This is a genomic window from Bacillus sp. SJ-10, assembly GCF_002843505.1.
Classification (GTDB): domain Bacteria; phylum Bacillota; class Bacilli; order Bacillales; family Bacillaceae; genus Bacillus; species Bacillus velezensis.
This window is the reverse complement of sequence record NZ_CP025258.1, coordinates 3,731,719-3,788,617: the sequence shown is the minus strand read 5'-3', so window position 1 is coordinate 3,788,617 and position 56,899 is coordinate 3,731,719. Positions and strand designations below refer to the sequence as shown.

Here is a 56,899-nt window from a genome sequence, read left to right as displayed (position 1 = left end):
AAGCAGCTCCGGAGCCGCAGCGCGTGGTTCGGATATGTCCGGAAGATGCTCAGTTTTATGGTGGTCATAGTCGCAAACATTATTGACACGATAACAAATTTGAACGGTGTTCTGACCTTTGGAACCGTTCTTTTTTATATCGCAAATGAGGGCCTGTCCATCACGGAAAACTTGGCACAGATCGGCGTTAAAATTCCGGCCGTCATCACTGACCGGCTCCATGTAATTGAAAGCGACAACGATCAGAAAACAGAAAAAGACGATCAGGCAGCAGGTTAAACCGGCTGCTGTTTTTTGAATCCAAAAACAGAATGGGAGAGATTTTTATGTCAGCATACAGAAATCAATATATTGATATTAACAAATGGACGCGGCCGGGAATCAAAAACAACGGCGTGAAGAAACTGGTGGTGCATTACACGGCAAACCCCGGCGCGCCTGCTGCCAATCATTACAGATACTTTGGTCAAACGCTCCCCGCACAGAACAGAAATCTGTCTGAGAAAAAACAGACGTTTGCATCGGCACATATCTTTGTAGATCGTACAGAGGCTATTTGCATCATTCCGTTGAATGAGGTGGCCTATCATGCGAATGACGTTCAGCAATTCGTTAACGGGCAGCCTTACCGGGGTGTCGCGGCGTTGAAACCGAATGCAAATTTCTTATCTATCGGCGTGGAGCTTTGCATTGAAAAGAACGGCACTTTCCATCCGGATACCATTGCCCGTGCAGAACAAGTCTGCGCTGAGCTATGCAAGAAGTTTAAACTTGACCCGATCAATGACATCGTGCGGCACTATGACATTACACACAAAATCTGTCCGGCCCCATGGGTAAGCAGATCACAAGGGTTTACTGATTTCAAGAATGGAGTAAAAGCACGATTAGGTGGAGTAGTAATTAACAAACCAACTAACAACAAATCAAAAACCAACACCGATTCGAATAAAGGCCGTTTCATCAAAAACACGGTGGTTTCAAGTGATGGCCTTGTTCTACGTACACAACGGAGCTCCTCTTCTTCCATGGTTCTCAACCTGCCGAATGGTACGGTTGTAAAATATCAGCTTGGATCAACTGTCAACGGATGGGGATATGTTGAATACACCAATTCAAAAGGCCAGACATTCCACGGATATGTGAATGTCTCCTATATCAAAAGCGATAAAGAGCTGAAAAGCGGCGGCAAGAAGAAAGCAACATCGTCAAAGCCTAAATCCACTCAAAAATCGAAATTCAGCCTGCCTGCGGGTACTTTTAAAGTCACAAGCCCATTGACCCGAGGGGAGGCCGTAAAACGGATTCAGACAGCGCTGGCGGCTCTTCATTATTACCCGGATAAAAGTGCAAAGAATTTCGGAATAGACGGCGCATATGGCCCGAAAACAGCGAATGCGGTCAAACGATTCCAGTCCATGTATGGCCTGTCTGCTGACGGCATCTATGGGCCGAAGACAAAAACAAAGATCGAAGCGCTTCTGAAATGAAAATGAGCAGGCATTAGGCCTGCTCATTTTGTTTTAAGTCATTTGTTAGGTATTCTATATCTTGTATGTACCGTTGTATAGTTTCCTCAATTGCATCTCTTACAACCCGAGGGTAACCCTTTTCACCTTCCTGTTTCTGCTCCTTCTTCAGTTCTTCTAAATCCTCTTTAAACAATTTAATAGCAGTCTTTTTTTGGTCAACATTCATATGATTGTAAATTTTTCTCATGATAAGTCTCCTTTTTTAACTAATTTTAAACAAAAATTATAAATTTTAGTATATAATACTATATTGGAAGGAGGTGGTAAAATGAAAAGGATTATGTCAAGCGTAATTATTCTGTCTCTCACAGGCTTACTTTTAGTATCAACACTATTACCAAGCGTTGCAAGTGCCGCAACTCCTAATAGTCAAACTGAGACTAAAGGAACAACACAGAGTGTTAATGTTCAAACTAACACTGTGAACAATTTGGCTGAGGAACAGAGTGAGGAGCCAGTGTTCCACACTACCGGCATTAAAGGCTATCTAGTCAAATTAGCTGCAAATACAGTCTCCTTAGGAATTAGACATGGCGGAGCAGCGGTTGGCCAAATATTAAAACATGCCGACGCTAAAGCAGCAAAAGCATTTAAAAAGAATTCAGGCTACATAGCAGATAAGATAGATGAAATAGCTGAACTTCCCGATGTTACTGCACATATGATTTCGGACAAGCTATTTAAGGCTTTGAAGGGTAAGATTGGCGGGGGATCGGCCAAAATAATTGCTGATGGTGTTTATTATGCAATTAATCTATTGTTGTTCTAAAAGCAGGTATAATGCCTGCTTTTTTGAATAAGCTTCTGTCTGTGACAATATGTTGAGGCATTAAAAGAGGAATTGGAATTAAAATAAAAGTATCATTCAGACAAAGAATAACCCCCTCACAATCAATGTGAAGGGGGCTTTTTTATTTTAACGATATTTCGATTTCCTTTCCGCGGGTCAATCGGTTTTCTTTACTTCTATCAGCTAAAAGAACATCAGCTGTTTTCAGACGCACTTTCTTTGTAGACGTGGTTACTGGTACAGTTACAAAGCTGTTTTCTTGAGAAGAGTTCCCAAGAATCTCAATATTTTCGGGGTTAGGAAAACGCATCATACGATTGTATCCTAAATCTTTTTGAACACCGTTAACAACGGCATATTCAAATCCTGACCAATCTAATTGATCATCAGAATTATTTTTTAATGAATACTTAATCTGGGCATAGGTGAAGGTACTTAAATCTTCTTTTAATGAGTTTTGAAGGTCGCTATGGTATTGATCAGCCATATTACTCACAGTAAGAACTTTTACACCTGTAAGATAAACACTTAAATCTCCAACTTTTAAAACTTGGTTCAGATCTTTAGATGATTCTAAAGTGACTGTACCCACATTGGGATCTTCTACACTATCTCCTACAGTGTTCAATGTCTTTTTTTCTTCTTTTGAGTTGGTTGTATCAGTGGACTTTTCAGCAGAAATTTCCGTGTTCTCTGTGGTAAGAGTTTTAGAATTGTTACTATCACATGCAGATAAAGCTAAACAAATGAATGCAGACAATAATAAAATACAATATTTCTTCATTTGTAATATTTCCCCCTTTATGGTTATGAAGCAAGAATATCACATATGAAGATAAATTTTTCCTACTTGAATAAATTTCTCAATAGCTTATTTGTTGCCTTGCCTGCAGCACGACGGGCCATCCTTTTTCCGAGTGTGCCGTTTTTGGTTGCTTGAACATCGCCGAGAATACGCGCGATCTTGTACAATAAACCCCTTGTTTTGTTAATGTTCATGATTATCTTTTTTTATCCTCCCACTCTTACTTCCCGCCCGGCATTCATTCCGACTGGTGGATCACATTTTAGATTCAACATTTTCACCCCTTCTTTTAAACCCATATACTTGTATTCAATTATATCTGACGATTCCTTTTCTTGCTAATCGGGATTACACAAACAAAAACACTTAAAATATTTTTACACAAATTTTGCACAAGAGTAAAAGTAAACCTTTATATATCAATGGTTAGAGGGGTATATTCGACCCCGGCCACCGGTATAAAAAGGGTTCTACATATGTAGAAGCTTTTTTTGTTGTATGAAAATATCCTCCAAAGCTTGTGAAAAATGATAAGTCTGCGGCCGGTTATATCCTGTTATATCAGTTCATCTTAGGGAACTTGGGGGCTATTAATGCCGCTCGGCGTAACGCTAGCGGTTCAGTCACATACCAGCTTATTATTAGCGATCGGGGCTGTGTTTGCGAGCGGAACATTTGGAGCGTTTGCTTCTCCTCTCAGTGATAATACGGTGACAACCTGTACGGTGTTGGGGATCGATGTTGTGAAGTATGCCCGTTCGAAGCTTGTTCCGGCGCTTATCGCCGCAGGGATCTCCGTTGTGTTATACGGTGCGTTTTCATTTTTCAGATAACAAATACTTTTTGAAGGCGTTATCCGAAAATGGGATAACGCCTTTTTATGAGCTGTTATACTAGAGAAAAAAAGAGGTGATGACGTGAAGCAGATTATTGCAATGGGCGGCGGAGGCTTTTCCATGGAGCCGGATCATCTTGTGCTGGATCAGTATATTTTAGAGCAGTCGGCGCAGTCAAAGCCGAAAGTTTGTTTTTTGCCGACGGCAAGCGGAGATTCGGAGAATTATATCGGCAGGTTTTATCAGGCCTTTCAAAAGCTGCGGTGTGAGCCGGATCACTTGTCGTTGTTTAAACCGCCGGGTTCTGATCTCAGATCCTTTCTCATGAAGAAAGATATTATATATGTCGGCGGCGGAAATACGCGCAATATGCTTGTCTTATGGAAAGAATGGGGGCTTGACCGTATTCTTCGTGAGGCTTGGGAAAACGGCATCATGTTGGCGGGTCTCAGCGCCGGGGCGATTTGCTGGTATGAAGAAGGATTGACGGATTCAGCTGGAGATTTGAGAGAGTTAAGAGCTTTAGGATTTTTGCCGGGCAGCTTTTGTCCGCACTATGACGGAGAAGCGGGGCGCCGGCCGGTGTATCACCGTCTGATTTCAGAAAAGAAACTCAGGGAGGGCTATGCCGCTGATGACGGCGCTGCGCTTCATTATAAAGACGGTCAGCTGATCCGGGCTGTCTCTTCCCGGGAAACCGCAAAGGGTTATCGGGTTTTTAATACCGAAGAAGGCGTTCGGGAAACAGAGCTTATGACTGTCCCGTTATCTGAATTTTGATAATATGCTTTTTTTTGTACACCAACTTATGTTACGATGAGAGCGAAATCAATAGTTACTGGGGGTGCCCATCTGAGCGGGCTGAGAGAGAAGCGGCGGCTTCTTAACCCTTTGGACCTGATCTGGTTCGTACCAGCGTGGGGAAGTAAAGGTTTTATTATTGTTGAAGAAAACAATAATAGTTTCTTTCTGACTGCAAAACCGGGTTCTTCTTTGAACCCGGTTTTTTTGTGCTGGTGCTGAGCTTGGTTCTGTTATTCAAATGATAAAGGAGAGATTTGTATGCAAAATCAATCAGTACAGCAAGCGAACATTTCCATTATGTCGAGTTTTTCCGGCAGTAAAAAGGTTTATGCAGAAGGTTCTTCGCCCGATATACGAGTGCCGATGCGGGAAATCAGCCTGAGTGCGACTACGGGGGCATTCGGGGAAGAGGAGAATGCGCCGGTCCGTGTTTATGATACGAGCGGGCCGTATACAGACCCGGATGTACAAATTGATATTCATGAAGGGCTGGGGGCGCTCCGCACAAAGTGGATTACCGGGCGCGGAGATGTAGAAGAATATAACGGACGGACCGTGAAGCCTGAAGACAACGGTTATAAAAAAGAGGGCCGTGCCGCCGAATACCCCGGCCTACAGCGAAAACCGCTTCGGGCCAAGCCGGGGAAAAATGTAACACAATTGCATTATGCGAGAAAAGGCATCATTACGCCGGAAATGGAGTTTATCGCAATTCGCGAGCATGTGTCTCCCGAATTTGTCAGGGAAGAGGTGGCGAGCGGACGGGCGATTATTCCTTCTAATGTCAACCACCCGGAAAGCGAGCCGATGATTATCGGCCGGAATTTTCATGTGAAAATTAATGCAAATATCGGCAACTCGGCTGTTACATCTTCTATCGAAGAAGAAGTCGAAAAAATGACGTGGGCGATTCGCTGGGGCGCCGATACGATGATGGACTTATCCACGGGAAAGGACATTCATACGACGCGTGAATGGATTATCCGCAACTGTCCCGTGCCTGTGGGGGCGGTGCCGATTTATCAGGCGCTTGAAAAAGTAAATGGCATTGCCGAGGATTTAACGTGGGACATTTATCGTGACACATTGATTGAGCAGGCGGAGCAGGGCGTGGATTATTTCACCATCCATGCCGGCGTACTGCTTCGTTACGTCCCGTTAACGGCCAAACGCACGACGGGAATCGTATCCCGCGGCGGGGCGATTATGGCGCAATGGTGCCTGGCTCATCATCAGGAAAGCTTTCTGTACACGCATTTTGAAGAAATTTGTGAAATCATGAAGACCTATGATATCGCTTTTTCACTTGGTGACGGGCTTCGCCCCGGTTCGATTGCGGATGCCAATGATGAGGCGCAGTTTGCGGAATTGGAGACTCTCGGAGAATTGACGGAGATCGCGTGGAAGCACGATGTGCAAGTGATGATCGAAGGACCGGGTCATGTGCCGATGCATAAAATTAAGGAAAACATGGACAAGCAGCTGGAAATTTGTAAAGAGGCGCCTTTTTACACGCTCGGGCCATTAACGACGGATATCGCTCCGGGTTATGACCACATTACTTCAGCAATCGGCGCGGCGATGATCGGCTGGTACGGGACGGCGATGCTTTGCTATGTCACGCCGAAGGAGCATTTGGGGCTGCCGAATCGTGATGATGTAAGAGAAGGCGTCATTACGTACAAAATCGCGGCACATGCCGCAGACCTTGCTAAAGGGCATCCGGGTGCACAGATCCGTGACGATGCTCTGTCTAAGGCGCGGTTTGAATTCCGGTGGCTTGATCAATTTCATTTGTCACTTGATCCTGAAAGAGCAATCGAATATCATGATGAAACGCTGCCGGCTGAAGGCGCAAAAACGGCTCACTTCTGTTCGATGTGCGGTCCGAAGTTCTGCAGCATGAGAATTTCTCAGGATATTCGTGATTATGCGAAGGAAAACGGACTTACTGAAGACGAGGCCGTCAATGAAGGGCTGAAAGAAAAAGCAAAAGAGTTTGCGGAGAAGGGAAGCCGCTTATATCAATAAAAGAAAAGATGAAGATGGAGTTTGCCCATCTTCATCTTTTTTAGAAAAACGGTGAACGGCGAAGCGGCGGAATGCTCTGTTCAAATCGGAATATATTTTCCGGATCGTATTTCGTTTTGACTTGACGGAGGCGGTGAACATTTTCTCCGTAATATGTTTGCAGCCAGTTTCTGATTTCTCTATCAGGCCAATTCACGTAATCTCCCATCGTTTCTCTTGATAGGGACGTTCTCAGTCCTTCGATCCAGCGGACATTTTGTCTTTCTTCTTCAGCAGATGTCCAAGTTGTAATATATTCTTGGGCAATGATTGCGTTGCGATAGTAGAATGCCGTTTGGTCCGGAGCGATCCGTCCGGCCGCCCCGCCGAGAGACTGCTGCCAGACACTGGCGTTTTCGTTCGGAGCGTGCTCTAAATAGCGCTTTAAAGTGGAAATCGCGCGTGAAGATAATGGTTTTTCAATAAAGGATCCTGACCGCTTCATCTTTTGCGGCTGATTGCCTCCCGGGCTGTTAAAAAAGGCTGCAGCTTTAATAAATGGCACTGTCTTGACCATGCCGCTTGTCGGTTTTCCCGCTTTCATTAACGGAGCCAGCAGTTCTTTCAGCTCATCCTTTGTCCCGGTAAATTGACCGAGCGCTTCTATGCGGTTGACTTTCTTAGGCCAAAACTGAATTGATGAGGTAAGCCGGTTGTCTGTAAATGGAGCCCAGCGCTGCCATGTGTTAAATACTTTCTCAAAATCATCCCAGCCCCAAGTGACAGAAAAAACAGACACGCACGAGATCGGCACGGCTTTAAACATCATGGATGTGACAATGCCGAAGTTGCCTCCCCCTCCGCCCTGAGACGCCCAAAATAGATCAGAGTGCTTTGAGCGGTTGACTGTGATCAAGTCAGCACCCGCTTTTTCGTCCGCTATGATCATTTCGAGCTGGAGGAGACGATCGCAAGTAAGTCCGGCTGTCCTTGTTAAATATCCGATTCCTCCCCCGAGCGTCAGCCCCGTGATTCCCACATTCGCAATGGTTCCCGCAGGAAGGGTCAAGCCGTACCGCCAGAGTGTCCGGTAGACTTCTCCTAATTCGGCTCCCGCTTCAATCGAGACCAGCCGCGTATCCTCATTTACTCTTATTTTCTTCATTTCACTGAGATCAATGACTAGTCCGTTATTTAACAGGGAAAAATTTTCGTAGCTGTGTCTTCCGCCTCTGATGCGGAAAGGCACATTGTTCTCACGCGCCCATCTCAGCGCATTGAGGGCGTCATGTTTATTTTGACAAAACACAATGATGTCTGGATATCTTTGCAGGCTTAAATTGATATTGGTTCTTGCAGTATTATAGTCCGGGTCATCTTTTTTGACGATGCGACCGGTCAATGTTGTCTTTTCCACATTCTCACTCACTTTCACTTGTACTCTGCTATGTTTTCTAGCATATGCGGAAAAATGAGAGAGTGTATGAGGAAAACCCCCGGAAGGAAACGATATTTTAAATTATAGTTGACAGGTAGGGATTGTATGAATTAACATAATCATTACATATTTCCAAACGATGGCTGATCGGATCACCGAAGGCTCTTATCTTTTAAACAGATAAGGGCCTTTTTTGCGTGAAAGTCATTGAATGAAATGAAAAGCGGAGGGATGAAAAGTGGCGTTAAAAAAGGTATCACATGTGCGCAAAAAGAGCAAAAAACGAAAAAAGTACAGAAAACACACATTGAATTTCGAACTGCTTGTAGAGAAAAACAAACGGGAGATTATGAGAAATGAGGAACAGATGGAGCAGATTTATATAAAGATAGATGAAAAGCATGCGGGGGTTCGATAAAGATGAAGGAGAGAAAATGGAGGATAAAAACAACGGTACTCGCGCTGTCGGTATCCATCATGTTATCAGGGTGCGCGTTAGGGAGTGCCGGAGAAGAACCGTCATCTGCGGCTGATAAAAAGGAAGAAACACGTATCGCCCATGTCAAGACAAAGGAATTTAAAGCTTCTCATCCGGCGGCGATTCCCGCTAAATCGAAAGCCAGAACTGACACTTTTGTTGCTGGGATTTCCGCGCCGGGCGGCGTGTTTCTGCCGTACTTTTACGAAAACGGCTGGGACGGAAATGCGACAGATCCTATTTTTGAACCGTTAGTCAAACTGGATAAAACGGGGAAGCCTGCCCCGGCTCTTGCGGAAAGCTGGAAAATTTCCAAAGATCAACTTACATACACGTTCCGTTTAAGAAAAAATCTCGTTTTCAGCGACGGTTCACCGCTGACCGCAAAGGATGCCGCATTCACTTTAACACTGCTGCATGATCCTGCATACGCGGGCTATGAAGATATCACCACGGCCTATATTAAAGGCGGTAAGGCTTACAAAGAAGGAAAGGCAAAGACGATAGAGGGCATACGCGTCCTTGATGACAGAACCATTCAAATTACGACTGAGAAAGTCAGTGCGAAGTCGCTGCTTCTTTTAGGCGGGCAGGTGCTGTCAGAAGCCTACTACGGGAAGAAATATCAATTCGGCAAACTGGACTATTTAAAAGAGCTTTATGCCAAACCGCTCGGAGCGGGACCTTATCAATTTACAGAATACCTTCCGGGACAGGAAATACGCTATCAGGCTAATGAACACTATTATGCCGGAAAACCGAAAACCGAAAAGCTGATTTATAAAATTATCGATCCGTCAACTTCTCTTCAGCTGTTTGAAACGGGTGACCTTGATTACGCTTCTTTCTCACCTGATGATGATACGGTTCAGCATTTAAAAAGTCTCGGTTTTGCCAATATAAGCGTATCTGTCGTGAATGATTACGGGCTTGTGTACGTCAATCACAAGCGTCCGCCTTTTCAAGATAAGAAAGTGTCCCAGGCGCTTATTTACGGACTTGACCGTCAAAAAATCGTCGATGTCCGCTTTAAACGCTACGGAGAGGTCGCGAATGTTCCGGTGTCTCCGGTTTCGTGGGCTTATGATGACAAAGGTGTCAATCGGTACGCGTTTAACCCTGAAAAAGCCAAAAAGCTTCTCGATGAAGCGGGCTGGAAAACGGGCAAAGACGGTGTGCGTGAAAAAAACGGCAAAAAGCTTGAAATCAGCTATTACACGTCTAAAGCGGATGATGATTTCATCCCGATCGCGAAAGAAAATTACGCGGACATCGGAATCTCATTAAAACCGGAAGTCATGGATTTTAATACAGAAGTAGCGAAAATAAATGACAAACAATACGACCTTGCCGCCGTTTCCACCTCGCAGATTCTTGATCCGAATGACACGGTGGAAAAGCTGGCTTCCGGCCATCCCAATAATGTAACGGGATATTCCAATCCGAAAGCGGACCGGCTGATAGAAAAAGGAGCCGGCACGCTTGATATCAGCAAAAGAAAAGAGATTTATCACAAGCTGTACCGGGAGCTCGGGGAAAACCCGCCTTACATTCTGATTCATTACCGTCAGAGCGCAAGGGCGGTCAGCGGAAAAATAAAAGGGCTTGAGCCTGACAATTATTCTGGAATCAGTTCAAGTCTCTCAAATGTCTCAATTCAATAGAACGGTTGGGCAAAATACCCGGTGCATCCTGGGGATTTTGCCCTTTCAGCGGAAAGGAGGGGCTTTTTGTGAAACGGTATGCTGCAGAACGATTCATTCAAATGCTTGTGATCTTATTCGGTACGTCTTTTATTATTTTTTTCTTATTCGCCATGCTGCCGGGCGACTATATTGATTCCAATGTAAACCTGACTCCTGAAAGAGCGAAGGAGTTAAAAGCGCTTTACGGGCTGGATCAGCCGATTTGGCAGCGCTATGTGACGTGGCTCGGAAATGTGCTCAGCGGAGATTTTGGGTTTTCTTTGAAATATCAGGAGAACGTCCTGTCACTGCTACGGAAATATGTCAGGAATTCGTTTTTTGTCGCGTTTTTGGCGTTGCTTGTCACATGGTCAGCCGCGATGATAACGGGTGTCATATCCGCTGTCAGGAAATACTCATGGTTTGACGGGATCGTGACGTTTCTTGTGTTTGCTTCCATGGCGTTTCCGTCTTTTTTTATCAGCCTTCTGTTTATTAAGTGGTTTGGGGTGGATTTGAAAATATTGCCCGTCGGCGGGATGATTGATACCGGAAGCACGAGTACAGGTTTTTCGTACGTGCTTGAAGCCGCCAGACATATGATTCTTCCGGTCGTGATTTTATCTATGCTCGGCATCGGCTCGCTGACAAGGTATTTCCGCTCCGGCATGCTGGACGTGATCAGACAGGATTATATCAGAACGGCGAGAGCGAAGGGATTGAAAGAGCGCACCGTCATCTGGAAACATGCGTTGAAAAACGCGCTCATTCCGGCCATCACCCTGCTTGCTTTTGAACTGCCGGGACTGTTTTCCGGAGCCATCATTATTGAACAGATTTTCGGGTGGCCGGGTGTCGGACGTATTCAGCTGGAATCTGTGCATTATCGTGATTATCCGGTTTTGATGGCGTTTACCTTGTTTTTGTCTTGTTTAACGATTGTGGGGAACTTCTTGGCGGATATCGCTTATGCCGCGGTTGATCCGCGGGTCAGGCTGAAATAGGGGGTGTTCGGAATGAAAAAACAAAAAGGGGTGCCGCCTTCTCTTTGGAAGCAGACGTACCGCCGCCTGCTGCAGCATAAGCTGACGGTCATCAGTCTTCTTTTCTTATGTTTTATGTTTTTATTGTGCTTTATCGGGCCGTCTTTTTCTCCGTACATAACAGATCGGACGGATATTTCAAATGCCAATCAGCAGCCGGGAATCCATCATTGGCTGGGAACTGACCAGTACGGGAGAGATGTGCTGACGAGGCTGATGCTGGCGGGGCAGATTTCTCTGACCGTGGGGCTTGCTTCAATGGTGATGTCGCTTGTCATCGGTTCTTTACTCGGGGCTGCGGCCGGATTTTATCGGGGAGCCGCTGATATGATCATTATGCGCATCGCTGATATGCTCATGTCCATCCCGGGCCTGCCGCTGCTTTTGATTTTGGCTGCGGTGATGTCGGAGTGGAAAGTGCCTTCTGAATACAGAATGTACCTGATTATGATGATGTTAAGCCTGATCGGATGGCCCGGTTTGGCGCGGCTTGTACGCGGACAGATTTTGTCGCTGAAGGAGCAGCCGTTTATGATGGCCGCGGAAGTTTTGGGGCTTAGTGATAAACGGAAAATCCTCTATCATTTGCTTCCCAATACATTGCCGTTATTACTGGTAGCGGCGACTTTGCATGTGGCGGGAGCGATGCTGAGTGAATCGGCGCTGAGTTTTCTCGGGCTTGGCGTTGCTCCGCCCACACCTTCTTGGGGAAACATGATGGAAGCGGCGAATCATTTTATGGACTTTACACTCCGCCCGTGGCTGTGGATTCCGCCGGGAACGGCCATTTTTCTGACCGTTGTGGCGATTCATCTGCTTGGAGACGGTTTAAGAGACGCTTTTGATCCTAAGGTAAAACGGCAGGTGAAAGTGAAATGAAAAAACCGCTTTTAGAAGTAAGGCATTTGGAAACGGCTTTTTATACAGAGGAGGGGGCGGTAAAGGCTGTGGACGATGTCAGCTTTACGATACATGAGGAGGAAACGGTTTGTATTGTAGGGGAGTCCGGCTGCGGGAAAAGTATGGCGTCATTGTCCATTATGCAGCTTATTCCCGAGACGGGGAGAATCGAACGGGGAGCGGTGCATTTTTCCGGACGGAACCTGTTGGAATTGAAACCAAAAGACATGCAGAAAATCCGCGGCAGCGAAATCGGGATGATATTTCAGGAACCGATGACATCTTTGAATCCGGTGTTTACAATCGGTGAGCAGCTGGCCGAACCGATTCGCGAACATTTGTTGCTGAGTAAGAAAGAAGCATGGCGGAAGGCCGTTGAACTGATCACGTTAGTGGAGATCCCGCATGCCGAGCAGGTTATGCACCGATATCCTCATGAGCTGAGCGGCGGCATGCTGCAGCGCATCATGACGGCTGTCGCGCTAAGCTGCGAACCGAAATTGATCATTGCCGACGAGCCGACGACAGCGCTTGACGTAACCATTCAGGCGCAGATATTGGATTTATTGCGGGATATGAAAAAGCAATTTCGCACGTCTATTTTATTCATTACTCATGACCTTGGCGTGGTTGCCGAAATGGCTGATTATGTGATTGTCATGTATGCGGGAAAAATTGTGGAGGAAGGACCGGTTGCAAAGCTGTTTTCTGATCCGAAGCATCCGTATACGAAAGGGCTGCTCGCGGCCAAGCCGGTTATCGGTCAAAGAAGGGAGATGCTGTACACCATTCCGGGGCAGGTCCCCGAGCTTGCGGACCTGTCGGGATCGTCTTGTTATTTTGCGGAGCGATGTGAACACAGCTCGGAAATATGCCGGAGATCGAGCCCGCATTTTACTGAATTCGGGAAGGGGCATCAGGCGGCGTGCTGGCTTTACAGAGAGGAGAAAGCAGATGAGTGATGCGTTGCTGGAGGTCAAGGGGCTGAAAAAATATTACGAGGAACATGGGGGGATGAGAAAGACCCGCAAAAATCCCGTAAAAGCGGTCGACGGTGTCAGTTTTACGATAGAAAAGGGAGAAGTGTTCGGCTTAGCGGGAGAATCGGGCAGCGGAAAGTCATCAATCGGCAAGACCATTTTGAGGCTTCATGAGAAAACAGGGGGAGAGGTGTTTTTTCAGGGGCGTGATGTGTTTCGGATGAGCCGGCGCGAGCTCAAAACTTTCAGATCAGAAGCGCAGCTCATCTTTCAAGATCCGTTCAGTTCTTTAAATCCCCGGCGCCGGATCGGAGAAGCCATCGGTGAAGCGATGATCGAGCATCAATTGGCGGTGAAGCGGAATGCGCGTGATAAAGCGGCGGAGGTTCTTGAAGCCTGCGGACTTTCCGCAAACTTTATCGACCGATATCCGCATGAATTTTCCGGAGGGCAGCGGCAGCGGATCGTGATTGCAAGAGCGATGGCGCTCAAGCCGCAATTTATCATTATGGATGAACCCGTGGCGGCGTTAGATGTCTCCATCCAGGCGCAGATGATCAATTTGTTCAGCAGCCTTCAAAAACAGCACGGGCTGTCATATTTGTTCATTTCTCATGATTTAAGCGTGGTGGAGCACTTATGTACGAAGGTCGCCATTATGTATTTAGGGACGATTGTGGAATACGCGTCAAAGGAGGAGCTCTTTTCACGGCCGCTTCACCCTTATACGAAAGCGCTGTTATCAGCCGTGCCTGTTCCTGATCCCGGAGCGAAAAGGGAGCGGATAATTTTAAAGGGTGATATACCGAGCCCCTCTGATCCGCCTTCAGGCTGTAAATTCCGAACGAGATGCCCGGCAGCCAAGAAGATATGTGCTGAGAAAAGTCCGGCGCTGTCAGAAAAAGGGCTTCATCATTTTGCGGCATGCCACTTCGTGTAATTGAGAAAAAAACGATTTTATTGATAATAAACAGGAAAAACCTGCCGGGCAGACCGGCAGGTTTTTTGATGCTATTTTGGTGATGGCAGTCCGAGTCCTTCGGCAACGCGTCTGCCGTATTCAGGATCAGCCTTGTAGAAGTGGCCGATCTGGCGCAGCTTAATTTCTTCTTTTTCCACAGGTTTCATCGCACTGACGATATTGGCGACAAGGCGCGCGCGCTCTTCCTCGCTCATCAGGCGGTATAGGTCGCCGGCTTGTGTGTAATGATCATGATGGTTATAGCTTACACTGTCAGCGAAACCTGATACAGGATATGCCGCCTGTTTATCTTCAGGTGACTCTTTCGGGCCGCCGAAGCTGTTAGGCTCGTAATAGACGGAGCGGCCGCCGTTATCATCAAAACGCATTTGTCCGTCACGCTGATAGTTTTTCACTTCATTGCGGGAACGGTTGATCGGCAGCGCCTGATGGTTCGCGCCGACACGGTAGCGGTGCGCGTCATGGTATGCGAACAACCGGCCTTGAAGCATTTTGTCAGGTGAGACGTCGACGCCGGGGACTAATGTGCCGGGAGAGAACGTCGCCTGTTCTACTTCCGCAAAGTAATTTTCCGGATTGCGGTTCAGAACCATGCGGCCGACTTCAATGAGCGGATAGTCTTTTTGAGACCATACTTTTGTGACGTCAAACGGATCAAAGCGATATGTGTTTGCGTCTTCTAACGGCATGATTTGAACATATAATTTCCATGCGGGGAAATCGCCGTTTTCAATCGCATTGAACAAATCTTCCGTATGGTAATCGGGATTTTCGCCCGCGATTTTTGCGGCTGTATTAACATCAAGGTTTTTCACGCCTTGCTCTGTTTTAAAGTGATATTTGATCCAGACGCCTTCGCCTTTATCATTTGTCCATTTAAATGTATGGCTTCCGAATCCGTGCATATGGCGAAGAGTCGCCGGAATGCCCCGGTCTGACATCAGAATGGTTACCTGGTGCAGGGATTCCGGTGACAGAGACCAGAAATCCCAAACGGCCGTCGGGTTTTTCAGATGTGTTCTCGGATCTCTTTTTTGTGTATGGATAAAGTCAGGGAACTTGATGGCATCGCGGATGAAGAACACGGGTGTATTGTTTCCGACGATGTCGTAGTTTCCTTCTTCTGTATAAAACTTAACGGCAAATCCGCGCGGGTCGCGCACTGTGTCACTAGAGCCCAGTTCGCCCGCAACGGTTGAGAAACGGATGAAGAGCGGCGTGCGTTTACCGACTTCTGACAGAAATGCGGCTTTCGTATATTTTGTAACGTCATTTGTGACTTCAAAATAACCGTGTGCGCCCGCGCCTTTTGCGTGAACGACACGCTCCGGAACGCGTTCTCTGTTAAAGTGCGCCAATTTCTCAAGCAGATGGACGTCTTGTATTAAAGCAGGACCGCGATCGCCGGCCGTCATTGAGTTTTGGTTATCTCCGACAGGAGCGCCCCAGCTGGTTGTCAATTTATTTGAACTCATGTGATCACCTCTTTAGATTTATAAAAACATAATATCACCTATCAGTAAAAAGTCAATATTATTTTATAATGATTATAAAATAATTATTTTTATTATCGAAAAAAAGGGTTTGGATTTGAAAGCCTACTTGACTGACGGGAATAATGGGTTTAAGATGAGAAAAAATAGAAACCGCTGACTTGGACACAAGAGGCTCTTATTCTTCACTGGATAAGGGCCTTTTTTTATTGTCAGGCGGTAAGGGAGGCGGCGATTGTATGCTTTTCCGGCAGCATTTTAAACCTGTCGATATTCACGGTCATCTGCCGTACAGCCTTTATTTCGGCAAAAACGATAAGACATTTTCCGATTACAACCGGGAGCGGTCAGAAAGAATGAATCTGACTTGGGATTTTCCTGATCCGCATGATGTTGATGGCGATGACGGCGAAATCGCTTTGATGACAAGATGGGAGAATGAATTAGATAAGTACGGCATTGACGTGCTGAATTTTTTAACAGCAGAGAGCAATGACCGGATGGCGGCGTTTATTCAAGCCAATCCCGCGAGATTTACCGGATTTGCATATCATCCTTTGGAGCGGGAGAATGCGTATGAAGAGCTGAAAAGAGCGGTAGAAGAGCTCGGTCTGAAAGGATATAAACTGTTCGGACCGCTGACAGACATCGATTTTCATGATCCGTCGCTGAAAAAGCTGTGGACGTATCTGGCTGACAAAAAGCTGCCTGTATTAATTCACTTCGGGCTTTTAGGAAGAGCGGGGGGCATTGTCAGCCATCGCAACATCAACCCGCTCTCCATCTATCGCGTCGCGAGAGAGTATGCTGATATCCCGTTCATCATTCCGCATTTCGGCGCCGGATATTATCAGGAACTGCTTCAGCTGTGCTGGAGCTGCCCGAATGTGTATATTGATACGTCCGGCTCAAATCAGTGGATGAGGTGGATGCCGTACCCGCTTGATTTGGAAATTCTGTTTCGAAAGACATCTGAATTAATCGGTGCTGAACGGATCATCTTCGGGACGGATTCGAACGGATTTCCGAGAGGATATGTATACAGATATCTTCAGGAGCAGGTGAGGACCTGCCGGGAAATCAATATGCGGGAAGAAGATATAGAAAACATATTCGGCAACAATGCGCGAACATTATTGAAAATCGCCCGGCAAGAAAAGGAAGTAAACACGTGATACAGCCGATGCGCTCTCTGGCAGGGTTATGCCGGAGAGCGTATTTTAATCCTTATAAAAAATAGTTGACAAGTCGGAATAATTTGAATTAACATGATATTCAAATTTAAAAACAAACGGGTTGCCGATCGGACCGCCGAAGGCTCCCATCTCTGCAAGCAATCGGAGATGGGGGCCTTTTTGTTTTTCGATCGCACGCGGCAGAAAGAGAGGGGAAGACAGATGGCTGTAACCATCAGCATACAAGAAAAAGCTTTTGAGCATGAAGGCCGGAAAACACCGGTGCTGAATGATATTGAGCTGTCAATTGCTTCGGGAGAATTTTTGACTGTCATCGGGCCGAGCGGATGCGGCAAAAGCACGCTTTTAAAATTGATTGCCGGTCTTGATACCGATTATAAAGGCTCTGTCACAATAAACGGCCGCAATGTGTCGGGACCGGGCATCCGGCAGGGATTTATCTTTCAGGAGCACCGGCTGTTTCCCTGGCTGTCGGTAAAACAAAACATCGCTGCCGATCTCAATATGAACGACCCGGCCGTTCGGAAAAAAGTGGATGATCTGATTGAGGTTGTCAGGCTGCAGGGAGCGGAGAACGCTTATCCGCGCGAATTATCCGGCGGCATGTCGCAGCGGGTTGCCATCGCCAGAGCCCTTTTGCGCGAGCCGGAGGTGCTGCTTTTAGATGAACCGTTCGGGGCGCTTGACGCTTTTACGAGAAAACATTTGCAGGATGTGCTGCTTGATATATGGCGCGAGAAAAAAACGACGATGATTCTGGTCACGCATGATATTGATGAATCCGTCTATTTAGGCGATAAGCTGGCGATCCTCAGGGCAAAGCCCGGCCGGCTGCACAGTCTGATGCCGATTCAGCTTCCGCATCCGCGCAATCGGACGTCAGCGGATTTTCAGGCTGTCCGGCAGAAGGTGCTTTCTGAGTTTGAGAAAACGGAAGACCTCCGGTTTGCGGATGGGTCCGGGATATAGAAGGGACGAAGCGAAGTGAAAAAAATCATCATTCTTTTAGCCGCAGCAGTCATGATGTCAGCCGGATGCAGTGCAGACGGGACAGGAGGGAGCGGGAAAACGGTGAAAGAAATCCGGATCGGCATCCAGCAGAGTTTAAGCCCGCTTCTCATTGCCAAGGAAAAAGGCTGGTTTGAAGAGGCCTTCAAAAAAGACGGAATAAAAGTAAAATGGGTCGAATTCCAAAGCGGTCCTCCGCAATTTGAAGGTCTTGCCGCCGATAAGCTTGATTTTTCCCAGGTCGGCAATTCACCGGTCATTTCCGGTCAGGCGGCAGGAATTGATTTTAAAGAGATCGGGCTGTCTCAGGACGGGTTAAAGGCAAACGGTATTCTCGTAAACAAGGGCAGCGGCATTCAGAGCCTGAAAGAATTGAAAGGTAAAAAAATCGCCGTAGCCAAAGGCAGCAGCGGCTTTGATTTTCTTTATAAAGCTTTAGATAAAGCGGGGCTTTCCGCCGATGACGTCACCATCATCCAGCTTCAGCCTGATGAGGCGGTTTCCGCTTTTGAAAACAAATCAGTTGACGCATGGTCCATTTGGGAGCCGTATTTGTCGATTGAAACGCTGCAGCACGGGGCGGAAATATTGGCGAACGGAGAAAGCACAGATTTATATTCTCCCGGTTTCACGTTAGTCAGAACGGGATTTTCCAAAGAACACCCGGATGAGGTTGTCCGTTTTCTGAAAGTGTTCAATAAAGCAGTTACATGGCAAAAGGAACACAAAGATGAAGCCGTCTCCTTATATGCGAAAATCAAACATCTTGATCCGAAAGTCGTCAGAAACGTGCTTAACAATACTGAGCCTCTCAATGAACCGATCAATGATGATATTGTCAAAGCCCAGCAGGAAACCGCTGATTTTCAATATCAAACAAAAGCGATTCATAAGAAAATTCATGTAAAAGACGTTGTCGACAATTCATTTATTAAAAAAGCGCTTGAAACGGGGGATGGCAAGTAATGAAAGCAGAAGCATCAACGGCTGCCGGCGCAATAAGCCAATCAGAAAAGAAAGCTCTGGCAAGATCCCGGAAGTATTCATACCAATGGATGAAAGGGGTTGTACTCCCGGCTGCGGTCATCGCAGTATGGCAGTTTATCGCAAGTCTGGGCATCGTCTCGGCCACGGTGCTCCCGTCGCCTGTCGTCATCTTGCAGACGTTTCAGGAACTTCTTCTTTCAGGTGAGCTTTGGGGTCATTTAGAGATCAGCTTATACCGGGCGGCTGCCGGATTTCTGCTTGGCGCGGGCCTTGGACTTGTTTTCGGGCTGCTGGTCGGTTTCTCAAAGCGGACGGAAGCATATCTTGATCCGTCTCTGCAAATGCTCAGAACGGTTCCGCACTTGGCCGTGACTCCTCTGTTCATTTTGTGGTTCGGATTTGATGAGACATCAAAAATTCTGCTGATCGCATTGGGGGCTTTTTTCCCCGTGTACATTAATACGTTTCTCGGAATCCGCAGTGTGGACGCGAAGCTGTTTGACGTCGCGCGTGTGCTGGAATTTAACTGGTATCAGCAGATGGCGAAATTAATTCTTCCGGCATCTCTGCCGAATATCCTGCTCGGCATCAGGCTCTCTCTGGGCATTGCGTGGCTCGGTCTTGTGGTGGCGGAACTGATGGGCTCGAGCGAAGGCGTCGGTTATATGATTATGGATGCCAGACAATTTTCACAGACAAATAAGGTGTTTGTCGGCATTATCATTTTTGCGGCTGTCGGCAAGCTGACAGATGCATTGGTCAGAATGCTCGAACGGAAACTATTAAAATGGCGGAACAGTTATGAAGGGTAACCTATTAAAAAAGGAGAGATTCATATGGAGATTCTTTGGTTTATTCCGACGCATGGTGACGGCCGGTATTTAGGGACGCAAACGGGAGGGAGAACGGCGGATCATCTTTATTTTAAGCAAGTGGCACAGGCGGCGGACAGACTCGGGTATACGGGGGTTCTGCTGCCGACGGGGAGATCATGTGAAGACCCGTGGCTGACGGCTGCCGCTTTAGCGGGGGAAACGAGTGACTTGAAATTTTTAGTGGCGGTCCGTCCGGGACTGATGCAGCCGTCTGTCGCCGCGAGAATGGCGTCGACAATGGACCGGCTGTCAGACGGCCGTTTGCTCGTAAATGTCGTAGCGGGCGGAGATCCTTATGAACTGGCGGGAGACGGCATGTTTATCAGCCACGATGAACGTTATAAGGCGACTGAAGAATTTTTAACCGTCTGGCGCGGACTCATGCGGGGCGAAACGGTGACATATGAAGGGGACCATATCAAAGTGGAAAACAGCAATCTGCTGTTTGCGCCAAAACAGTCTCCGCATCCGCCATTATATTTCGGCGGTTCATCACAGGCGGGAATTGAGGCTGCGGCGAAACATACAGATGTCTATTTAACATGGGGAGAGCCGCCGGAGCAGGTAAAAGAAAAGATTGAAACCGTTAAAAAACAGGCTGCCAAGAAAGGAAGGACAATGCGTTTTGGCATCAGGCTTCACGTGATTGTCCGGGAGACTGAGAAAGAGGCATGGGAAGCGGCTGAACGATTAATCAGCCATTTAGACGAAGAGACGATTGCGAAAGCGCAGGCTGCGCTCCGGCGCGCTGATTCTTCAGGACAAAAACGGATGGCCGATCTCCATAACGGTGACCGCTCGAAGCTTGAGATCAGTCCGAATCTCTGGGCTGGCATCGGACTGGTCAGAGGCGGAGCGGGCACGGCGCTTGTCGGTGATCCCCAGACCGTCGCCGATCGAATTTTAGAGTATCAGGCACTCGGCATTGAGTCGTTTATCTTTTCAGGCTACCCGCATCTGGAAGAAGCTTATTATCTGGCTGAACTCGTGTTTCCGCTTCTGCCGTTTCAGAATGAACGGACTAAAAAGCTTGAGCGCAGACTGGGTGAAGCAATGGGAAACGACCATTTTGCAAGAGGAAATAAAGCGACAGTCTGATGACGTCGCAAGGCGGATAATTGACGGCGGGCGCTTTCTGCGGATTCATTTCCGGGGAAATGCCGGCAGTGAAGGCGGGTATTCACCCGCCTTTTTAAGCGCTTAGCTTGCACGATACTCATATGGATGATATGATACAAAACGTAATTATTACGATTTGATAGGAGTGCTGAAATGGCCAAAAAATCAAAAGTGATCAAAGAGCTCAAGCGGCAGAAGCTTGTTGAACAATATGCGGACATCCGAAGAGAATTAAAGGCAAAAGGAGACTGGGAAGCGCTGAGCAAACTGCCGCGTGATTCTGCTCCGGCCAGGCTTCATAACCGCTGTACGGTGACGGGGCGGCCCCGCGGATATATGAGAAAATTTAAATTGTCCAGAATCGCATTCAGGGAGCTGGCCCATAAAGGCCGGATTCCCGGGGTGAAAAAAGCGAGCTGGTAATGTAAAAAACTCCGGATCTGTCATGAACCGGAGTTTTTGCCGTGCTTATGAAAAGTGAAAACATAAGCCAAATGCTGAATCATCATCAGAATGAAAATCAAAAGAATCGGAAAAAAGGGAAGATGCGGCTGAATCTGCGGATAAAACAAAAGCAGAACGGCTGCGGCCGGCAATGAGAAGTAAACGGCGATATACGAGGAACGGCAAGCTTTAGCCGTCATCATTCGTTCTCTTTCATCCTGTTCCTCAAATTCATCGGGCACAAGCTTGTGCTTTTTGCCGTTTCGTTTTTTCTTTTCGGCATAGATATACAATGCGGCACAAACGGTAAACAGCAGAAACGGAGTGATATTCAGCTCAAATGAACCGCTCCCCTCCGTTTGGAAAAACTGGGCGATCCGCGGCGCCGCTTCCATAAAGGAAATAAGCGTCCAGCAGGCCAATCCGTAGAGTGCAAGGTGAAAACACGCTTTTCTTTTCAAACTCATTTTTTCTCCTCCTCCAGCCAGAAAACTTCCTCCATCGGCAGGGAGAAAGCCCGGCAGATGTTAAGCGCCAATAAAAGTGAAGGCACATAATCTCCTTTTTCAATCGCTGCAATCGTCTGTCTGGTGGCTCCGGCTTCTTTTCCGAGCGTTTCCTGAGAATAGCCGAATCTGGCTCTCAGCTCTTTTACTTTATTTTTCATCATCACGCATACCTCAAGTTTTCTTCTTTTTCGTATTGTATGAAATTCTTAACAAAATGTAAACCCAACTTAACATGTGGACAAAAAAAGAATTTTTTTCGACAAATTTTTTAACATTCCCTTGACGAAAAAAAAATAAACATGTAATATTAGAAACGTCAAAGCGGTACTGACAAAAAGAATTTTGATGCGGGTGTAGTTTAGTGGTAAAACCTCAGCCTTCCAAGCTGATGTCGTGAGTTCGATTCTCATCACCCGCTCCATACATACGTTATTAACGCAGTGTTTCGTTTCTCTGATAAACGAAGTATTGCGTTTTTTTATGTGAAAAAAGACACGAAAGGCGTGTCTTTTTATGAAAGCCAAGAGACGGTATGCGTGCCTCCGTGAATTTGTTCAAACATTTTGGTTAAGGATGATAGCAGCTCATCCGCCGCGTCGGCATGAAATGAAGGCGGGAAAAAGATCAGCTGCAGCATTTTCTTTGTGCCGGGCGTGACCGGTCGGGTATTGATATGTCCGGTGAAATCGCCGAAAACGCCGTCCGGTCCAGAGAAGGACAGTACGCTTTCTTTTTCTCCGATCGTAATCGAAATCGGTTCATCTATTTCTGCGGCGTCATACGCCATGATAGGCAATGAATATTTCAAGGAGAAAAAAAGTATGGTATCATGGGCTGAATTCACACTTTCAATGAATCGTTCCCGGGAAATATCGCCGAGCATAAGCTCCATCGGCGTTTTTTGTCCTGAAAAGGCGGGACTGAGCTGTTCCATTATACGCGCCCACTCTTTTACAAAAGGCTGCTCTTCTATACCGCCGTCAGCATAATCAAAGTAAAGAGATTCTTGAAATAAACGGAGGCGGCCTTTCAGCATTTGCGGAGCAGGCCCGACTTCGATCTGTTCATATAAGACGGCTGCCGCTTTGATCCCCGGCACCCGTTCAGCAATAAGTGGATCTAAACTGATGTTCAAGTGTGTTCACTCCATTTCGGGATGATAAAACTCTATTATACCTGTGCGGGAGCCTGATCACAAAGAAAGGAGGCTGTGCAAAAAATGAATATTCATAAACTGAAAGAGGAATTAATCGAATACGCCAAAAGCATCGGAGTTGACAAAATCGGGTTTACGACGGCTGATACGTTCGACAGTCTGCGGGACCGGCTGATTCTTCAGGAATCACTCGGCTATTTATCCGGGTTTGAAGAGCCGGATATTGAAAAACGGGTCACTCCGTCTTTGCTTCTGCCGAAAGCCAAATCAATCGTCGCCATCGCCCTTGCTTATCCTTCCAAAATGAAAGATGCGCCGAGGAGCACGAGGGACGGGCGGCGCGGCATTTTTTGCAGAGCTTCCTGGGGGAAGGATTATCATGACGTGCTGCGCGAAAAGCTTGATCTGCTGGAGAATTTTCTCCAAAGCAAACATGAGGATATCCGCACAAAGTCAATGGTGGATACAGGGGAATTGTCCGACAGGGCCGTGGCTGAACGGGCGGGAATCGGCTTCAGCGCCAAAAACTGCATGATCACCACACCTGAATACGGCTCTTACGTCTATCTGGCTGAAATGATCACCAATCTGCCCTTTGAACCGGATGTGCCGATTGAAGATATGTGCGGTACGTGCACAAAATGTTTAGACGCGTGTCCGACCGGCGCACTCGTCAATCCCGGACAGCTTAACGCCCAGCGCTGTATTTCGTTCCTGACCCAGACAAAGGGATTTTTGCCGGATGAGTTCCGCACGAAAATCGGAAACCGTCTGTATGGCTGTGACACGTGCCAGACGGTCTGTCCGATTAATAAGGGGAAAGATTTTCATCTTCATCCGCAGATGGAGCCTGATCCGGAAATCGCAAAGCCGCTGTTAAAGCCGCTTTTGACCATAAGCAATCGCGAATTCAAAGAAAAATTCGGACATGTATCGGGATCATGGCGCGGCAAGAAGCCGATACAGCGGAATGCGATTTTAGCTTTGGCTCATTTTAAAGATGCCTCGTCTCTTCCGGAATTAACGGCCTTGATGCACCAAGATCCGCGCCCCGTCATCAGAGGGACGGCCGCCTGGGCCATCGGGAAAATCGGTGACCCTGATTATGCGGGGGAATTAGAAAAAGCGCTTCAAAAGGAGCAGGATGAGGAAGCCATACGGGAAATTGAAAAGGGACTGGAGCTGTTATCGGTTTCTGATAAGACTAAAACCGGCCGGTCCTGACATATGTATAGAGAAAAAGCACTTGACCTGAGTTCAAGTGTTTTTTCTTTATAAAACAGTATGGTGGGTGGAGCGCTTGAAGCATATTATTGAAGATTTAGCGGAGGCCCGGCTTCATTATTTAATAAACGGAACCGAGATGAGGCAGAATGGGCAGGCTGGCGATCTTGAGGTTCTGACGAGAAAAAAAGAGCTGTTTAAAAAACGGAAAGTTGATATCGTGAAAGCGAAGGCAAAAGCCGTCATTGTCAAAAGCAGCCTTGAGGACGACGGCACGTTATGCGTCATGTACACGATTCATTTCGAATATTTGTGCAAGGAGCATGACGGACACCTTTACTTAGAAGAGCAGATTGAGGAACGGACTGCATTTCTCTATGATCAGCTTTTGATTAAAGACCGGGAAGTAAAGAAAAAACCGGCTGGATTTTCTGACGGGAACAGCGTAATTGAATATGAGCGGAGTGAACGGGAAGATTTCGGGCGGGCGTTTCAATACGACCGTCTGGCTGCCGTGCAGTACGCGGAGAAGTTTTGGAATAAACGAAATCCCGCTTATAAAAATTTCAGCGATAATTGCACCAATTTTATTTCCCAATGTTTACATGCCGGAAAAGCGCCGATGCGGGGGCATCCGAACAGAGGCTCAGGCTGGTGGATGAAGGCAAGCTCGTGGAGCTACAGCTGGACGGTCGCGCATTCGATGAAGATGTATCTGGCCCAATCCAAGGCAGGGCTTCGCGCGGTGCAAGTATCAAGAGCTGAAGAACTGATGCCCGGAGATATCATTTGCTATGATTTTGAAGGAGACGGCCGTTTTAATCATACGGCGATCGTGGTCGCGAAAGATAAAAGCAATATGCCGCTTGTCAATGCCCAAACGTATGACAGCAGAATGAGATATTGGTCATATGAGGATTCAACGGCGTATACTCCTTCCATCAGATATGCGTTTTTTCATATTACGGATGATACGACAAAAGAGTAATTAATGATATAATGGTGGGCGGAATAAAAAACAGAGGTGAACATCGTGGCATTACATGTCGTTTTATATCAACCCGAAATCCCGGCCAATACGGGAAATATCGCACGTACTTGTGCGGCAACAGACACAACGCTTCATTTGATCCGCCCGCTCGGATTCTCGACCGATGATAAAATGCTGAAGCGCGCCGGACTCGATTATTGGGAGTTCGTCAACGTCGTATATCATGATTCATTGGAAGAGTTATTTGAGGCATATGAGAACGGAAAGTTTTTCTTCATTACAAAATTCGGCCAAAAGCCGCACACATCATTTGATTACTCAAATACGGAGGAAGACTTTTTCTTCGTATTCGGCAGAGAAACGAGCGGACTTCCGAAAGAATTGATCGAAAACAATATGGACCGCTGCCTGCGTCTTCCTATGACCGAGCATGTGAGATCATTAAACCTGTCCAACACGGCCGCGATTCTTGTATATGAAGCGCTGCGCCAGCAAAATTACAGAGATTTGACGTGAGAAAAAAACGCCCGCATCCGGGCGTTTTTTTATTGAATAAAAAAGACGGACAGCAGCGGTTCACGGCATTTTTATATTTCCAGGCTTAACAACGTAACAGTGTTATGTTACAATACATTCATCGAAGGAGCTGGATTCATGGAGGAACAACTGATTTCTAAAAAAGAATTGCTGGAAGAAACATCAATTTCATACGGGCAGCTGTACCGCTGGAAACGGAAAAATTTAATTCCTGAAGAATGGTTTATCCGAAAATCAACATTTACAGGCCAGGAAACATTTTTTCCGAGAGCGGAAATATTAAAACGCATCTCAAAAATACAGAAAATGAAAGAAAATCTGTCTTTGGATGAAATGAGAGAAATGCTGTCTCCGCAAATGACTGATGTCAATATAACGTCTGCGGAGCTGCTTCAAAAGGGACTGATTTCAAAAGCCGCGCTGCAAGTTTATGGCGAAGACGGTGTGACATTCACGTCCCGAGCGCTGCTGTCTTTATATGTGCTTGAAGGGCTTTTGCAATCGGGCAATATCAGCCTTGAGGAAGGAAAATTGGCGGCAGGGGTGCTGAAAACGTATGAGGCTTCCGAGCTGAAAGCAAATACGGAGCTTGTCATGCTCCGAAAGCTTGGCGTAACGACGTGCTTCATCGCAGACGCGGAACATATTTTATTTGAACCGACTGTCAAAGTGGTTGAACGGGTGGCGCTTGCTGCGGCATCGGAAGAATTAAAAACGAAATGGATGCAGGAGGACCATCAATGGAAGTAACAGATAAATTAATCATCAACGGTTCAGGAAGTTCAAAAGGAGGCCGTTTTCATACAGTGGAGATCAACGGAAGCGGCACGGTGTCAGGTGATGTGGAGTGCGCGAGCTTTTTGTTTAACGGCAGCGGAAAAACAGACGGACATGTCAAGACGCAAACGCTGACGATCAGCGGTTCGGGGAAAATTTCCGGCAGTGCCGAAGCTGAATCCATCCGTATCAACGGAACGGGTGTCATTAAAGGTGATGTCAAAACGGAGCGGCTGAACGTCGCGGGATTTTCATCTTTCGGCGGCGGTGTGAAAGCTGATGATATTTTCATATCCGGGAAAGCCGGGATTGAAGGCGATTGCGAGACAGAGACGTTCCGTTCGGAAGGCAAATGCAAGATCGGCGGCCTGCTGAATGCCGATGAAGTCAGTATTAAGCTGACGGCGGGAGAAAGCCATGTGAAAGAGATCGGCTGCCGCCATTTGAAAGTGATGAGCAGAAAGAGCGTGCTTACGCGTTTTAAGCTGATGCCGGCCCCGGTGCTGACAGCGGAGCTGATTGAAGGTGACATCATTGAATTGGCGGACACGAACGCGAAGACAGTCCGCGGAAATCATGTGCGGATCGGCGCAGGCTGCACCATTGGGACTGTGGAATACAGCGGCGATTTTACATGTGATCCTTCCGCTTTGGTTAACAAAGTCGTGAAACGATAGGAGGAACTGCGATGGAAACGACAAAAAAATTGAGTCATTTAAAAATGTACGGAGCCGGACACGCCTCCGGCGGCTCCTACCAAAATGTAAGCATTAAAGGGGAAGGAACTGTCGGCGAAGGACTTCAAAGCGAACGCTGCCGGATATTCGGTACGGGACTTTTTCTCGGAGATGCCGAGATCAACAGGCTGAAAATTTTCGGAGAGCATGAAGTTGCAGGAGATTTATCAGCACGTTCAGCAAATGTGATGGGCACATTGAAAGTCGGCGGCTCCATGCGTTTCGCCACGATGAGGCTGAAAGGACTTGCTGAAATTGGCGGCGGGGCCGCGGGAGAGCAGTGTCATATAAAAGGCAGTCTCACAGTCGGCGGCGATTGCGAGACGGAGCTGCTTCATGTAACAGGATGTATCAATGTGGCGGGATTGTTAAACGCGGGGGACGTAAACATCCATTTGCGTTATGACCGAAGCCGTGTGAAAGAAATCGGCGGCACATCGATCACCGTCAGACGGAAACCCGGTTTTCTTAAACGGAAAGCCGGCACGCTTTCTGCTGAATTGATCGAAGGAGACGCAATTTACCTCGAATACACGGAAGCGGACATCGTCAGAGGAAAGCATGTGGAAATAGGCCCGGGCTGCAAAATCGGAAAAATCGAGTATCAAACAAGCTGCAAATCTCATGAAAAATCAATTGTCCAAGAACGTATTCAAATATGAAACATTGTTATGTTGTACAGGAAAGGGTGCTCTTTATGAAGAGCACCCTTTTGCCGTTATTTGTTTTCAGGTTTGCTGTCGTAACCCGCCGTAAAAATGGATACTAAAAAAGTGAGAATGACCCCAAGTAAAATGATCGTTTTCATCATTTCTCCTCCTCTTTGCTTTTCCATTTGATGTCCGAGTCTGGATGAAACTGTATTTCTTTCATTATGAACGGTGCACCGGACCCTTGTCAATGACGGCCTTATAACGTCTTTATTTTTAAGAAACGAAAAGCATGTATTATCACGTCACCGCATAGATTGTAACAAAGTACCTTATTTCTAGTGCATTAACCATGATAGAGGAGGTTCTTATGGATATATTAAAGAAAATTGAAAAGTACAGAGAGGAAGAGCAGCGTCTCAAATGGGAAGGGACGTTCGCTGATTATTTGGAGATCATAAAAGAAAATCCATTGGTCGCGCAGTCTGCTCATTCTCGCGTTTTTAATATGATAAAAGACAGCGGAATCGAGGAGGATGACGGTAAAAAGACATACAGCTTTTTCTCGAGGGAGCTGTTCGGCCTTGAGGAATCTCTGGAACGGCTCGTGGAGGAATACTTTCACCCGGCTGCCAAGCGGCTCGATGTAAGAAAACGGATTTTACTATTGATGGGACCCGTCAGCGGCGGAAAGTCAACTCTTGTCACCATGCTGAAAAAAGGGCTTGAAGCCTACTCATTGACAGACAACGGCGCTGTTTACGCCATTAAAGGCTGCCCGATGCATGAAGATCCTCTCCATCTCATTCCCCATCATCTGCGCGACGACTTCTACAGAGAATACGGCATCAGAATTGAGGGCAGCCTTTCTCCGCTTAATGTCATGCGGCTTGAAGAAGAATACGGCGGCAGAATTGAGGATGTAAAGGTTGAACGTATATTCTTCTCGGAGGATAAACGTACCGGAATCGGAACCTTCAGCCCGTCTGACCCGAAATCACAAGATATCGCCGACTTGACGGGGAGTATTGATTTTTCAACGATTGCCGAATACGGCTCAGAATCAGATCCGCGCGCTTATCGGTTTGACGGTGAATTAAATAAAGCGAACCGCGGAATGATGGAGTTTCAGGAAATGCTGAAATGCGATGAAAAATTTCTGTGGCATCTTCTGTCACTCACGCAGGAAGGCAATTTCAAAGCCGGACGGTTTGCGCTCATCTCAGCCGACGAATTGGTTGTTGCGCATACGAACGAAACGGAGTACCGCTCGTTTATTGCCAATAAGAAAAATGAAGCCCTTCACTCCAGGATCATCGTGATGCCTGTTCCTTATAATTTAAAGGTGTCAGAGGAAGAACGGATTTATGAAAAAATGATTTCTGAAAGTGATGTTTCTGACGTACACATCGCCCCCCATACATTAAAAGTGGCCGCGATGTTTTCTATTTTGACCAGGCTGAAGGAACCGAACCGCTCTGATATTGATCTCGTCAAAAAAATGAGGCTCTATGACGGAGAAAGCGTTGAAGGTTACAATTCCGTTGATCTTGAGGATATGAAGAAGGAATTTCATGATGAAGGAATGAGCGGAATTGACCCGCGTTATGTCATCAACCGCATTTCCTCAACGATTATCAGAAAAAATATGGAATCGATCAATTCGCTTGATGTGCTGCGTTCCTTAAAAGAAGGACTCGACCAGCATCCGTCCATCTCCGCCGAGGACAAAGAGCGGTATATGAATTTTATTTCCGCCGCCAGGAAAGAGTACGATGATATCGCCAAAAAGGAAGTGCAGAAGGCGTTCGTCTATTCATATGAAGAATCCGCGAAAACTCTCATGGACAATTATTTAGATAATGTGGAAGCGTACTGCAATAAAAATAAGCTCCGCGATCCGCTGACGGGTGAAGAAATGAATCCTGACGAAAAACTGATGAGATCCATTGAAGAGCAGATCGGCATTTCAGAAAACGCGAAAAAAGCGTTCCGCGAAGAAATCTTAATCCGCATATCCGCATATGCAAGAAAAGGAAAACGCTTTGACTATAATTCGCACGAAAGACTCCGCGAAGCGATTCAGAAAAAGCTGTTCGCAGACTTAAAAGATGTGGTGAAAATTACGACCTCCACCAAAACGCCGGATGAGCAGCAGCTTAAAAAGGTCAATGAGGTAGTGGCAAGGTTAATAGATGAACACGGCTATAATTCGACTAGCGCTAATGAACTGCTGAAGTATGTCGGAAGCTTGTTAAACCGCTGATGTTTGATTTCATTGAGAGGCCCGTCTGTAAAAGGACGGGTTCTTTTGTCTGTTTTTCGCAATTGTTTGTCAATTGGAGAGTCCGGCCGGCATAAGATAAAAATAAATCTTTTCGCCGGACTTGTTTCATAAACAGGACCAAGCCGGAATACACATGTAAAACGACCATAACGGTTAAGGAGGGGAATTCATGTCCCGTAATGACAGCGGAAATTTTTTGATTTCAGAGGAAGACTGGTCCCTCCATCGCAAAGGCTTTGACGACCAGCAGCGCCACCAAAAGAAAGTACAGGAAGCGATAAAAAACAACCTTCCGGACCTTGTCACTGAGGAAAGCATTATTATGTCCAACGGAAAAGATGTCGTGAAAATCCCGATTCGTTCGCTTGATGAATATAAAATCCGTTATAACTATGATAAAAATAAACATGTCGGCCAAGGCGACGGCGACAGCGAAGTCGGCGATGTCGTCGCAAGAGACGGCGCAGATAAAAAGCAGGGTGCCGGAAAAGGCCAGGGAGCCGGCGATCAGGCAGGCGAGGATTATTATGAAGCGGAAGTTTCATTGATGGATCTGGAAGAAGCGCTGTTTCAGGAATTAGAACTGCCGAATCTGCAGCAAAAGGAAAGGGACAATATCGTCCATACCGATATCGAGTTCAATGATATCCGGAAAACCGGGCTGACAGGGAATATCGATAAGAAAAGGACGATGCTGTCGGCCTATAAACGAAACGCTATGACAGGCAAGCCGTCGTTTTACCCTATTTATCCGGAAGATCTGAAATACAAAACATGGAATGATGTGACGAAGCCGGAATCGAAAGCTGTCGTTTTAGCCATGATGGATACAAGCGGTTCGATGGGCGTATGGGAAAAGTATATGGCGAGGAGCTTCTTTTTTTGGATGACACGATTTTTACGGACAAAGTATGAAACGGTTGATATCGAATTTATCGCCCACCATACGGAAGCGAAGGTTGTGTCGGAAGAAGATTTCTTCTCGAAAGGCGAGAGCGGGGGCACCATCTGTTCCTCCGTTTATCGGAAGTCTCTTGAATTAATTGATGAAAAATATGACACCGCCCGCTACAACATCTATCCGTTTCATTTTTCAGACGGAGATAACCTGACTTCGGATAACGCCCGGTGCGTAAAGCTCGTCAATGACATCATGAAAAAATCGAATCTGTTCTGTTACGGGGAGGTCAATCAATATAACAGGCATTCCACCCTCATGTCCGCCTATAAAAATGTCAAAGATGATAAATTTAAATACTACATCCTGAAACAGAAATCAGACGTATTTCAAGCGCTGAAAAGCTTTTTTAAAAATGAGGAAGCCGGTGTAAGCAAAGCATCGTATTAAATATAAAGCCGAGTGAAGAATCGTGCGGCCGCGGTTCTTCACTCGGCTTTTTTAAATTAAAAATAAAGAGAAAAAACGGCATAAAAAAAATCCTTAAAAAATGAAACTTTTCTCTTTACAAACCTTCTTTCATTTATTAATATTTTATCTTGTGAACTATTATTAAGGGAATGAGGTGAAAATACGGTGATTGAATCAGAGCTCGCTTTGCTCAGTTTTGAACAACTGTTTGATACTTCCAGATCGATTTACAAAAAGCAGAAAATGATTCTGGAGACAGTTCTTGAACCTTTTGATATTACAGTACTGCAGTATCTGCTGATGTTCAAAATACATAAGAGCAAAAGCACGCAGCTTTCAAGGCTGGCATTGTCGCTTGATCTGAAACCGGCGTCTGTCACGAGAATGACCGATATTCTGTATAAGCGCCGCCTAATGGTTCGGAGCGACTATCACGACGACCGGCGTGTTGTTATGATTCAGTTAACCGAAGAGGGGGAAGAACTTCTAAAGAAAGCTGCGGTTCAATATGCCGAAAAAGCGGCGGTCTTATACCGGCAGCTCAATACCGCTGAACTGCAGTACCTGCGCAAGCTTGCGGAAAGTTTAACGAAGCTTGCAAACGGCTGTGCAGTGAAAAACGGAAAATAAAAAAATCCCCACATATTTTTATCATCATTCCACAAAATGATAGAGGAAGAAACGAAAGGAGAAAACAAAATGAACAGAGGACGTTTAATTCTGACCAACATTATCGGTTTGATTGTTGTTCTTGCAATTATAGGCGGAGGTGCTTACTACTATTATCAAAGCACACACTATGTAAAAACCGATGAAGCAAAAGTTGCCGGCGACATGGCTGCTATCACAGCTCCTGCTGCAGGTAAAGTAACTGACTGGAACCTTGATGAGGGGAAAGAAGTAAGCAAAAACGACGTTGTTGCAAAAATCAAAGGACAGCAAAATGCTGACGTAAAAGCCATCATGGATGGAACAATCGTGAAAAACGAAGTGAAAAACGGCCAAATGGTGCAAGCCGGTACGACAATTGCCCAGGAAATTGACATGAAACACCTTTACATCACTGCAAATATTAAAGAAACAGACATCAGAGACATTGAAGTAGGAAACAAAGTAGACGTAATTGTTGACGGCGACCCTAATACAACATTTGACGGAACAGTAGAAGAAATCGGTTATGCGACAAATTCAACTTTTGATATGCTGCCTTCTTCAAACTCAAGCGGCAACTACACAAAAGTAACGCAAAAAGTTCCTGTTAAAATTTCACTCAGCAACCCATCTGACAAGGTGCTTCCTGGTATGAACGCATCTGTAAAAATTTCTGAATAATACAGATCAGTCATCAAACCATGAAGGGAGGTTGTCTTAGGTGGCTAAATCAGATAATCAAGTAAAAAGTCCTAAAACATTGCTTATTGTGCTTATGGCCGGGTTATTCCTGGCGATCTTGAACCAAACGCTTCTTAACGTGGCGATGCCGCACTTAATGACCGAGTTCGGTGTGAGTGCGACGACGATTCAGTGGCTTACGACCGGATACATGTTGGTCAACGGTGTTTTGATTCCGTTATCTGCGTTCTTAATTACCCGGTTCGGACAGAGAAGCCTCTTTCTCGTAGCCATGTTCTGTTTTACAGCGGGAACGTTAGTCTGCGGAATCGCGCCTAACTTCTCAACCATGCTGATCGGCCGGTTAATTCAGGCGGTCGGCGGCGGTATCCTGCAGCCGCTGGTCATGACAACCATTCTGCTTATCTTCCCGCCTGAAAGCAGGGGGAAAGGAATGGGGATTTTCGGTCTTGCGATGATGTTTGCTCCGGCGGTCGGACCGACTCTTTCCGGCTGGATCATCGAGCATTACACATGGCGCATTATGTTCTACGGTCTTGTTCCGATCGGGGCAATCGTTATTATCATAGCGTTTTTCCTCTTTAAGAACTTGGTGGAACCGCAAAAAATCAAACTCGACAGCTTGGGTGCGATTCTATCCATTGTCGGATTTGCCTCATTGCTTTACGGAGTCAGTGAAGCGGGCAGCGACGGCTGGGGAGATCCGATCGTGCTGTCTACCGTCATTGTCGGTGTCATCGCGATTGCCGCGTTTGTCATTCAGCAATTGCGCTCTGAAAAACCGATGCTCGACTTCCGGGTATTTAAATATGATATTTTCTCACTTTCCAGTGTGATTAACATCATTATTACCGTTGCGCTTTACACAGGAATGTTCCTGCTTCCGATTTACCTGCAGAACTTAGTCGGCTTTACGGCGCTGCAATCGGGTCTCTTGCTATTGCCGGGCGCGATTGTCATGCTGATCATGTCGCCGATTTCCGGTATTCTGTTTGACAAAATCGGTCCGAGACCGCTTGCGATTATCGGGCTGGTCATCACGGTCGCAACGACATTCCAGTACACAAAATTGACAATTGACACACCGTACACGCACATTATGCTTGTCTATGCCATCCGCGCATTCGGTATGTCACTGTTAATGATGCCTGTTATGACAGCCGGAATGAACCAGCTTCCGGCACGGTTGAACAGCCACGGCACGGCGATGAGCAACACGCTCCGCCAGATCAGCGGTTCAATCGGAACAAGTTTGATCACAACGATTTATACGAACCGTACGACAATGCACTATTCGCAGATTGCGGATAAAACGAGCACGGCTGATCCAAGCTTCATGCAGTCGTTCCAAAGCGCGGTTTCGAATTTAATGGTCAACATGAACATGTCGCTTGATGCGGCGAAACAAACCGTTTATTCATATCTCTACAAAACAGCTTCACTTAATTCCAACGTTATGGGGATTAATGACGCGTTTATGTGGGCGACGATCTTTGCGGTTATCGGCGTAGTCCTGAGTCTGTTCTTGCGTGACGTACGGAAAGACAAACAGCGGGCGAAGAAAAAAGAGGAGCTGTCATTGCTTCCGGCCCCTAAAGAAGTGAAGGAATCTTAATCATCTGAATGGGAGGTTTCCTGAATGAAAATTTACGTAGTGTACGATAGTGAAGGCGAACACACAAAACACCTTGCTGAAGCCATTGCCGAAGGAGCGCGAGAAAACGCTGAGGCTGAAGTCCTGATCGACCATGTCGATCAAGCAGACATCCGCAAGCTGAAAGACATGGATGCCATTATCTGGGGATGCCCGGGACACTTTGGCACCATCAGTTCAGGCTTAAAAGCGTGGATCGACAGACTCGGCTATCTGTGGGCTGAAGGCGAGCTGATTGATAAAGTCGGCGCCGTATTCTGTACGACGGCGACAACACATGGCGGATTAGAAATGACAATGCACAATCTGATCACTCCTATGTTTCACCAAGGCATGATTGTTGTCGGACTTCCCGGCAACGTTCCTGAAAACGCGCTGTACGGCTCTTACTACGGCGCAGGCGTCACATGCCCGGTTGACAGCGATGTGCTGATGACGGAAGAAGGCCTTCAATTAGGCCGTGCGCTTGGCAGACGTGTCAGCCAAGTCACAGGTAATCTAACTGCCGGACGACAGTAAGGAGAGGGTTATATGGCCATTATTATAGCGGTTATTGCTGCTGTCATTGTGATTGCACTTCTTATCACATTCAATGTCCGCAGCACTTCTGCAGGACAGGATGTCAAAGAAGAAAAGAGAGAAGCGATCGGCACTACAGCCGAACAGCCGGAAAAGCATGATCCGGCCGAGGAGCGCTCAGCCGAGCATGCTCCCGTCGTTGTGAAATCTGAATCTCCCCGTGAGAAAAAGAATACAATGGGCGATGATGTGTACCGTCAGGCGCTTCAGAAGTTTAAGACTTCTGAGACGGATCGGGAAACAAACGATCCTGATAGCGGCGGCAAAATGCAGGATAGCAGCTATCGTGATGCGCTGCTCTCCTTAAAAAACAAAAAGAAGTAATTGAAAAGGCAAATCTGCGTAAGAGCGGATTTGTCTTTTTTTTATTGAAGATATTGTAATACGTGATGATCTAGTGTACTATGTTACTCATACACTTGATCCGAATGGAGAGAGCAAGAATGACATCGTTTTTAGGTTTGCTGAAAAAAGATGCGAAGGTTTCATGGATTTGGCTCGCGGTGTGGCTTTGCGGCATGATTTGCTTGGCGTTTGCAGCCCACGTCATCGCTGCCCGTCAGAAAGAACCGCTCGTCATTTTCGGCTTTTTTGCGGCAATGGGGTTTTTTCAATTTCTTGTAGCGCCGCTTTTTATGTACTATCACCTTCATAAAGAAGGAAAAAACCAGCTGTGGCTTTACAATCCGAATGGAGGATTTTATCTGCTGGCTTCCAAGCTGACGGCCTCACTGCTGTATCAGTTGATCGGGCAGCTGGCGCTGACCGGTTACGGCATTTGGATGTACCGGATGCTTTCTGCAAAAGGAGCGCTGGAACACGCCATTCCCCTGGCCGGCACATTAACCGGACTGAATGCTTACCTGCTGATCAGTTCAGCGTACTTATCTGTGATCGTGGCCGTATTTTGGACTGTTTTTCACTCATTAAAACATGTTCCCGTCCTCCGTTGGGTGATCTGCATCGTGCTTGCGTTTGTCTGGACCTATATTGACGATAAAATCATTACGCCTTTCACTTCATCTCAACATGATTTATGGCCGGTAAAAGTGTATGCGAATTTTCATTTTCATTATACAAAATTGACCGGATGGACGATGGAGCTGAAAACCGTCCACATTTCGCTTTTCAGCTTCTTGGCAGTGATCGTGCTTGCGGCGCTCTGTCTTGCGCTGGCCTCTATGCTGCTGAATCGAAAGGTTGAGGTGTAATGATGGAGAATGAATTTCAGTCATCCAAGCCGATTTATCTGCAGATTGCCGATCGTGTATATTACCGGCTGATCCGAAGTGAGCTTTCACCGGGGGACAAACTGCCGTCCGTAAGGGAGATGGCCGTACAGATGAAAGTGAATCCGAACACGATACAAAGAACGTACAGTGAAATGGAAAGGCTGGGGATCGTGGAGACGAGAAGAGGACAGGGAACCTTTATAGCGGAAAGATCCGATCTGAAAGCAGAGCTGAAAGACAGGCTGACAAAAGACGTTTTCAAACGCTTTATTCAGGAAATGGCGGAGCTGGGGTTATCTCCTGAGGAAATGCTCGACGGGATCAAACAATATGCGGAGGAAGCAAACGATGAATCTTGATTTTGAACGCGTAACAAAAAAATACGGCCGCAGGCTCGCGGTCAGCGATGTATCATTTTCATTGTCTCCGGGTAAAATCTACGGAATTTTAGGGCCGAACGGAAGCGGGAAATCAACAACGCTTAAAATGCTTGCCGGGCTTGCGTTCCCGACATCGGGCGCCGTCCGGATGGGAGATTGCGCAGTAAGCAGGAACATGCTGTTTCGTACGGCTTATTTAACCGAACATGATATGTTTTCCGCCCGGACGACCGTCGGTGATATGCTCACATTTTATCATTCGCAATTCCCGGATTTTCAGCTCGAAAAAGCACATAACCTATTAACGGAAATGAATCTTTCAGCGAAGCAGAAGATAAAAGAGCTGTCCAAAGGCAGCCGGGGCAGGCTGAAAATCGTCTTGGCCCTATCGAGAAAAGCATCCGTCATTCTGCTGGATGAGCCGTTTTCAGGTCTTGATCCGGCGGTCAGAGAGTCGATTGTCAACAGTCTCGTATCTTATATTGATTTTGACAGCCAGATCGTCGTCATTGCCACGCATGAGATCGGCGAGATTGAGACGCTGTTAGACGAAGTGATGGTTTTCATAAAAGGGAAAATCGCTGAACGGCGCGAGGTCGAAGAAATCCGGGAACAGGAAGGAATGTCCGTGCTGCAATGGTACAGAAGCGTCATGCAGGCGCACGAAATAGAAGGGGGATTCTAATTGGAAATGGTATTAGAACTGCAACAGGTAAAGAAAACGATAAAAGGACGAACGATTATTCATGATCTGAGCTTCTCCGTCCGGGCGGGCGAAGTGTTTGGATTTTTAGGGCCGAACGGAGCGGGGAAAACCACTACGATCAGAATGATGGTCGGATTAATGAAACTGTCTCAGGGAGACATCGTAATCTGCGGGGAATCCATTACGAAAAACTATGCAAAAGCGGTCAGGCACGTCGGAGCCATCGTGGAAAACCCGGAGCTGTACAAATTCCTGAGCGGTTATAAAAATTTACAGCAGTACGCAAGGATGGTAAAAGGCGTTACGAAAGAAAAAATAGATGAGGTCATCGAGCTCGTCGGGTTGCAGGACAGAATACATGACAAAGTAAAAACCTACTCTCTCGGAATGAGACAGCGTCTCGGCCTCGCCCAAAGCCTGCTGCATAATCCTAAGGTGCTGATTCTGGATGAACCGACAAACGGCCTTGATCCCGCGGGCATCAGGGAAATCAGGGACCATCTGAAAAAGCTGACACGTGAAAAAGGAATGGCTGTCATCGTCTCTAGCCATCTGCTGTCAGAAATGGAGTTAATGTGCGACCGAATCGGCATTCTGCAAAAAGGGGAGCTTGTCGATATTCAAAAAGTAAGGGATGAAGGAAAAGAGGATAAAGATACATACTTCTTCCATATTGAACAAAGAGAAGAGGCTCTTGCCGTTCTGAGTCAGTTTGATTGTGTGAAGAAGACAAACGGTATTGAGATCAAGCTGTCAAAACAGGAAGTGCCTGATGTGATATCTCTGCTCGTCCGTGAAAACATCCGCTTATATGAAGTGAAAATCATGACAAAATCTTTGGAAGACCGTTTCTTGGAGATTACCGGCGGGACGAAAGAGGAGGTTCAATATGTTTAAGCTGATCTATAATGAATGGATAAAAATTTTCAGCCGCGTCGGCACGTGGGCTATGATTGTAATTTTAGGCGTTTCGATGATCGGTTTTGCGCTTCTGTCAAACCATTTCACCTCGAACGAAGCCAATCCGAATTGGAAACAGGAGCTCCAAGCTGAAAACAAAGAAATGAAACAGCAGATGAAGGAAACCGGAAACCAGACGCTCATTGATAACCTGAAACAGAATGTCGCGATAAATCAATACCGTATGGATCATAACATCCCCGAGGATACAGGGTACACAGTGTGGTCATACGTAGCTGATTCTTCGATGATGACTGTTTTGACCGGGCTGTTTACGATTATCATTGCCGCAGGCATCGTGGCGAATGAGTTCAACTGGGGAACCATCAAACTGCTGGCCATCCGTCCGCTCAGCCGTTTTCAGATTTTGCTATCTAAATATATGACGGTGCTGCTGTTCGGACTGCTGATGCTTGTGATTTTATTTGCCGGCTCCGCTCTGTTGGGATTGGTCTTTTTCGGTACAGGCGGAGATACTGCGGCTGATGTTCATCTCGTATACAAAGACGGCCATGTTTTTGAGCAAAATATCATCGCTTTCCTCGCTAAAACATATGTCTATGAATCTGTCTCCGCTTTTATGCTTGCGACGATGGCGTTTATGCTGTCTGCGGTATTCCGGAACAGCTCATTAGCGGTCGGATTTTCTATTTTTCTATTGGTTATGGGGAACACGGCGACGGTATTTCTTGCTGCGAAATTTGAATGGACCAAATATATTTTATTTGCGAACACAGATTTGTCGCAATATATGAACGGGACTCCTTTAGTAGAGGGGATGACGATGACATTTTCGGTTGTGATGCTTGTGATTTACTTCGTTATTTTTCTGGCGCTCGCATTCGGCGTCTTCTTAAAACGCGATATTGCCACCTGATATAAAAAAGCTGTTTTGCCTTTGCAAAACAGCTTTTCGTTTTAGATGAAAAAAACCTGCCGGCGTAAACCGGCAGGTTTTTTAAACAATTTATGCTTTTGTTACGTTAGCAGCTTGTGGTCCGCGGTTTCCTTCAACGATTTCGAAAGAAACAGATTGGCCTTCTTCTAAAGTTTTGAAGCCTTCGCCTTGAATAGCAGAGAAGTGAACGAATACATCGTCTTGACCTTCTACTTCGATGAATCCGAATCCTTTTTCAGAGTTGAACCATTTTACTTTACCTTCTAACATGAAATTTCCTCCTAAAGCGACATAACGCTTAAATTCACTATTCTTGCTCTAAAACAAACTTCCAAGACGAAAACTCTTACAAAACTTTCTTCTTAAAGATAGTTCGAACAAAAATAATTACCTTTACTCTACCAGTAATTCGAAGAAAAAACAACTGCTAAATGTAACTTTTTTCGAAATAACATGTTTTAAGAGGAGAACGCTCTGATACGGAAATCTGATTTGAGACTAGAACAGCCCATTTTCAGCTGATAAAAACCGCTTTGCAGCCTCTTAAGGAAGCAATTGACAACCCTTTTTTTAATCGGTATTGTATGTAATCATGAGCCCGAATACCATGGTGCCGCCTCTGTACATAAAAATAGATAGGGAGTAGGTCAACTTGAACCTGCGGCTTATAAACAGTCTGTTTCTTTTCATTTTGATCATGTTACTTACTTCATGCCATTATCCTGACGGGAACCGGACAATTACTATCGGAATCAATGAATCTGATCAATCGATCTGGGAGTTTGTCGCGAAAAAAGCCGGTGAGGAAGGTTTGCAGCTTTCTTTGGTAACGTTTTCGGATTATGCCGAGGCCGATTTGGCGCTTGCCGGCGGGGATCTCGACGCCAATGCGTTTCAATCCGTTTCTTATTTTCAATCTTTGCCGCCTCATGTGAAAAAGAAGCTGGCTCCTTTAGGAACGACATATGCGGTATCGCTGGGGGTGTATTCCAAGCAGCATAAACGGCTGAAGGATATACCGGACGGAGCGGTCATTGCCGTGCCTGATGAAGCGGCGGCCTTCGGCAGGGCGCTTTTTCTCATGCAGGAGGCCGGACTGATGACATTGAAAAAGGGATTCACCGGTACGGGTTCAACTGATATGATCAAGGACAACCCGAAGCATCTGACCTTAAAAACGGAAACAAAAAAGAACGCATATCAGGCGGCGGAACATGCTGACGCAGCAGTTCTCAGTCAAAGCGAGGCGAAAAGAGCAGGATTTCATGCGGAGAGGGACGCGCTGATCCGATCGGCGCAAATGAAGGAAGCGTATATTCATCTGATCGCCGTCAGAGCTGAGGATAAAGATGATGAACGGATGCAAAAACTCCTGTCTTTGTATCAATCAGATGATACCGCGGCGTTTATTGAAAAAGAATATGAGGGCAGCCTGATTCCTGTTTTCCTGAGGGGCGGCTTTCTCACTGAAAAGAAAGAATGATTTCCGCTTCGGGCGATCATTCTTTTTTTTCAGTGCTGCACACTTGATTGCGCCCTGATGTTTTCGCTTTGTACAGCATCCGGTCTGCGATCAGGGGCAATGTCTGAGGATCCGATGTATTTGTCGGATAATGCGCGATGCCGAGGGAAACGGTCACGGGAATTGTATCTCCGCTCGTAAGCAGAATCGGGTTCGCGTCAATCGTGTGCCTGATTTCCTCTGCGAGGTGAAGCCCTTTCGTATACGTGCAATTGGGCATAAGCACGGCAAATTCTTCCCCGCCGATGCGGGCTGACGGATCAGAACTGCTGAGTAAGAACCTCAGGCGCGCCCCCAGTTCCTTCAGCACTTGATCCCCTTCATAATGGCCGTATTGATCATTGATCTGCTTAAAGTGATCAATATCCAAATAAATAAGCGCGAGCTGAGACGAGGGGGATTGAGACGCCCGATCGTACAGAACGCGCGAGACTTCCTCGAATTTTCTCTTATTAAAAATCCCCGTCAGAAAATCATAATTCGCTTGAAACTTGTATTGCTTGAACAAAAGGCGGGCATCGGCTTCGTGTTTAATAATATACAGCGACAGCATTCCGCCCAAGACGGAAATGAGCCAATAATAAACGAGGGCCCCGGCAGGCTGTTCGGGCATAAGAAACAGCAGCGTCAGGGTGAAAATAACATTTGAAAAAAGCAGCATAACGAACGCCATTTTGTGATCCGGCTTTTTTCCTCTGAGGACGGCCGCAGAAAGTATCGCAATAACCCCGACGGCGGCGATGGAAAAAATGGCGCTGGCATTGAAATTGATCAGGATACGGCCTGCGACGATAATCGCAAAGGCGGCTGCCGTAGACACCCAGCCTCCGTAAAGAGCGGCGATGATAATGGGGATATTTCTGAGATCAATGATGGAATCGGAGTAAGAAAAGCCGAAAGCAATCAGAAAAACCCCTAAAAGCCCGCAGACCGTCCCCTTCAGTAATTGAAACATCAGACGGTCTTCTTTATACGAAAGCGACTCTTTAAAAAGAAGGGTGAACAGATAATTAAATGTAATTAAAATCGTCAAATTAAGAAACAGTTCCTTCAGCATAACAATCACCCTTATATAAGTTACTAGAGAAAGGGTGGAAAGAAAAGAGAAAAGTCTATAAAAATACATATTTTGTCAATTCTTACTTGACCGATCGGAATTCATATAATATAGTGTTAAAGGATAATGAGCAAGGGAGTGTTTACCTGTTTTGGAGAATTTATTTATAGTCTTACATGTTTTCATTATGCTTTTGCTTATAGCAGGTCTGTTTGTCATGCAAAAGAAACACGTTTCCTTTTCTAAACGTGTCTTTACCGCGCTCGGACTAGGCATTGTATTCGGTTTTGCACTGCAATTGATTTACGGGCCGGCTTCACATATCGTGACACAAACGGCCGATTGGTTTAATATTGCCGGCGGCGGTTATGTCAAATTGCTTCAGATGATCGTCATGCCGCTAGTCTTTATTTCTATTCTAGGCGCATTTACGAAGCTGAAACTGACCCATAACATCGGGAAAATCAGCGGACTGATCATCGGAATTTTGATCGCTACGACAGCAATTGCTGCGGCAGTCGGAATTGCTTCGGCGCTTTCCTTTGATCTGAAAGCCGTTCATATCGACCAGGGAAGCACCGAGTTATCAAGAGGCCAGGAGCTGCAGCAAAAATCTGAGGATATGACGGCCAAAACGCTGCCTCAGCAAATCGTTGAGCTTCTGCCGGGAAATCCGTTTCTTGATTTCACGGGGGCCAGACCGACTTCCACCATCGGAGTCGTTATTTTCGCCGCTTTCCTCGGCATCGCTTTTCTGGGCGTGAAACGGAAGCAGCCGGAGCATGCTGCGACTTTCAGCGGAATTGTCGATGCGGTATACGCGATTATTATGCGCGTCGTGACATTGATTTTAAGACTGACGCCTTACGGGGTATTGGCGATTATGACAAAGACGATCGCGACAAGCGACATCGACAGCATTGCGAAACTGGGGATGTTTGTGATCGCTTCATACGCCGCGCTTATCGTCATGTTTATCATTCACTTGCTGCTGATTACGTTCAGCGGTTTAAATCCGATCACATACGTGAAAAAAGCATTTCCTGTCATGGTGTTTGCGTTTACGTCCCGATCAAGCGCAGGGGCTTTGCCGCTTAATATTAAAACGCAAAAAAGCATGGGCGTCCCTGAAGGAATTGCGAACTTCGCCGGTTCATTCGGTTTATCGATCGGTCAAAACGGCTGTGCCGGCATTTACCCGGCGATGCTCGCGATGATGATTGCGCCGACAGTAGGGCAAAACCCGTTTGAACCGGGATTCATCATCTCCGTCATCGCCATCGTGGCAATCAGTTCATTCGGTGTAGCAGGCGTGGGAGGCGGCGCGACATTTGCGGCTCTGCTCGTCCTATCCGCTTTGAACATGCCTGTCGCGCTTGCCGGGCTGCTCATTTCAATTGAGCCGTTAATTGACATGGGGCGTACCGCCTTAAATGTGAGCGGCAGTATGACCGCAGGGCTGTTAACAAGTAAAATGACGAAGGAAACCGATACCGCGGTGTACAATGATTCCTCAATCGTCATTGAAGCTGAAGAAGCTTAACAGCAGATCGATGGTTCATTCTCTTATAGAAAAATAATAGATAGAGCGCTAAAACGAAAAATCCTTCATCGTTGAACGAATGAAGGATTTTTTCGTTTCTAATGATTTCCGGGTTCAATTTCTTCCAGCATATTCATCACGGTGCTGTCATTTAAAACATTTACCGCGCTTTCTTCGAAGTGAATCGGCTCGGTATAGTGAGGCTTCGGCGAAGTTTCTTTACTGCGGTCTGCCTGTCCGTCCGTATGGGATGAGCCGGAGTGATTGCGGGAAGTCTGCTCATGCTGCCTTCCGCCGGAATCCCCGCCGAATGCCTGTTTGATCAGCTCGGCAGGCTGCAATGAGCCGTTTTGTGAATGCCGGGCTTTGTCCGTGTGCTGCTGTCCGCCGGAATCCCCGCCGAACGCCTGTTTGATCAGCTCGGCAGGCTGCGTGGAGCCGTTTTGTGAATGCCGGGCTTTGTCTGTGTGCTGCTGTCCGCCGGAATCCCCGCCGAACGCCTGTTGAATCAGGTCAGCAGGCTGCATGGAATGTGTGCCATCTTTATGCTGCATACTGCCTGAAACCATTCCGGAGATTTTCCGGCGGATTTCGGGTGATAAAGCTGCAATCAGAATCGATGATCCGATCAGCAGCGCTGTCGGGCTGATGCCGCTTTTTTTTCTGAACAAGTTAAATCCCTCCTCATTCAATTGATTACGCTTACCTTTCCCTTTCCTTCTGATATTTATCCAAACCGCTCAGAATGCAAACGGCGTGCATAAATCCCGCCGAATAGAAAAACCTATACGTAAAGTGAGAAAGGAGGAATTCACATGATAAAAAAGCAAGCAGTTATCTCTGCCCTTCTTCTGCCGATGCTGATTACCGCAGGGTGCAGTATGGGGAACCAGGGGGAAGGAAAACGAAATGACAACCGCACCCAGAATGTAAATTACCGCAACACGCCTAACGACGGTGCGACAAATATGAATACAGTGAACCGTCATAACCAAAACACCGATCACAATGACAATCGTAACCTGAGAGTGGCTGATAAAGCCGCTGACAAGGTGACTGATTTAAAAGAAGTTAAAAATGCGACTGTGATCGTTGCCGGAAACAGCGCATATGTTGCCGTTGTTCTGACAAACGGGCAAAAAGGCGCCATCGCCAACCATTTAAAAAATAAAATTACCGATAAGGTGAAATCAGCCGATAAACATGTCCGGACTGTATATGTATCAGCGAACCCGGACTTCGTTGAACGTATGCAAGGCTACGGAAAACGAATCCAAAACGGACATCCTGTATCCGGTCTGTTTGATGAATTCGGTCAAATGGTGCAGCGTGTATTCCCAAACCCCAATAAATAAATGAATGGATAAGCCGCATTTACTGCGGCTTTTTTATTTTATCTGCCGTCACGACCCAGCGCTCCTGAGCATAAAGTAAAGAATGAGATGAAAATTAAAGGATCGGGGAGGGGAGCTTGTTTGCGTGACGGCATGGGGAAACGGGCGGCATTCACTCTGATCCTGTGCGGAGTCCTTGTCATATTGGCTGTCAGTTCAGCCGTTTCAGTAAGTATGATGTACGTCCTGTCAGGCCAAAACAGCCGCTCTGTTCCGACGAAGGAACAAGTGACTGAACACATGAATAAAGAAATTTACAAACATACAGCGATTTACTATACGGCGGATGAAAAGCCGCTCTTGGATCTGACCAAGCTTACGCTGGACCACGCAAAGCGTATCAATCAAATCATTGTCGGCTATAAAGGTGCAGCGCCACTTGAACTCATTTTTTTTTCGGATGAAGCTGAAATGGAGCAATATTCAGGATTGAAAAATGTAGTCGGTTTTTATTCAGAACAGGAGCAGATGATGGGGCTTTTGCCTGAAGAGAAAAAACAGCTTTTGAAAAAAGATGAGCTGGCCGTTTTCATGTATAAGCAATTGATTATACATGAATACACACACTACGCGTTTCATCAAAAAACGCGGCAATTGGGGACGGATACGTCTGTATTTCCGCTTTGGTTTCATGAGGGGCTGAGCGAGTGGGTCGCGCATTATGATGTAGTCATTGATCCGATTGCATTTTCCGTCGTGCCGTTTGATCAATTAACGACCGACCGAAAATGGCAGAAATCGCGTATGGAATATGAAACGGATGTCTATTTGCAAAGCTTCTATATGATAAAGGACTTAACCGAAACATTCGGAGAAGGCATTATCTTAACCATTATCAACAAAACCGCCGAAACACAGGATTTTGAAAAAGGCTTTGAAGCGGCTACGAAAGAAAGCCTAAAACGATTTGAACATGATTTCACAAAAGCATATGAAAAAAAGAAAACGGCATTGGAGAGTCAGGTTTCCAACGCCGTTTTTTAATCAATGGAGGTTTTGCTGCTGCTGTCCCATTTGTCCTTTAATCGGAGGCATTTGCGGCTGTCCCTGGGCCGGTGCAAATGAATTCAGCATGGTCTGCATATCTTGTGCATTGAGCTGAGGAACCTGATAATAACCGTGTTTGTTTTGGTATAAGAAGATTTCAAACGCCATTTCGACATATTGCTGAATTTGGGCGGAAAGCACTCTTCTTGTGACGGGATTGGTCATTTCAAGCGAGCTCATCGTCAAGAGAGAAGCTTGAGCTTTAATCAGGCCGAGCATATGGCCGCTGATCCCGAGATCTTTGACATCATTTAATGATTGATTCGGTTTTTTCGGCTGAGTCGGTTTTATACCGTAGACGGCCTGGTTCTGTTCCTTCATCATATATGTCGACGTTTCCTGAGAAGGCTTTTGGCCGGTTTTAAAGCATTCTGCCGTCAGATTATAGAGTCCGAGAATGAATTGATACTGGCGGTCAAGGATGTCGGCCAGCTGCTGATCCTGTATAAACTGTCTGAGCATCATAAATTGATCCAAAACGCCGACTGTTCCGGCCAGCACTTCATGCATATCGAAAAGCTCATGTCCTCCGTGATTCACTTGCGGTGAACCCGGGATCCCCTGATTTACTGGCGGCTGCTGCTGATTCTGCTGCTGTTCCACTGGTTGTTTTCCTCCTTCATGTCAAATCATCATTAAGATGTGAAAAAAGCCGATCCGTTATACATCAAGACCTATTTCGTTACGTGGGGATTATTTACTATTTTGCGCCAGTGAAGACAATCTTTACAAAAAAGTGATGTGATTTTTAAGAAAATAAGCTAACGTATTTCTTAGAAGACAGGGGGGAAATGAATGAAGAAAAAAAGGGGTATGCGTCTTTCGTGCTGTTTGCTGACGGTTTGTTTTATGATGTTCAGCGTGAAAGATGCGGAAGCAATCGGACAAGCCGGATCACTGAATGAAGCTGGAACGGATAAAGCGTATAAAGAACGGCAGACTGAAGACTCGGGCCGTGTCCCGCTCAGAATCATCAGCATGAATGATCTGCACGGAAAAATTGATCAGCAATATGAGCTTGACCTTAACGGAGACGGTAAACCGGATGGCACTTTCGGGCGGATGGACTACGCCGCCGCGTACATTAAAAAGGCGAAAGCCGAGAAAGAACACGCCTTTGTCGTGCATGCGGGCGATATGATCGGGGGCAGCTCTCCCGTGTCAGCCCTTTTTCAGGATGAACCGACAGTAGAATTGATGGAAGACATCGGTTTTGATGTCGGAACTGTCGGCAATCACGAATTCGATGAAGGAACGGATGAGCTTAAACGGATCATCAATGGAGGAGATCATCCGGACGGTAAGGGGACAAGCGGTTATGACGGCCAAAATTTCCCGCTCGTCTGCGCAAACTGTAAACTGAAGTCAGGGGAGTCCTTTCTGCCGCCGTATGAAATCAAATACGTTTCCGGAATTCCGGTCGCATTTATCGGGGTTGTAACCAGATCGGCGGCAGGCATGGTCATCCCGGACGGAATTAAAAATATTACGTTTACGGATGAGGTAAAGGCCGTCAATGACGCCGCCGCTGACTTGAAGAAAAAAGGAATTAAAGCAATCGCCGTACTCGCCCATATGTCTGCTGAACAAAATGGCTCAGCAATCACTGGAGAATCCGCAAAGCTTGCAAGCGGAACAGACTCAGAGATTGATGTGATTTTCGCCGCGCACAATCATAAAGTCGTAAACGGAGAAATCAACGGCAAGCTGATTGTGCAGGCATTTGAATACGGAAAAGCAATCGGAATCGCCGATCTTGAACTTGATAAAGAGTCGAAGGATATCGTGAAAAAATCAGCGGAAATCCAATATATCGATCAAAGTAAAATCAAGCCTGACCCGGCTGCGGCAGGCATATTAAGCAAATATGAAGAGAAAGTGAAACCGATTATCAGCGAAACGGTCGGGGAAGCGGCCCATGATATAACGGGCGGGTATTCAAATGACGGCGACACGGCGCTCGGAAATCTGATTGCCGACGGTATGAAAGCGAAGATGAAATCCGATTTTGCGCTTATGAATGGGGGAGGCATCCGGGACGGCATAAAAAAAGGGCCGATCATATGGGGAGACCTTTATAATGTACAGCCGTTCGGCAATGTGCTGACGAAGCTTGAAATCAAAGGAAAAGATTTGCGGGAGATCATCAACGCGCAAATTTCTCCGGTGTACGGACCGGATTACAGCATCAGCGGATTTTCCTATACATGGAACCCGGAAACCGGACAAGCGGTTGATATGAAAATGGCGGACGGGACAGACATACAGCCCGAAAAAGGATATACAGTAACAGTCAATCAATTTATGGCGACGGCGGCGGGGGCAAAATACGGTCCGATCGGGAAACTCGGCAAGAATCCGGTGACGGGGCCTGAGGATTTGGAAGCGACAGCAGACTATGTCAAAAGCTTTTCCGCACCGATTTCTTATCAAACCGACGGCCGCATCCGCACGGCATCAGCCGCCAAAACACCTGATGACACCGGCAATCAGCCGGGAAGCGGGGAAACACCGGGCGGCACCAGGCCTGATAAAGGAGAAAAACCTCAAGCGGAAAAACCCGCTAAAAAACCGGATGCAGCAGAACAGCCTGATCAAACCAAAAAACCTGAACGTCCTGTCGTAAAAGAAACAGCATCTGATACAGTGCAGTCAATTCCTGAATCCCGTCCGGCGTCTGCCGCAAATTCGGAACAAAGCACAAAACAGACTGAAAGCGGCACACAAAAAGGCCGCCCATTGCCTGATACTTCAGCGGGCAGCCATCAGACGGCATTGGCCGGCCTGGTGATCACGGGTGCCGGCGTATATTGGCTTTTCAGAAAGAAAAGGGGAATCCGCACACGATGAACAAACTGAAACATATTCCGCTTCTCGTCATCATCGCCGGTATCATCATCACATGTTACGGAAGCTGGAAGATCATTGATTCACATATGAAAACGAACCAATCGCTTGAAGAAGCAAAACAAGCAACAGAACCTGTCTTGGAAAAGAACGAAACAAAAAGCGCTGTGCTGACACAGCGCAAAAAAGAATTTCACCCCGAAACGGGTGAGGCAAGCGGCATTTTAGAAATTCCTGAAATCGACGCTGAGCTCCCGATCGTCGAAGGGACTGACGCAGATGATTTAGCAAAAGGCGTCGGACATTATAAGGACAGCTATTATCCGGGCGATCACGGCCAAATTGTGTTATCCGGCCACAGGGACACGGTGTTCCGCCGGACCGGCGAACTGAAAAAAGGAGACAGACTGAACGTGATTTTGTCTTACGGCACGTTTTCTTATAAACTCAGCCGTACAAAAATCGTCAGCCGGGATGATACATCTGTCATCACCCTTCAGCACAAGCGGGAGGAACTGATCCTGACCACTTGCTATCCGTTTTCTTACATTGGAAATGCGCCGAAACGATATATTATATATGCCGACCCGGTTTAAGAAAAATACGTTTCGGTAAAATGAGCCAGATCAGCCGGCATCGGCGCCTCGGCAACGATTTCTTCTCCTGAGATCGGATGGACGACACTGACTTTTTTGGCGTGAAGCGCCTGCCTGTGAAACAGCGTCCTGCTTCCGCCGTACAGGTCATCGCCCGCCAACGGATGGCCGATGCTTGCCATATGCACCCTGATTTGATGTGTTCTCCCGGTTTCCAGTTCAAGCTCTGCCAATGTAAGCTGCGCACCGGGATGATAGCCTTTCACTTTGTAATGGGTGACGGCGGCTTGTCCGCCGGGTGAGACGCGCCGTCTGACGGAATGTGACCTGTCGCGGCCGATCGGCGAGTCAACCGTGCCTTTTTTCGGCGTGATTTTTCCTTCCGCCGCGGCGATATAGGTGCGTTTTAATGTTTTGGTTTCGAGCTGACGGTCAAGGATTGCATGGGCCAGGCGGTGTTTCGCGAAAACGACCGCGCCTGACGTGTCACGGTCAAGACGGTGAACGTGGCGCACTTTCGCCTGCTCGCCGTTGATTTGAAAATGGTAAGCGATCAGGTTGCTGAGGGTGCCGGTCTGACCCTCTTCATTTGGATGAGTCGGCATTCCCGCCGGCTTATTTGCAATCAGCATATGATTGTCCTCAAATAAAATGTCCGGCTCTCCGTATTCCGGAGTCACCGAAGAACCCGTTTTTTCCTGAAGATCAATGAATAAGCGATCTCCGGTCTTCAGTATGATATTGTTTTTCGGGGATGTCCGATTCACCTGAATGCTTTCTTGGTTCATCCATTCCGTAATTACGGGTTTTGACGCCTGGAATTCAGATTTCAGGACTGAAAACAGCCATTGTCCGGCGTGCTTTTCCGTAATCAGGAGTTCCAGACCGCGGTCATTTTGTTTCATATCATAAAGCTCCTTTTCAAGCGGAAAGCGGCTGTTTCAATAGGAAACACTTACCTTAGCTTTCGCGTTTTTTTCTATGCTATTCTTGATAAAGATTAAGGATATTCACATGGCAAGAAAGGTGATTGATGTGAGAATTGTGAACGCAGCGACTGACGGACAAGAAAGCGCGATACAAGAGCTTTCCTCTGAATTGTTTCAAAATGTCTTTCCTCTTTATTTCTCCGAACTGGAAATTCAGCGCTTTAAAAAAAGGGGCGTATTATCATTACAAAACCAACGTTACCAAGGAACTTTAAAAGAAGCGTTTCAAATTATGGCTTGTCTGCAAACGGTACATATCATGCTGTCAAAGCCGCACCCGGTATATGACGTCAAAGAGCGGGCGCTGTTTGATAAAAATTGCGCTTTGCTGAATGAATGCGGAATGAATTTTCCCTTTACCTATGATGATTTCGAGACAGGGGCCGGATCAGAAGCCTGCGGTCACAGAAGGCTGATCTGACGGGTATAAAGAGCCTTTTAACAGGCTCTTTTTTGCTTCCTTGACATGATACCACAATTTCTTTCCTCTAACTCCCTTTATAATGAGACAAATCCCCGAGCATAATAAATGTCGAAAGGGGTGCTTTACAATGAGTTCAATCAAACAATCAATGACTACCCACGTGGCTACCGTTTCTCCCAATCAAACGATTCAGGAAGCGGCTGCGCTGATGCACCAGCATAATGTCGGAGCAATTCCCGTCGTTGACGGAGGGGAATTAAAAGGAATGCTGACAGACCGTGATATCGCATTGAGAACAACGGCTCAAGGCCGCGACGGCCAAACACCTGTTTCACACGTGATGTCTTCTGCAGTTGTATCCGGAAACCCGGAAATGAGTCTTGAAGAGGCGTCACATCTGATGGCCCAACACCAAATCCGCCGCCTTCCCATTGTCGATCAAAATCATCTGGTCGGGATCGTTGCGCTTGGAGACTTAGCGGTCGATCAGCGTTCAAATGAGTCTGCGGGAGCAGCTCTTTCCAATATTTCCAGTCAAAACACACAGTAACGGATGAAGAGAGCTTGCACTCATGCAGGCTCTTCTTTCCGTCAGAATGTTACATTTTGAACGCGAAAGAAATTCACGGTATAGTGTATACATAGGTCAGTACGTTTTAGCTAAAGGAGCTGTAACCATTGATAAAAGCATTAATCTTTGATTTTGACGGGTTAATTTTAGATACAGAAACCCATGAATATGAAGTGCTGCAGGAAATGTTTGAAGAACACGGTTCAACATTGCCTTTATCCGTCTGGGGAAAGGTGATCGGAACGGCCGCGGGGTTTAAGCCGTTCGCATATTTAGAGGAGCAGCTGGGAAGAAAGCTCGATCATGATGAACTGACGGCGATCAGGCGCGGGCGCTTCGAACAGCGGATGAAGACGGAAACGGCGCGCCCCGGGGTGGAAGCTTATTTAGCCGCGGCAAAAGAATTAGGATTGAAAGTGGGGCTCGCGTCCAGCTCAGATTTTAAATGGGTATCGGGCCATCTGAAGGAATTAGGCCTGTTTGATGAATTTGAAGTGATTCAGACGGCTGACGACGTAGAAGAAGTGAAGCCGAATCCGGAGCTCTATCTGAAAGCTGCGGAACATTTAGGCGTTGAACCATCTGAATGTCTGGCCTTTGAGGATTCGGTCAACGGCTCAATCGCAGCCAAACGTGCCGGAATGAAATGTGTCATCGTCCCGAATAAGGTAACAAGCGCCCTGTTATTTGAAGAATACGATCACAGACTGGAATCGATGGCGGAAATGGAACTTGAATTACTCTTACAGCGATTGAACGATCAAAACGAACCGGCAGGGGGAAGCAGCATTGTCTGAGAAACTTGATCTGACCCGTTTTGAAAAGAAAATGGTCATACGGAATATGGAAGAGAAAGATATCAACAAAATAATTGAGCTGCAAAAGGATTGTTTTCCGGGGATGGAGCCGTGGGAGCCTGAGCATTTAATCAGCCATCTCGCGCACTTTCCGGAAGGTCAGTTTTGCGCCGAGTATGAAGGGGAAATTATCGGTTCATGCTCAAGCCTGATCATCAATTTCGATGAATATGATGACCGCCACACGTGGCAGGACATTACAGACGATGGTTATATCACGAACCACAACCCGGACGGATTGAATCTGTACGGGATTGAGGTAATGGTTCACCCGGAATACAGACGGATGAAAATCGGACACCGGCTGTATGAGGCGAGAAAAGACTTGGCGAGACGATTGAATCTGAAAAGCATCATTATCGGCGGGCGGATTCCGAATTATCATAAGTATGCGGAAGAAATGACGGCGAGAGCCTATGTCGAACAGGTGACGCGCCATCAGATTTATGATCCGGTGCTTTCTTTCCAGCTGATGAACGGATTTACGCTCATGCGGATCAATCCGAATTATCTCCCGGATGACACCGCGTCCATTAAATATGCGACATTAATGCAATGGAACAATGTCGATTACTTGCCGCAGTCAAAGCGCTATTACAAATCGGCATTTCCGGTGCGCATTTGCGTCATTCAATATGAAATGAAAAAGATTTACTCCTTCGAGGAATTTGCCAATCAGGTTGAATATTATGTCGATGTGGCTTCCGATGCGAGATCTGATTTCGCGGTGTTCCCGGAGATTTTCACGACGCAGCTCATGTCATTTCTCGAGGAGCGTTCGCCGAGTCTGGCCATTCAGAGGATTACCGAATATACCGAGGACTATATCAGCCTCTTTACAGATCTGGCGGTGAAATATAATGTCAACATCATCGGCGGCTCCCACTTCGTTGAAGAAGAGGGGAAAATTTATAACATCGCTTACTTATTCAGACGTGACGGCACGATTGAAAAACAATATAAGCTTCACATTACGCCGAATGAGCGGAAATGGTGGGGCATCAGCGCCGGAGACAGGGTGCGCGTATTTGATACGGACTGCGGAAAGATCGCCATTCAGATCTGTTACGATATCGAATTTCCGGAGCTTGCGAGAATTGCCGCGGATCAAGGAGCGAAAATTATCTTTACGCCGTTCTGCACTGAAGACCGCCAAGGCTACTTGCGCGTAAGGTACTGCTCTCAGGCGAGAGCGGTTGAAAACCAAATTTACACCGTCATCTCAGGTACGGTCGGAAACCTGCCGCAAACAGAAAATATGGATATTCAATACGCGCAGTCAGCCATTTTTGCTCCGTCGGATTTTGAATTTGCCAGAGACGGAATCGTCGGTGAAACGAATCCGAATATCGAAATGGTCGTGATCGGGGACGTGGACCTTGAAATCTTAAGAAGGCAGCGTGAAAACGGAACCGTGCGCCAGCTGAAAGACCGGCGCAAAGACATTTACCGGATTACGCATCTTAAATAAAAAACGCCCGCTCCGCTTAAGGTGCGGGTTTTTTTATAAAAACACTTGCGCCGGCCCCGGTTTCGGGATATGCTCTTGTAGCTCTTTCGCTTTCTGGGAGAAAGCGTTTTTTTAATTGCCGCCGCTTTATTGACTCGCCCATGCCGCGCCTTTATATTCTTATTAAGAGGAAAACTTCACCAAGAGAATCGGCGTCAGAAGCCGGGCAGCTTTCGATACAGTGCAATGATATTGAAAGGGAGATGAGCGGTGTGGAACATGTACAAAAAAATCAGTCACTCAAACAAAAGGATAAAGAGCTGATTTGGCACGCGATGAAAGGGGCGGAGCCGGATGACAGCATAATCGTTCAAAAAGGGGAAGGCGCCTGGGTTACGGATATTGACGGCAGACGGTATTTGGACGGCATGTCAGGCCTGTGGTGCGTCAATATCGGATACGGGAGAAAGGAGCTTGCCGATGCGGCTTACAGCCAATTGAAGGAGCTTCCTTATTATCCGCTGACCCAAAGCCATCAACCCGCGATTGAGCTTGCGGAAAAACTGAATGAATGGCTCGGCGGCGATTATGTGATCTTCTTTTCCAACAGCGGATCGGAAGCAAATGAAACCGCGTTCAAAATTGCCCGCCAATACCACATTGAAAACGGCGATCACAGCCGCTTCAAATTCATCTCCCGGTACAGAGGCTATCACGGCAATACGATGGGGGCGCTCGCCGCTACCGGCCAGGCGCAGAGAAAATATAAATATGAGCCGCTCTCACAAGGTTTTTTGCATGCGGCGCCGCCTGATCTTTATCGGAATCCGGGAGATGCCGTCACATTGGAAAGCGCGCATGAAATCGACCGGATCATGACGTGGGAGTTAAGCGAAACGATTGCCGGCGTTATTATGGAACCGATTATTACAGGCGGAGGGATACTGATGCCTCCGGACGGGTATATGGCAAAGGTAGAGGACATTTGCCGCCGCCACGGCGCGCTTCTGATCAGTGATGAAGTCATTTGCGGTTTCGGCCGCACGGGAGAGCCGTTCGGATTTCAGCATTACGGCGTTTCACCGGACATCGTCACAATGGCAAAAGGCATTACGAGCGCTTATCTGCCGCTGTCGGCAACGGCAGTAAAACGGGAGATTTTTGAGGCGTATTCGGGCGGTGAGCCGTACGGCCGCTTCCGGCATGTGAATACATTCGGAGGCAATCCGGCAGCCTGCGCCCTGGCTTTGAAAAACCTGCAATTGATGGAGGACGAAAATCTGATCGCCCGCTCCCGTGAGCTTGGAGAAAGGCTGCTCCGTGAGCTTGAGCCGCTCAGAGAACATCCGGCGGTCGGAGATGTACGGGGCAAGGGCCTTCTTGCCGGCATTGAGCTCGTCAAGGACAAAGTCACGAAGGAACCCGCTGATGCCGCCCTTGTGCAGCACGTCATCACCGCCTGCAGAGAAAAAGGCCTGCTTGTCGGGAAAAATGGCGATACTGTAGCGGGATATAATAATGTCATTCAGCTGTCTCCGCCTTTTTGCCTGTCGGACGAGGAGCTCTCTTTCATCATTTCGACCGTCAAGGAAAGCGTGCTGAGCATTGATTTTTAATGTAAAGGAGTAAAACATGAGTTTTCACAACCAGCAGATTCTACCGGCAATCCGGAACATGAAGCAATTCGATGCATTTTTAGAAAGTCCGTTCTTATACGGCGTCATTTTAGATATCCACCTCGGTCAATTAAAAGGTGTCGTGAATGAAGCGAAAAAACACGGAAAACTTCTGATGGTTCACGTCGATTTAATTCACGGCATTAAGCATGACGAATACGGTGCGGAGTTTATTTGTCAGGATATCCGGCCCGCGGGTATCATTTCGACGAGATCATCAGTCATCGTCAAAGCGAAACAAAAGAAAATATACGCGATCCAGCGTCTGTTTCTCTTGGATACGAGCGCCATGGAGAAAAGCATGGAATTCGTCGGAAAGCATAAGCCTGACTTTATCGAGGTTCTCCCGGGCATCGTTCCGACTTTAATCAGAGAAATTAAAGAAATGACGGGGATTCCGATTTTTGCCGGCGGCTTCATCCGCACGGAGCAGGACGTTGAAAACGCCTTGCAGGCAGGAGCCACAGCCGTGACGACTTCAGACACCGAACTATGGGCTAAATATGAACATTCTATGACAAAAAAAGATTGACACCGCTTACACCCATTGTTACAATAGACCTAGGTTAATACTATGTGATGGAGACCCGGAGACCCACAACAGCTCTTTACGGAAGCAATAAAGCGTAAAGCGGTTTGTTGTGGGTTTTTTATTCTCTATAACTCTGTCAAACCTGCTATTTTGTCATTTAGGAGGAATGATGATGACAGCATTTTGGGGAGAAGTAATCGGTACAATGCTGCTTGTTATTTTCGGCGGCGGCGTTTGTGCGGGAGTCAATTTAAAGAAATCGCTTTCATACCAATCCGGATGGATTGTTATTGTATTCGGCTGGGGATTGGGAGTAGCCATGGCGGCATATGCCGTCGGCAGTATCAGCGGCGCCCACTTGAATCCGGCTTTAACGATAGGCCTTGCGCTTGAAGGCAGCTTTCCTTGGAAAGAGGTCCCTGTTTATATTGCGGGGCAGATGATCGGAGCAATGATCGGTGCGGTTGTTGTGTACCTTCATTATCTGCCGCATTGGAAGGCGACGGATGATCCGGCCGCTAAACTGGGCGTTTTCTCGACCGGCCCGAGTATTCCTCATACATTTGGGAATATGATAAGTGAAGTCATTGGTACGTTTGTGCTTGTGCTCGGCATTTTGGCAATCGGAGCGAATGAATTTACAAAAGGGCTGAACCCGCTGATTGTCGGATTCCTCATCGTTGCCATCGGGATTTCTCTTGGAGGGACGACCGGATATGCGATCAACCCTGCGCGGGATTTGGGGCCGAGAATCGCTCACGCCTTTCTGCCGATTCCGAAAAAAGGGCCGTCAAATTGGAAATATGCCTGGATTCCCGTAGTCGGTCCGATCATGGGCGGTGCGTTCGGCGGCGTATTTTACAATGCTGCGTTTAAAGGAAATGTGACACCTAGCTTTTGGTTTGTAAGCGTTATAATGGTTGTAGTGCTTTTCATACTCTATATTTATACCAAGAAATCTCAATCACGGAAAATATTATCAAATTCTGA

The 56,899-nt window shown here is 46.8% G+C and carries 60 protein-coding genes, 1 tRNA gene, 1 pseudogene and 1 riboswitch (2 of these 63 running past the window's edge); of the genes and pseudogenes, 50 read left to right on the top strand and 12 right to left on the bottom strand.

What is annotated here, in order from left to right:
• Together CXL14_RS18745 and CXL14_RS18740 are read left to right on the top strand one after the other, a co-directional pair.
• Nucleotides 1-279, top strand: the 3' portion of a protein-coding gene (locus tag CXL14_RS18745; RefSeq protein WP_015239640.1) for a phage holin family protein. Its footprint begins 144 nt before the window's first position; only the last 279 of its 423 coding nucleotides appear in the window; its start codon lies off the left edge, out of view; the stop codon is at nt 277-279.
• Between the two features lie 47 nt (nt 280-326).
• On the top strand, nt 327-1,490 hold the full coding sequence (locus tag CXL14_RS18740) for an N-acetylmuramoyl-L-alanine amidase (RefSeq protein WP_017417297.1): 1,164 nt from the start codon (nt 327-329) through the stop codon (nt 1,488-1,490).
• Between the two features lie 13 nt (nt 1,491-1,503).
• Here CXL14_RS18740 and CXL14_RS18735 read toward each other — a convergent pair whose 3' ends face one another.
• Nucleotides 1,504-1,719 carry a hypothetical protein gene (locus tag CXL14_RS18735; protein ID WP_017417298.1) on the bottom strand — a complete coding sequence of 72 codons (216 nt, stop codon included), beginning with the start codon at nt 1,717-1,719 and terminating at the stop codon, nt 1,504-1,506.
• An 81-nt stretch (nt 1,720-1,800) separates the two neighbouring features.
• Between CXL14_RS18735 and CXL14_RS18730 the strand changes: the two genes are divergently transcribed.
• Nucleotides 1,801-2,301: a hypothetical protein gene (locus CXL14_RS18730; protein ID WP_017417299.1), complete on the top strand. Its 501-nt coding sequence runs from the start codon at nt 1,801-1,803 to the stop codon at nt 2,299-2,301.
• Between the two features lie 142 nt (nt 2,302-2,443).
• Here the strand turns inward: CXL14_RS18730 and CXL14_RS18725 are convergent, their stop codons facing one another.
• The gene (locus CXL14_RS18725) at nt 2,444-3,106 is read right to left on the bottom strand and encodes a hypothetical protein (protein WP_017417300.1); all 663 of its coding nucleotides are present in this window, start codon (nt 3,104-3,106) and stop codon (nt 2,444-2,446) included.
• 557 nt (nt 3,107-3,663) lie between these two features.
• Between CXL14_RS18725 and CXL14_RS18720 the strand changes: the two are divergent.
• From CXL14_RS18720 to thiC, 3 genes and pseudogenes are all read left to right on the top strand, one after another.
• Nucleotides 3,664-3,960 (top strand): annotated as a pseudogene (locus CXL14_RS18720) (Na+/H+ antiporter NhaC family protein); the annotation flags it as partial.
• 84 nt (nt 3,961-4,044) lie between these two features.
• Nucleotides 4,045-4,743, top strand: a complete 699-nt coding sequence (locus tag CXL14_RS18715; RefSeq protein WP_053285092.1) for a Type 1 glutamine amidotransferase-like domain-containing protein — start codon at nt 4,045-4,047, stop codon at nt 4,741-4,743.
• Between the two features lie 50 nt (nt 4,744-4,793).
• Nucleotides 4,794-4,904, top strand: a riboswitch (TPP riboswitch).
• 121 nt (nt 4,905-5,025) lie between these two features.
• On the top strand, nt 5,026-6,798 hold the full coding sequence (gene thiC, locus CXL14_RS18710; RefSeq protein WP_053285091.1) for a phosphomethylpyrimidine synthase ThiC: 1,773 nt from the start codon (nt 5,026-5,028) through the stop codon (nt 6,796-6,798).
• Between the two features lie 40 nt (nt 6,799-6,838).
• Here thiC and CXL14_RS18705 read toward each other — a convergent pair whose 3' ends face one another.
• Nucleotides 6,839-8,194 (bottom strand): FAD-binding oxidoreductase, encoded by a 1,356-nt coding sequence (locus CXL14_RS18705; RefSeq protein ID WP_053285100.1) that lies wholly within the window; start codon nt 8,192-8,194, stop codon nt 6,839-6,841.
• A 259-nt stretch (nt 8,195-8,453) separates the two neighbouring features.
• On the opposite strand from CXL14_RS18705, the gene CXL14_RS18700 reads away from it, so the two are divergent.
• The 6 genes from CXL14_RS18700 (at nt 8,454) to CXL14_RS18675 (ending at nt 14,241) form a co-directional block, all read left to right on the top strand.
• Nucleotides 8,454-8,633 (top strand): FbpB family small basic protein, encoded by a 180-nt coding sequence (locus CXL14_RS18700; RefSeq protein ID WP_003155431.1) that lies wholly within the window; start codon nt 8,454-8,456, stop codon nt 8,631-8,633.
• A gap of 2 nt (nt 8,634-8,635) precedes the next feature.
• The gene (locus CXL14_RS18695) at nt 8,636-10,357 is read left to right on the top strand and encodes an ABC transporter substrate-binding protein (RefSeq protein ID WP_053285090.1); all 1,722 of its coding nucleotides are present in this window, start codon (nt 8,636-8,638) and stop codon (nt 10,355-10,357) included.
• A gap of 101 nt (nt 10,358-10,458) precedes the next feature.
• Nucleotides 10,459-11,382: an ABC transporter permease gene (locus CXL14_RS18690; protein WP_232789960.1), complete on the top strand. Its 924-nt coding sequence runs from the start codon at nt 10,459-10,461 to the stop codon at nt 11,380-11,382.
• 12 nt (nt 11,383-11,394) lie between these two features.
• Entirely contained in the window at nt 11,395-12,300 is a 906-nt protein-coding gene (opp4C, locus tag CXL14_RS18685; RefSeq protein ID WP_017417311.1) for an oligopeptide ABC transporter permease, read from the top strand.
• The gene (locus tag CXL14_RS18680) at nt 12,297-13,283 is read left to right on the top strand and encodes an ABC transporter ATP-binding protein (RefSeq protein WP_053285088.1); all 987 of its coding nucleotides are present in this window, start codon (nt 12,297-12,299) and stop codon (nt 13,281-13,283) included. The genes opp4C and CXL14_RS18680 overlap by 4 nt, the downstream gene beginning before the upstream one ends.
• The gene (locus CXL14_RS18675; protein ID WP_021494882.1) at nt 13,276-14,241 is read left to right on the top strand and encodes an ABC transporter ATP-binding protein; all 966 of its coding nucleotides are present in this window, start codon (nt 13,276-13,278) and stop codon (nt 14,239-14,241) included. Before CXL14_RS18680 ends, CXL14_RS18675 begins: the two co-directional genes overlap by 8 nt.
• Before the next feature lie 71 nt (nt 14,242-14,312).
• Here CXL14_RS18675 and katA read toward each other — a convergent pair whose 3' ends face one another.
• Nucleotides 14,313-15,758, bottom strand: a complete 1,446-nt coding sequence (katA, locus tag CXL14_RS18670; protein ID WP_003155420.1) for a catalase KatA — start codon at nt 15,756-15,758, stop codon at nt 14,313-14,315.
• A gap of 257 nt (nt 15,759-16,015) precedes the next feature.
• On the opposite strand from katA, the gene CXL14_RS18665 reads away from it, so the two are divergent.
• The 6 genes from CXL14_RS18665 (at nt 16,016) to rpsN (ending at nt 21,384) form a co-directional block, all read left to right on the top strand.
• A complete protein-coding gene (locus CXL14_RS18665) occupies nt 16,016-16,951 on the top strand; it encodes an amidohydrolase family protein (protein ID WP_014417254.1) in 936 nt (311 codons plus the stop codon).
• A 222-nt stretch (nt 16,952-17,173) separates the two neighbouring features.
• Nucleotides 17,174-17,941, top strand: a complete 768-nt coding sequence (locus CXL14_RS18655; RefSeq protein ID WP_053285086.1) for an ABC transporter ATP-binding protein — start codon at nt 17,174-17,176, stop codon at nt 17,939-17,941.
• 15 nt (nt 17,942-17,956) lie between these two features.
• On the top strand, nt 17,957-18,946 hold the full coding sequence (locus tag CXL14_RS18650; RefSeq protein ID WP_015239446.1) for an aliphatic sulfonate ABC transporter substrate-binding protein: 990 nt from the start codon (nt 17,957-17,959) through the stop codon (nt 18,944-18,946).
• Complete coding sequence (locus tag CXL14_RS18645; RefSeq protein WP_053285085.1) at nt 18,946-19,779, top strand: ABC transporter permease; 834 nt, start codon at nt 18,946-18,948, stop codon at nt 19,777-19,779. The genes CXL14_RS18650 and CXL14_RS18645 overlap by 1 nt, the downstream gene beginning before the upstream one ends.
• A gap of 24 nt (nt 19,780-19,803) precedes the next feature.
• Complete coding sequence (gene ssuD, locus CXL14_RS18640; protein WP_053285084.1) at nt 19,804-20,940, top strand: FMNH2-dependent alkanesulfonate monooxygenase; 1,137 nt, start codon at nt 19,804-19,806, stop codon at nt 20,938-20,940.
• Between the two features lie 174 nt (nt 20,941-21,114).
• Complete coding sequence (gene rpsN, locus CXL14_RS18635) at nt 21,115-21,384, top strand: 30S ribosomal protein S14 (protein ID WP_007610245.1); 270 nt, start codon at nt 21,115-21,117, stop codon at nt 21,382-21,384.
• A gap of 20 nt (nt 21,385-21,404) precedes the next feature.
• Here the strand turns inward: rpsN and CXL14_RS18630 are convergent, their stop codons facing one another.
• Both CXL14_RS18630 and CXL14_RS18625 read right to left on the bottom strand, forming a co-directional pair.
• On the bottom strand, nt 21,405-21,872 hold the full coding sequence (locus CXL14_RS18630) for a hypothetical protein (RefSeq protein WP_053285083.1): 468 nt from the start codon (nt 21,870-21,872) through the stop codon (nt 21,405-21,407).
• A complete protein-coding gene (locus tag CXL14_RS18625) occupies nt 21,869-22,072 on the bottom strand; it encodes a helix-turn-helix transcriptional regulator (protein ID WP_003155407.1) in 204 nt (67 codons plus the stop codon). The genes CXL14_RS18630 and CXL14_RS18625 overlap by 4 nt, the downstream gene beginning before the upstream one ends.
• A gap of 189 nt (nt 22,073-22,261) precedes the next feature.
• Here CXL14_RS18625 and CXL14_RS18620 point away from each other — a divergent pair.
• A tRNA-Gly gene (locus CXL14_RS18620) sits at nt 22,262-22,335 on the top strand.
• Nucleotides 22,336-22,425: 90 nt separating this feature from the next.
• On the opposite strand, the gene CXL14_RS18615 is transcribed toward CXL14_RS18620, so the two are convergent.
• Complete coding sequence (locus CXL14_RS18615; protein ID WP_025284465.1) at nt 22,426-23,049, bottom strand: hypothetical protein; 624 nt, start codon at nt 23,047-23,049, stop codon at nt 22,426-22,428.
• Between the two features lie 84 nt (nt 23,050-23,133).
• On the opposite strand from CXL14_RS18615, the gene queG reads away from it, so the two are divergent.
• The 18 genes from queG to CXL14_RS18515 all read left to right on the top strand — a co-directional run bounded on the left by queG (nt 23,134) and on the right by CXL14_RS18515 (nt 39,383).
• On the top strand, nt 23,134-24,294 hold the full coding sequence (gene queG / locus CXL14_RS18610) for a tRNA epoxyqueuosine(34) reductase QueG (protein WP_015239452.1): 1,161 nt from the start codon (nt 23,134-23,136) through the stop codon (nt 24,292-24,294).
• Between the two features lie 76 nt (nt 24,295-24,370).
• Nucleotides 24,371-25,282, top strand: coding sequence for an amidase domain-containing protein (locus CXL14_RS18605; protein ID WP_031304428.1), 912 nt, complete (start codon nt 24,371-24,373; stop codon nt 25,280-25,282).
• Between the two features lie 36 nt (nt 25,283-25,318).
• A complete protein-coding gene (gene trmL, locus CXL14_RS18600; RefSeq protein WP_007610253.1) occupies nt 25,319-25,801 on the top strand; it encodes a tRNA (uridine(34)/cytosine(34)/5-carboxymethylaminomethyluridine(34)-2'-O)-methyltransferase TrmL in 483 nt (160 codons plus the stop codon).
• Between the two features lie 138 nt (nt 25,802-25,939).
• Complete coding sequence (locus CXL14_RS18595; RefSeq protein WP_015417094.1) at nt 25,940-26,572, top strand: YhbD family protein; 633 nt, start codon at nt 25,940-25,942, stop codon at nt 26,570-26,572.
• Entirely contained in the window at nt 26,563-27,276 is a 714-nt protein-coding gene (locus tag CXL14_RS18590) for a polymer-forming cytoskeletal protein (RefSeq protein ID WP_012117144.1), read from the top strand. Before CXL14_RS18595 ends, CXL14_RS18590 begins: the two co-directional genes overlap by 10 nt.
• A gap of 11 nt (nt 27,277-27,287) precedes the next feature.
• Nucleotides 27,288-27,998, top strand: a complete 711-nt coding sequence (locus CXL14_RS18585) for a hypothetical protein (protein WP_088056547.1) — start codon at nt 27,288-27,290, stop codon at nt 27,996-27,998.
• 358 nt (nt 27,999-28,356) lie between these two features.
• Nucleotides 28,357-30,252 carry a serine/threonine protein kinase PrkA gene (gene prkA, locus CXL14_RS18575; RefSeq protein WP_003155391.1) on the top strand — a complete coding sequence of 632 codons (1,896 nt, stop codon included), beginning with the start codon at nt 28,357-28,359 and terminating at the stop codon, nt 30,250-30,252.
• Nucleotides 30,253-30,442: 190 nt separating this feature from the next.
• On the top strand, nt 30,443-31,621 hold the full coding sequence (gene yhbH / locus CXL14_RS18565; RefSeq protein ID WP_088056546.1) for a sporulation protein YhbH: 1,179 nt from the start codon (nt 30,443-30,445) through the stop codon (nt 31,619-31,621).
• Nucleotides 31,622-31,807: 186 nt separating this feature from the next.
• Entirely contained in the window at nt 31,808-32,272 is a 465-nt protein-coding gene (locus tag CXL14_RS18560) for a MarR family transcriptional regulator (protein ID WP_003155389.1), read from the top strand.
• A 36-nt stretch (nt 32,273-32,308) separates the two neighbouring features.
• Nucleotides 32,309-32,974, top strand: coding sequence for an HlyD family secretion protein (locus CXL14_RS18555; RefSeq protein WP_007610259.1), 666 nt, complete (start codon nt 32,309-32,311; stop codon nt 32,972-32,974).
• A 94-nt stretch (nt 32,975-33,068) separates the two neighbouring features.
• Entirely contained in the window at nt 33,069-34,610 is a 1,542-nt protein-coding gene (locus CXL14_RS18550) for a DHA2 family efflux MFS transporter permease subunit (protein ID WP_087920790.1), read from the top strand.
• 24 nt (nt 34,611-34,634) lie between these two features.
• Nucleotides 34,635-35,168, top strand: coding sequence for an NAD(P)H-dependent oxidoreductase (locus tag CXL14_RS18545; protein ID WP_003155386.1), 534 nt, complete (start codon nt 34,635-34,637; stop codon nt 35,166-35,168).
• 12 nt (nt 35,169-35,180) lie between these two features.
• Nucleotides 35,181-35,552 (top strand): hypothetical protein, encoded by a 372-nt coding sequence (locus CXL14_RS18540; RefSeq protein ID WP_014417269.1) that lies wholly within the window; start codon nt 35,181-35,183, stop codon nt 35,550-35,552.
• Nucleotides 35,553-35,671: 119 nt separating this feature from the next.
• Nucleotides 35,672-36,439 carry a hypothetical protein gene (locus CXL14_RS18535; protein ID WP_088056545.1) on the top strand — a complete coding sequence of 256 codons (768 nt, stop codon included), beginning with the start codon at nt 35,672-35,674 and terminating at the stop codon, nt 36,437-36,439.
• A gap of 2 nt (nt 36,440-36,441) precedes the next feature.
• The gene (locus tag CXL14_RS18530) at nt 36,442-36,819 is read left to right on the top strand and encodes a GntR family transcriptional regulator (protein WP_025650314.1); all 378 of its coding nucleotides are present in this window, start codon (nt 36,442-36,444) and stop codon (nt 36,817-36,819) included.
• Nucleotides 36,809-37,525, top strand: a complete 717-nt coding sequence (locus tag CXL14_RS18525) for an ATP-binding cassette domain-containing protein (RefSeq protein WP_033574454.1) — start codon at nt 36,809-36,811, stop codon at nt 37,523-37,525. Before CXL14_RS18530 ends, CXL14_RS18525 begins: the two co-directional genes overlap by 11 nt.
• Entirely contained in the window at nt 37,526-38,443 is a 918-nt protein-coding gene (locus CXL14_RS18520; protein ID WP_101287889.1) for an ABC transporter ATP-binding protein, read from the top strand.
• The gene (locus CXL14_RS18515) at nt 38,436-39,383 is read left to right on the top strand and encodes an ABC transporter permease (RefSeq protein ID WP_014417273.1); all 948 of its coding nucleotides are present in this window, start codon (nt 38,436-38,438) and stop codon (nt 39,381-39,383) included. Before CXL14_RS18520 ends, CXL14_RS18515 begins: the two co-directional genes overlap by 8 nt.
• Nucleotides 39,384-39,473: 90 nt before the next feature.
• Here CXL14_RS18515 and cspB read toward each other — a convergent pair whose 3' ends face one another.
• Complete coding sequence (cspB, locus tag CXL14_RS18510; RefSeq protein ID WP_003155376.1) at nt 39,474-39,674, bottom strand: cold shock-like protein CspB; 201 nt, start codon at nt 39,672-39,674, stop codon at nt 39,474-39,476.
• 382 nt (nt 39,675-40,056) lie between these two features.
• Between cspB and CXL14_RS18500 the strand changes: the two genes are divergently transcribed.
• Nucleotides 40,057-40,887: a MetQ/NlpA family ABC transporter substrate-binding protein gene (locus tag CXL14_RS18500; protein WP_017417328.1), complete on the top strand. Its 831-nt coding sequence runs from the start codon at nt 40,057-40,059 to the stop codon at nt 40,885-40,887.
• Between the two features lie 16 nt (nt 40,888-40,903).
• On the opposite strand, the gene CXL14_RS18495 is transcribed toward CXL14_RS18500, so the two are convergent.
• On the bottom strand, nt 40,904-41,983 hold the full coding sequence (locus CXL14_RS18495; RefSeq protein WP_065180683.1) for a GGDEF domain-containing protein: 1,080 nt from the start codon (nt 41,981-41,983) through the stop codon (nt 40,904-40,906).
• Nucleotides 41,984-42,134: 151 nt separating this feature from the next.
• On the opposite strand from CXL14_RS18495, the gene CXL14_RS18490 reads away from it, so the two are divergent.
• Complete coding sequence (locus CXL14_RS18490; RefSeq protein WP_017417330.1) at nt 42,135-43,526, top strand: L-cystine transporter; 1,392 nt, start codon at nt 42,135-42,137, stop codon at nt 43,524-43,526.
• 98 nt (nt 43,527-43,624) lie between these two features.
• On the opposite strand, the gene CXL14_RS18485 is transcribed toward CXL14_RS18490, so the two are convergent.
• Nucleotides 43,625-44,197 (bottom strand): hypothetical protein, encoded by a 573-nt coding sequence (locus tag CXL14_RS18485; protein ID WP_101287887.1) that lies wholly within the window; start codon nt 44,195-44,197, stop codon nt 43,625-43,627.
• A gap of 144 nt (nt 44,198-44,341) precedes the next feature.
• On the opposite strand from CXL14_RS18485, the gene CXL14_RS18480 reads away from it, so the two are divergent.
• Nucleotides 44,342-44,881: a YhcN/YlaJ family sporulation lipoprotein gene (locus tag CXL14_RS18480; RefSeq protein ID WP_003155362.1), complete on the top strand. Its 540-nt coding sequence runs from the start codon at nt 44,342-44,344 to the stop codon at nt 44,879-44,881.
• Between the two features lie 120 nt (nt 44,882-45,001).
• Entirely contained in the window at nt 45,002-45,904 is a 903-nt protein-coding gene (locus CXL14_RS18475) for a hypothetical protein (RefSeq protein WP_025649518.1), read from the top strand.
• On the opposite strand, the gene CXL14_RS18470 is transcribed toward CXL14_RS18475, so the two are convergent.
• Nucleotides 45,905-46,570: a spore coat protein gene (locus CXL14_RS18470; RefSeq protein WP_007610275.1), complete on the bottom strand. Its 666-nt coding sequence runs from the start codon at nt 46,568-46,570 to the stop codon at nt 45,905-45,907.
• 192 nt (nt 46,571-46,762) lie between these two features.
• On the opposite strand from CXL14_RS18470, the gene CXL14_RS18465 reads away from it, so the two are divergent.
• Nucleotides 46,763-48,817, top strand: coding sequence for a bifunctional metallophosphatase/5'-nucleotidase (locus tag CXL14_RS18465; RefSeq protein WP_014417279.1), 2,055 nt, complete (start codon nt 46,763-46,765; stop codon nt 48,815-48,817).
• Nucleotides 48,814-49,410, top strand: coding sequence for a class D sortase (locus CXL14_RS18460; RefSeq protein ID WP_014720915.1), 597 nt, complete (start codon nt 48,814-48,816; stop codon nt 49,408-49,410). The genes CXL14_RS18465 and CXL14_RS18460 overlap by 4 nt, the downstream gene beginning before the upstream one ends.
• Here CXL14_RS18460 and CXL14_RS18455 read toward each other — a convergent pair.
• Complete coding sequence (locus CXL14_RS18455; RefSeq protein ID WP_014417281.1) at nt 49,407-50,315, bottom strand: RluA family pseudouridine synthase; 909 nt, start codon at nt 50,313-50,315, stop codon at nt 49,407-49,409. The genes CXL14_RS18460 and CXL14_RS18455 overlap by 4 nt on opposite strands.
• Before the next feature lie 109 nt (nt 50,316-50,424).
• Here CXL14_RS18455 and CXL14_RS18450 point away from each other — a divergent pair, with 109 nt between their 5' ends.
• The 7 genes from CXL14_RS18450 to CXL14_RS18420 form a co-directional block, all read left to right on the top strand.
• Nucleotides 50,425-50,820, top strand: a complete 396-nt coding sequence (locus tag CXL14_RS18450) for a DUF5365 family protein (protein ID WP_007408448.1) — start codon at nt 50,425-50,427, stop codon at nt 50,818-50,820.
• 130 nt (nt 50,821-50,950) lie between these two features.
• Nucleotides 50,951-51,373, top strand: a complete 423-nt coding sequence (locus tag CXL14_RS18445) for a CBS domain-containing protein (protein WP_007408449.1) — start codon at nt 50,951-50,953, stop codon at nt 51,371-51,373.
• A gap of 128 nt (nt 51,374-51,501) precedes the next feature.
• Nucleotides 51,502-52,191: an HAD family hydrolase gene (locus CXL14_RS18440; protein ID WP_003155347.1), complete on the top strand. Its 690-nt coding sequence runs from the start codon at nt 51,502-51,504 to the stop codon at nt 52,189-52,191.
• Entirely contained in the window at nt 52,184-53,722 is a 1,539-nt protein-coding gene (locus CXL14_RS18435) for a bifunctional GNAT family N-acetyltransferase/carbon-nitrogen hydrolase family protein (protein ID WP_007408451.1), read from the top strand. The genes CXL14_RS18440 and CXL14_RS18435 overlap by 8 nt, the downstream gene beginning before the upstream one ends.
• Nucleotides 53,723-53,964: 242 nt before the next feature.
• Nucleotides 53,965-55,317 carry an aspartate aminotransferase family protein gene (locus CXL14_RS18430; protein WP_088056574.1) on the top strand — a complete coding sequence of 451 codons (1,353 nt, stop codon included), beginning with the start codon at nt 53,965-53,967 and terminating at the stop codon, nt 55,315-55,317.
• Nucleotides 55,318-55,333: 16 nt separating this feature from the next.
• Nucleotides 55,334-55,909, top strand: a complete 576-nt coding sequence (locus CXL14_RS18425) for a glycerol-3-phosphate responsive antiterminator (protein WP_007610287.1) — start codon at nt 55,334-55,336, stop codon at nt 55,907-55,909.
• Between the two features lie 172 nt (nt 55,910-56,081).
• Nucleotides 56,082-56,899, top strand: partial view of an MIP/aquaporin family protein gene (locus CXL14_RS18420; protein WP_021494903.1) — the 5' portion only. The gene runs 10 nt beyond the window's last position; 818 of the gene's 828 nt are visible here — the first part of the coding sequence; the start codon lies at nt 56,082-56,084; its stop codon lies beyond the right edge, outside the window.

What these genes read in the sequence shown, in the direction of transcription:
- CXL14_RS18585 (WP_088056547.1), top strand. Translation starts at nt 27,288, where the DNA reads ATGGAAACGACAAAAAAATTGAGTCATTTAAAAATGTACGGAGCCGGA.
- CXL14_RS18665 (WP_014417254.1), top strand. Translation starts at nt 16,016, where the DNA reads ATGCTTTTCCGGCAGCATTTTAAACCTGTCGATATTCACGGTCATCTG.
- CXL14_RS18595 (WP_015417094.1), top strand. Translation starts at nt 25,940, where the DNA reads ATGGAGGAACAACTGATTTCTAAAAAAGAATTGCTGGAAGAAACATCA.
- CXL14_RS18725 (WP_017417300.1), bottom strand. Translation starts at nt 3,106, where the DNA reads ATGAAGAAATATTGTATTTTATTATTGTCTGCATTCATTTGTTTAGCT.
- CXL14_RS18540 (WP_014417269.1), top strand. Translation starts at nt 35,181, where the DNA reads ATGGCCATTATTATAGCGGTTATTGCTGCTGTCATTGTGATTGCACTT.
- CXL14_RS18465 (WP_014417279.1), top strand. Translation starts at nt 46,763, where the DNA reads ATGAAGAAAAAAAGGGGTATGCGTCTTTCGTGCTGTTTGCTGACGGTT.
- CXL14_RS18430 (WP_088056574.1), top strand. Translation starts at nt 53,965, where the DNA reads ATGAGCGGTGTGGAACATGTACAAAAAAATCAGTCACTCAAACAAAAG.
- CXL14_RS18455 (WP_014417281.1), bottom strand. Translation starts at nt 50,315, where the DNA reads ATGAAACAAAATGACCGCGGTCTGGAACTCCTGATTACGGAAAAGCAC.
- CXL14_RS18690 (WP_232789960.1), top strand. Translation starts at nt 10,459, where the DNA reads ATGCTTGTGATCTTATTCGGTACGTCTTTTATTATTTTTTTCTTATTC.
- CXL14_RS18735 (WP_017417298.1), bottom strand. Translation starts at nt 1,719, where the DNA reads ATGAGAAAAATTTACAATCATATGAATGTTGACCAAAAAAAGACTGCT.
- CXL14_RS18740 (WP_017417297.1), top strand. Translation starts at nt 327, where the DNA reads ATGTCAGCATACAGAAATCAATATATTGATATTAACAAATGGACGCGG.
- queG (WP_015239452.1), top strand. Translation starts at nt 23,134, where the DNA reads ATGAATATTCATAAACTGAAAGAGGAATTAATCGAATACGCCAAAAGC.
- CXL14_RS18555 (WP_007610259.1), top strand. Translation starts at nt 32,309, where the DNA reads ATGATAGAGGAAGAAACGAAAGGAGAAAACAAAATGAACAGAGGACGT.
- yhbH (WP_088056546.1), top strand. Translation starts at nt 30,443, where the DNA reads ATGTCCCGTAATGACAGCGGAAATTTTTTGATTTCAGAGGAAGACTGG.
- CXL14_RS18655 (WP_053285086.1), top strand. Translation starts at nt 17,174, where the DNA reads ATGGCTGTAACCATCAGCATACAAGAAAAAGCTTTTGAGCATGAAGGC.
- CXL14_RS18730 (WP_017417299.1), top strand. Translation starts at nt 1,801, where the DNA reads ATGAAAAGGATTATGTCAAGCGTAATTATTCTGTCTCTCACAGGCTTA.
- CXL14_RS18480 (WP_003155362.1), top strand. Translation starts at nt 44,342, where the DNA reads ATGATAAAAAAGCAAGCAGTTATCTCTGCCCTTCTTCTGCCGATGCTG.
- CXL14_RS18525 (WP_033574454.1), top strand. Translation starts at nt 36,809, where the DNA reads ATGAATCTTGATTTTGAACGCGTAACAAAAAAATACGGCCGCAGGCTC.
- CXL14_RS18495 (WP_065180683.1), bottom strand. Translation starts at nt 41,983, where the DNA reads ATGCTGAAGGAACTGTTTCTTAATTTGACGATTTTAATTACATTTAAT.
- CXL14_RS18425 (WP_007610287.1), top strand. Translation starts at nt 55,334, where the DNA reads ATGAGTTTTCACAACCAGCAGATTCTACCGGCAATCCGGAACATGAAG.
- prkA (WP_003155391.1), top strand. Translation starts at nt 28,357, where the DNA reads ATGGATATATTAAAGAAAATTGAAAAGTACAGAGAGGAAGAGCAGCGT.
- opp4C (WP_017417311.1), top strand. Translation starts at nt 11,395, where the DNA reads ATGAAAAAACAAAAAGGGGTGCCGCCTTCTCTTTGGAAGCAGACGTAC.
- CXL14_RS18450 (WP_007408448.1), top strand. Translation starts at nt 50,425, where the DNA reads ATGGCAAGAAAGGTGATTGATGTGAGAATTGTGAACGCAGCGACTGAC.
- thiC (WP_053285091.1), top strand. Translation starts at nt 5,026, where the DNA reads ATGCAAAATCAATCAGTACAGCAAGCGAACATTTCCATTATGTCGAGT.
- katA (WP_003155420.1), bottom strand. Translation starts at nt 15,758, where the DNA reads ATGAGTTCAAATAAATTGACAACCAGCTGGGGCGCTCCTGTCGGAGAT.
- CXL14_RS18545 (WP_003155386.1), top strand. Translation starts at nt 34,635, where the DNA reads ATGAAAATTTACGTAGTGTACGATAGTGAAGGCGAACACACAAAACAC.
- CXL14_RS18460 (WP_014720915.1), top strand. Translation starts at nt 48,814, where the DNA reads ATGAACAAACTGAAACATATTCCGCTTCTCGTCATCATCGCCGGTATC.
- CXL14_RS18590 (WP_012117144.1), top strand. Translation starts at nt 26,563, where the DNA reads ATGGAAGTAACAGATAAATTAATCATCAACGGTTCAGGAAGTTCAAAA.
- CXL14_RS18630 (WP_053285083.1), bottom strand. Translation starts at nt 21,872, where the DNA reads ATGAGTTTGAAAAGAAAAGCGTGTTTTCACCTTGCACTCTACGGATTG.
- CXL14_RS18675 (WP_021494882.1), top strand. Translation starts at nt 13,276, where the DNA reads ATGAGTGATGCGTTGCTGGAGGTCAAGGGGCTGAAAAAATATTACGAG.
- cspB (WP_003155376.1), bottom strand. Translation starts at nt 39,674, where the DNA reads ATGTTAGAAGGTAAAGTAAAATGGTTCAACTCTGAAAAAGGATTCGGA.
- CXL14_RS18535 (WP_088056545.1), top strand. Translation starts at nt 35,672, where the DNA reads ATGACATCGTTTTTAGGTTTGCTGAAAAAAGATGCGAAGGTTTCATGG.
- CXL14_RS18445 (WP_007408449.1), top strand. Translation starts at nt 50,951, where the DNA reads ATGAGTTCAATCAAACAATCAATGACTACCCACGTGGCTACCGTTTCT.
- CXL14_RS18680 (WP_053285088.1), top strand. Translation starts at nt 12,297, where the DNA reads ATGAAAAAACCGCTTTTAGAAGTAAGGCATTTGGAAACGGCTTTTTAT.
- CXL14_RS18530 (WP_025650314.1), top strand. Translation starts at nt 36,442, where the DNA reads ATGGAGAATGAATTTCAGTCATCCAAGCCGATTTATCTGCAGATTGCC.
- CXL14_RS18515 (WP_014417273.1), top strand. Translation starts at nt 38,436, where the DNA reads ATGTTTAAGCTGATCTATAATGAATGGATAAAAATTTTCAGCCGCGTC.
- rpsN (WP_007610245.1), top strand. Translation starts at nt 21,115, where the DNA reads ATGGCCAAAAAATCAAAAGTGATCAAAGAGCTCAAGCGGCAGAAGCTT.
- CXL14_RS18550 (WP_087920790.1), top strand. Translation starts at nt 33,069, where the DNA reads ATGGCCGGGTTATTCCTGGCGATCTTGAACCAAACGCTTCTTAACGTG.
- ssuD (WP_053285084.1), top strand. Translation starts at nt 19,804, where the DNA reads ATGGAGATTCTTTGGTTTATTCCGACGCATGGTGACGGCCGGTATTTA.
- CXL14_RS18695 (WP_053285090.1), top strand. Translation starts at nt 8,636, where the DNA reads ATGAAGGAGAGAAAATGGAGGATAAAAACAACGGTACTCGCGCTGTCG.
- CXL14_RS18625 (WP_003155407.1), bottom strand. Translation starts at nt 22,072, where the DNA reads ATGAAAAATAAAGTAAAAGAGCTGAGAGCCAGATTCGGCTATTCTCAG.
- CXL14_RS18645 (WP_053285085.1), top strand. Translation starts at nt 18,946, where the DNA reads ATGAAAGCAGAAGCATCAACGGCTGCCGGCGCAATAAGCCAATCAGAA.